The organism is Streptomyces sp. KM273126 (assembly GCF_004337435.2).
Taxonomy (GTDB): domain Bacteria; phylum Actinomycetota; class Actinomycetes; order Streptomycetales; family Streptomycetaceae; genus Streptomyces; species Streptomyces acidicola.
Genome location: NZ_SJXB02000001.1, coordinates 2240792 through 2298462, shown reverse-complemented (window position 1 = coordinate 2298462; position 57671 = coordinate 2240792). Strand labels below are relative to the sequence as shown.

The window sequence follows — 57671 nt, the reverse complement described above, 5'->3', positions numbered from 1 at the left end:
TTGCCCGACCGCCTGGTGATCGACGTGGCCCACAGCTGGACGAGCAGCCGCTGACGGCGAGGGAGCGGCGCGGCACGGCGACGGAGCGGCGCGGCACGGCACGGCGAGGGAGCGGCGCGGCACGGTTTCGTCGTCAGGCCTGCCGCGCCGCCGCGTACCGGATGTGACGGCGCGTCCGTTCGTCCGGTGCAGCCGTTATGTGACGGCGCGTCCGTCTACTCCGTGCAGCCGTCCGGCTCGAACTTCGGCGTTATATATCGGCTGCCGGTATATAGTCGCGGCATGACCGACCAACCGCTGCGGGAGCCGACGCTCCTGCTTCTGACCGCGCTCGCGGACGCCCCACGCCATGGCTACGCCCTGATCAAGGAGGTCGAGACGATCTCCCAGGGCCGGGTGCGCCTGCGGGCGGGCACGCTGTACGGCGCACTGGACCGTCTGCTCAAGCAGGGGCTCGTACGGGTCGAGCGCGAGGAGATCGTCGACAGCCGGATGCGTCGCACCTACGCGCTCACCGACGCGGGTTCCGCCCTCCTCGCCGCCGAGGCCGAGCGGCTGCGCGCCACCGCCGACGAGGCGGCACGGCGCCTGGGAGTGGGCCTGACCCGACCGGACGGAGCCACCGCATGAGCATGCCCGCGCCGCACTGGACGACCCGTGCCTACCCGACGGCCTACCGGCGCGAGTACGCCGCGGAGGTCAGCGATCTCCTCTCCCAGGTCACGGCCGACCGGGGCCGGCTGGCCGGTGTCCTCGAACAGGCCGCCGTCCTCGGTCACGCCCTGCGCCTGCGCACCGGCATGGACTCGGCCCGCCCCGGCGGCCGCTTCCTGGCGGGGCTGCTGCCCCTCGCCGTGCCCGTCGCCGCCTCCCTCTGCCTGACGCTGCTGGTCGTCCAGCAACTCCCCTCGCTGCCCTGGGACGGAGAGCGCGCCTACACGCCGCTCGCCTACGTCCCCTGGCTCGCGGTTCTCGGCTGCGCGCTCGCGGGCCGCTGGGCCGCCGCCCGCATCGCCGCCGGGGCCGCGCTCCTCGGTGCGGCGGCCTCCCTGCCGCTGGTCCGCTGGACGGACGGCGCGGAAGGGCTCGCCCAGAACCAGGCGACGCTCGCCGGGCTCGCCCTGGCCGCCCTCCTCGTACTCGCCGCCCCGCCCGACTTGCCGCCCACGTCCGGCGGCGCCCGCCGCACCATGGTGCTGATCGCCTTGGCCCTGGGAGTGCCGCTGCTGGCGGGGTCGGTGACCGTCTTCCAGGTCGCCACCGGGCCGTACGCCACGGCCGACGCGCGGCCCGATCCGCTGCGTCTGCTCTTCTTCTTCACCCCGCTGGTCCTCGCCGTGCCGGCCGCGCTGGCGATCGCCCGCGCCCGCTTCGGGCCCGCCCTCGCGGCCCTGTTGATCGCCGGGTCGGTGCTCGCGTTCGTCCCGGTCGGCCAGCTGGGCGAGGTGCCCTACGGCACCGGGAACCTGTGGGCACGGATGACGGGCGCGACAGGCGTGCTCGCGCTCCTCGTGTACGCCGCCCTCAGGACCCGCGAGCGACGCCACGCCATGGCCACCCGCTGAGCGGCGCCACAGAGCCACTGCCCACGCCGCCGGAGGGGCGGCGTGGGCAGTGGGCGGTCAGTGGGCCAGCAGGTCGTCCAGTTCGGCCGCGTAGAGCAATCCGGGGTCGAATCCCATCCCGTTGAAGTGGCCGGCGAGTTCCAGCGACAGGATGCCGTGCAGCCGGGTCCAGAAGGCCAGGGCCCGGTGGAGGTGCGCGGCCGGGGCGGGGTGGCCATCCGCCCACTGCCGGCCGAGGCCTTCGAGGTCCGTGTCGAGCGCCGTCGTCGCACTCGTCGCCGTACTCGTCTCCGTACTCGTCGCGGGACTCTCCGGGGCCGGCGCGGCGGCGGCGTCGAGCAGCATCGCCATGTTCTCGCCCGCGATCGCGGTGATGTCGTCGGGCGCGTGGTAGCCGGGGACGGGTGTGCCATAGATGAGGAAGTACCGCTGGGGGTCTTCCAGGGCCCAGCCGCGCAGGGCGCGCGCCAGCTCGGCCAGTCCGGCACCGGGGGCGGAGGCGGACACCGCGCGGAAGGTGTCGGCGAGGCTTCGGTACGCGTCCCTGATGAGCTCGGTGATCAACTCGTCCCGGCCGGCGAAGTACCGGTAGAGCGCGGGCCCGCTCATGCCCATCTGCTTGGCGATCGCGTTGAGGGAGAGCGCGGACGCCCCCGCCGTGGCGATCTGCTCCCACGCACGTTCCTTGATCTCCGCACGCACCTGGGCGCGATAGCGCTCCCGCGGGGTCTTCGCGCCCGCGCCCGTGTCCCTGTCCGTGCCCGCCATGACCTTCCGCCTTTCCACGCCTCACGCGACAACTACACCTCAAAGGATTAGTTAGAGGCTATCACGAAGCGTATTGACACTCACTGCGCCGCTGCGTTACAACTTCTAACGAACGCGAAAGCAAGTAACCCAGCGCGGAGCGCAGTGGAGGTTGGTCGTCATGAACGCCGAAGGACCCGTCAACGCCGAAGGACTCGTCGAGGTCGTCCTGCCGGGCAAGGTGGAGCCGGAAGGACTGCAGTTCCGGCACGGAACGGTCCCCACCCCCGGCCCCGGCCAGGTGGTGATCCGGATGGAGGCGACCGGGATCTCCTTCGCCGAGCAGCAGATGCGCCGCGGCCGCTACTACGACCAGCCGCCGTTCCCCTTCGTGCCCGGCTACGACCTGGTCGGCACGGCGCTGGCGGCCGGCGAGGGCGTCGAGCCGGGTCTCCTCGGCAGCCGGGTGGCCGCGCTGGTCAAGGTCGGCGGCTGGGCCAGCCATGTGCTCGTCGACGCGGCGGACGTGGTGCCCGTGCCCGACGGGATCGGCGCGGCGGAGGCGGAGACCCTGGTGGTCAACGGCGTCACCGCCTGGCAGATGTTGCACCGCAAGGCGCGCGTCCGCGCGGGGCAGACCGTCGTGGTGCTCGGCGCCAACGGCGGTGTCGGCTCGGTCCTGGTCCAACTGGCGCGGGCCGCCGGAGCGAAGGTGATCGGCACGGCGTCCGCGCGCCACCACGACACCCTGCGGGAACAGGGCGTCATCCCCGTCGACTACCGCACCGAGAACGTCGCCGCGCGCATCCGCGAACTCGCCCCCCATGGAGTGGACGCCGTCTTCGACCACGTCGGCGGCACGGGCATCACCGACTCCTGGTCCCTCCTCGCTCCCGGCGGCACGCTCGTCTCCTACGGCAGCGCCTCCACCCGCGACGACCAGGGCTCCAAGCAGTGGCCCGTGTTCAAGCTGCTCGGCCGGGTGTGGCTGTGGAACACGCTGCCCAACGGCCGCCGGGCCTACTTCTTCAACCTCTGGGCCGGGCGCGCCCTGGCCAAGGACCGGTTCCGGGCCCGGCTGCGCGCCGACCTCACCGAGGTCTTCGCCGCCTTCCAGCGCGGTGACGTCACCGCGCAGATCGCCGCCCAGCTGCCGCTCACCCGCGTCGCGGACGCCCTGCGGCTGGCCGAGTCCGGCACGGTCGCCGGAAAGGTCGTGCTGAATCCCTAGGCCCTGTCGGACCTGGCGCGGCCCGCCATCCGACCGCCATCCGTACCGGCCACATCACCCGCAATCACACGAAACGACCCGAGGGGAACACCCATGTCCAGCATGCGCACCGCCGCGCTCACGGTCTCGCTCGCCGTCACCGGCGTCCTCGCCGCCACTGTCCCGGCCGCCCAGGCGACCCCCGCCCCCGCCGCCGCCCACGCTCAGGCCGGGACCACCCAGCACAGCGGTCCGTCCACATGCCGAGGGGAAGGTGTCGATCCCGACGCCCGCATCCGCTACCAGTCCGACATCGTGATCAAAGCTCCGTTGAGCACCGTCTGGAAGCTGCAGACCGACGTGGAGAACTGGCCGTCCTGGCAGCCGCCCGTGCTCACCATGGAGCGGCTCGACCACGGCCCGTTCCGGAAGAGTTCGCGGTTCCGGTGGACGACCCCGGCGCCCGCCACGCCCACGACCCCCGCCACCACCCTGGAGATCACCTCCACCGTGCGGCAGCTCCAGCGAGGTCACTGCATCCTGTGGAGCGGACCCGCGCTCGGCGAAGGGCTGCGCATCGACGAGGGGGTTCATCTGTGGACCTTCGAGAAGGTCAAGGGCGGCGTCCGCGTCCACACCGAGGAAACCTGGACGGGCGCCCAGGTCGAAGCGGACGTCCCCACCGCGACGGCGGCACTCGGAGCGGGCCTCGAAGCCTGGCTGCGTGACCTGAAGGTCACCGCCGAGGCCCGCACCTGAGGCGGCCCGTAGGACACCCCCCGCGCACCAGCGGTGGCGTAAACGGGCTGGTGAGCGGGGGTGCGGGGCGCTGTGCCGCGCGGATGTGCCGGAAGGCTGGGATGCTGAGAGGGAGAGCGCGCCCATGGTCCGACCTTGAGTGGACGGTGGTGATGAGCGCTGTGGCCGAGTCCGACGAGAGGGCTCCGGGACCGACCGTTCCGGCTGATCCGGCTGTACCCGCTGTTTCGGCTGTACCGGCTGCTTCGGCTGTACCGGTTGTTCCGCCTGCACCCGCTGTTCCGGCTGTTCCGACCGCCCCGTACGCCGATCCGTACCCCGACCCGTACGCCGATCCGCTGGGTGATCCGTTTCTGCGTACCCGGTTCGTGCTGCCGACGCGGCCCGGCACGTTCCTGCGGCGGCAGCGGCTCGTCCGGCATCTCGACCAGGCTCTCCGGACGCCCCTGACGCTGGTCAACGGAGCGGCAGGCGCGGGAAAGACCCTGCTGGTCGCCGACTGGGCCGCCGGCCGGGAGGAGCCGGTCGCCTGGCTCACCGTCGAGGCGGGGGACCGCCGTCCCGGGGTGTTCTGGGCGTACGTACTCCAGGCCCTGCGCTCCCGAGGTGTGCCGGCGTCCGGCGCGGTCGGGTTCCCGGCGGACCCGAGCCGGGTGGACGGCAGGCTGCTGGCGGCGCTCGCGGCCGAGCTGAGCGGTCGTGACGAGCCCGTGGTCGTGGTGCTCGACGAGTACGACCGCGTGACCGCCCCCGAGATCGCGGAGCAACTGGAGTTCGTCCTGCACCACGCCGGGCAGGGCATGCGTCTGGTCCTCGTCACCCGTACCGAACCCCTGCTGCCGCTGCACCGCTACCGGGCGGCCGGCCGGCTGACGGAGATCCGCGCCGCGGAGCTGGCCTTCACCCCCGAGGAGGCCGTCGCCCTGCTGGAGCTGCACGGTCTGAGCCTTCCGGTCCCCGCCGCCCGCGCCCTGGTGGACCGCACCCGGGGCTGGGCCGCCGGCCTGCGGCTGTGCGCCCTGGCCGCGCGGGAGAGCGCCGACCCGGAGGTCTATCTGAAGGAGTTCGAGGCGGACCGGAGCGCGGTCGCGGACTTCCTGCTGGCCGAGGTGCTCATGCGGCAGCCGGAGGAGACGCAGGACCTCCTGCTGCGCGTCAGCGTCCTGGAGCGCTTCTGCCCCGATCTGGCGAACGCGCTGACCCGGCGGACCGACGCCGAGCGCCTGCTCGTCGGACTGCACCGCGCGAACGCGTTCGTCGAGGATCTCGGGCACTCGTGGTACCGGCTCCATCCGCTGTTCGGGGAGATACTCCGGGCCCATCTGCGCGTACGCCTGCCGGGGCTGGAGCCGGAGCTCCACCGTCGGGCCGCGCGGTGGCTGCGTTCCTCGGGGTTCCTGCCGGAGACCCTCGCCCACGGTGCCGCCGCGGGCGACTGGGGCTTCACCGCCGGCGCCCTCGTCGACGACCTGGCGATCGGACAGCTCTTCACCGGTCTGCGCTCCGAGGACCTGGACCAGTTGTTCTCCCGGATGGGGCCCGAGGCCACGAGCCCCGCGGCGCACCTCGTACGGGCCGCCCGCGACCTGTCCAGATGCGACCTCGACCACGGCCTCGCCCATCTGCACCACGCCGAGGAGGGCCTGAACGCCGACGTGCCCGACGCGTCCGAGGTGGCGGCCGCCCTGCTGAGCTGTGCGCTGCTGGAGGCGCTGGCCGCACGGCTGACCGGTTCTCCCGTACGGGCCGAGAGGGCCGCCAGGGCCGCGGGCGAACTGCGGGAGGAGGTGCCCGCGCACCTCCTCGACAAGCATCCCGAACTCACCGCGCTCCTGCTGACCCATCTGGGCTCCACCCGCCTGTGGGCCGGGCGCTTCGAGGACGCCCGCGCCGCCCTGTCCGCGGTGGCCGGCGCTCCCGGTGACGCCTCCACCGTGCTCCCCCGGGAGGAGGCGATGGGGCACCTGGCGCTGATCGACTACCTGAACGGCTGGCTCGGCAGGGCGGAGCGCAAGGCCCTGGCGGCGGTGTCCGAGGCGGAACGGTTCAGCCTGCCCCCGCCGTGCGGCTCCGGCCTCGTACGGCTGGTCCTGGCGGCCGTTGCCGTCGACCGCGACGAACTCGGCCGGGCCCAGGCCCTCCTCGACGAGACGGACCGGCTCCACCGCGCCACGCAGGACCCGGTGACCGCGGCGGGACGGGCCATCGTCACGGCCCGGCTCCTGCTGGTCCGGGGCCACGCGGGCGCCGCGGTCGAGGCGGCGGACCCGGCCGTCTCCGCCGCGGTGGCCTCACCCTGGGCGGCGAGCCACGAGGCGCTGGTCGCCTCCGCCGCCCACCTGGCCGAAGGACGGCCCGAGGAGGCGGCCGAGGCGCTCCGCGGTGTGTCCGTCGACCAGCCGGCGTGTGCCGTGGAGGCCGCGCGGATACAACTCGCCGCGGGCCGTCCCGGAGCGGCGATCGACCTGCTGGACGGCGTCCGCACCGGGGGCCGGACCGGTCCGGCGGTGACCGTCCGGGCGGCGCTGGTGCGAGCTCGGGCCGCCGAGGAGGCGGGGGACACCGCCACCGCCCGAAGGCTCGTCGAGCACGCGCTCCTCGACGCGCGGCGCGAGCGGCTGCGGCGCCCGTTCCTCGACGCCCTGCCGTGGATCAGGCCGCTCCTGGCCACGGCACCGCTCCACGAGCTGGCCGCGGGCTGGCTCACCTCCGGTCCCGCCCGCCACGACGATCCGCCCCGGCCCGAGGCGGGGCCCTCACCGCTCGTCGCGGCGGAGCTGAGCGGCCGGGAACGCGACGTGCTGGAGCGGCTGGCCCGCATGATGTCGACGGAGGAGATCGCCGCCGACCTCTACGTGTCGGTGAACACGGTGAAGACCCACCTCAAGAGCGTCTACCGGAAACTGGCGGTGAACCGCCGGGGCGACGCGGTACGCCGGGCGCGGGACCTCGGGTTGCTGTGAGCGGAGGACAGTGAACGCGACGGCGAACGCGACGGCGAACGCCCGTCGGGGCACGCACGTCGGGCAGCGCACGTCCGCACGCAGCACGCGGCGGGCGCACCCCGGTGGCCCGGCCGCCCCGTGGCCGTTCCCTCCCCCGCGGCGGGTGAGGCGCGGGACGGAGGCCTCGGCTGCGATGGGTGGTGGCGGCCGGGCCGACTCGGCGAGGTGGACACCGTGAAGCACTGGCGGGCTCTGATCGTCCTGGGTACGGCCCAGTTCCTGATGGTCCTGGACACCTCCGTCATGAACGTCTCCATCACGCGGCTGGTCCACGACTTCGACACGGAGGTCACCGCCATCCAGGCCGTCATCACGCTGTACGCGCTGGTCATGGCCGCGTTCATGCTCATCGGCGGCAGGTTCGGGGACATCCTGGGACGCCGCCGCGTGTTCCTCCTCGGGCTGGTCGTCTACGGCGCCGGATCGGCCCTGACCGCGGCGGCACCCACCGTCTGGGTCCTCGCGCTGGGCTGGTCCGTCATCGAGGGGCTCGGCGCCGCCCTGGTGCTGCCGGCCATGGCCGCGCTCGTCGCGGAGTCGTACCGCGGGCGGGACCGGGCCGTCGCCTACGGCGTCATCGGCGGGCTCGCCGGAGCGGGGATCGCGGTCGGCCCGCTGCTGGGCGGCTGGGTGACGACGTACCTCACCTGGCGGCTGGTGTTCGCGGGCGAGGTCGTGGTCGTCGTGGCCGTCCTGCTCTGCCGCCGGGTGATCCCGAAGACTCCCCCGACCGGCCGGCGCCCCCGGCTGGACGGCGTCGGTGCCGCGCTCTCGGCGGCCGGACTGGGGCTCGGTGTACTCGGTGTGCTGCAGAGCAGCACCTGGGGATGGCTGCAGCCGCGCACCCCTCCCTTCACCGTCTTCGGCTTCGCCCCGACGCTGTTCGCCGTCGGCGCCGGGGTGGCCGTCCTGGCCGTCTTCGGCCACTGGGAGCGGCGGCGCGAACGCCGGGGTGCCGACCCCCTCGTGGACCTGTCCCTACTGGGGCGGCCCGCGCTGCGTTCCGGTCTGCTGACGCTGCTGGGCCAGAACCTCATCCTGCTGGGGCTGTTCTTCGCCATCCCGCTGTACCTGCAGGTGGTGCAGGGCTTCGACGCCTTCGAGACGGGGCTGCGCCTGCTCCCCGTGTCCGTCACCATGCTCGTGACCTCGATGTCCGCGTCCTCACTCGGGCGCGTGGTGGGGCCGCGCCGGGTGGTCCGGCTGGCCCTGCTGATCCTCGCGGCGGCCATCGCGTGGCTGCTGACCGCCATCGACCCGGTCATCAACGACGCGCAGTTCGCCGGCGCCATGGCCGTGCTGGGCGTGGGCGTCGGCCTGCTCGCCTCGCAACTCGGCAACGTCGTCCAGTCCAGCGCCGCCGAGAAGGAACGCAGCGAGGTCGGCGGGCTCCAGTTCACGGCACAGAACCTGGGCTCGGCGCTGGGCACCGCGCTCATCGGGTCGGTCCTCATCGGTGCGCTGGCCCATGCCTTCACCGCACAGGTGGAAGGCAACCCGCGGCTGTCCGAGGAGACCCGCCACACGGTCGGGGTCGCTCTTGAGTCCGGTATCTCCTTCGTCACCACCGACCAGGTGCGCTCGGCGGCCGAGCGTGCCGGGCTGCCGCCGTCCGAGGTCGAGGCCGTCACGGACTCGTACGCCTCGGCGCAGCTCTCCGGCCTCAAGGCGGCGATCCTCGCCACCGGTGGTGTCGCCCTCGCCAGTTTCCTGGTCACACCGCACCTGCCGAGCGGCCGGGCCGGTCGGCCGCGGCGGCCGGACGCCGATGCCCCGGCCGGAGCGAACGGATCCACGGGATGAGCCCGGCGCGCTCACCTGCACGCCGGGCCGCGGGCCGCGCCGCGCGCCGTGCGCACGCCGACTACACGGGCGGTGTCTACGGTTCCCTGCTCGCGGCCTCCGTGGTGGTCGGCGCCGGCACACTGGGCGACTTCCCGCGCGTGGAGCTGGTGCTGCTTTTGCTGGTCACCGGCGTGGTGTTCTGGATCGCGCACGTCCACGCCCAGCTGTTCGGGGCACGTCTGGCGCGGCGGTCCCTGGACCGCCGGACCGTGCTGCACGTGTGCCGTGACGAGTGGCCGATCGTCAAGGCCGCCGTCCCGCCGGCCGCCGCGGTGGCCGTCAGCCCGCTCCTGGGCCTGGACGTGCGGGGTGCCCTCTGGCTGGCGGTCTCCGTCGCGGTGGCCGGGCAGGTGGGCTGGTCCGTGGCCGCGGCACGCCATGCCGGTGCGTCCTGGCGTCTCGTGGCCGCCACCGCCTCGGTCAACCTGCTGCTCGGCCTGCTGGTCGTCTCCTTCAAGATCGTTCTGAAGCATTGAGCCGGTCACCTGTACCGGGTGATGCCCGACGATGTGCCGCGGTGGAGCATCGCAGGAAAGGGCGCCGTGCGCCTGTCTCCGGGTCGCCCGCGGGAGCAGCTCATGCGCTACGAGATCCGCGTCGACGGACATCTGTCGGAAACCCTGACCGAGGCTTTCCCTGAGCTCGGTCACGTGGTGATGGCCGGGCAGACGGTCCTGTTCGGCCCGGTCGTCGACGAGGCGCAGCTGTACGGGCTGCTGGCGCGCTGCCAGTCCCTGGGGCTGCGCGTCGTGGAGATGCGGCAGCTGCCGGAGGGTGACTCTGAGTAGGGCACGGTAGGGCTCTCAGAAGGGCAGGGGCTCTCATCAGCAGCGGCTCTCATCAGGAGGGCAGGGGCTCTTCAGATGCTCTCTCAGAGGTGCTCCGCCTTGAGCCGGCCGGACCGGACCGCGGCCCCCAGCGTCTCGAAGTCCCGCTCGTTCTGGTCGGCGTAGGACTGGGCGAACTCGGTGAGTGCGCGGTCGAAGCGGTCGCTGCCGCCCAGGTAGGAGGCGATGGCGACGGGGTCGCCGGAGCGGGCGTGGGCGCGCGCCAGGGACGCCCCGCACAGCCGGCCGAAGAGGGTGAGCAGGCCCGGACTCATGGTCTCCGGCCGTGCGATGCCCTTCCAGTCCCGCAGCTGGCGCACGTAGTAGTCGTGGCCCTGCCCGTCGATGCCCGAGATGTGCGTCCAGCCCAGGAAGATGTCGCTGGTCGTCTGGATCAGCCGCTGCCCGGTCACCACCCGGCGGCCCTGGTTGTCCCAGCGGTCGGCGCCCGTGGGAGCGGACAGCACCGACTCCTGGGCCTCCTTGGCCTGGAGCAGCAGCGGATCGTCGTCGTCCCTGCCGAGCATGAGGATGATCCAGCAGCGCGTACCGACACTGCCGACGCCCACCACCTTGCGGGCCATGTCCACGAGCCGGAAGTGACGCAGCAGGTGGCGGCGTTCGGACGGCAGGGTCCGCACATAGCCCTCCAGGACGGTCTGCAACTCCTTCTCCTGCCAGTCCTCGGACGGGTCCAGCAGGTCCGCGAGCGGAACGACCAGCGGCGGGTCCGGTGCGATGCGCCGTCCCTCGGCCGTGACGCGGGTCAGCTTCGCGAAGGCCTGGAGGTGGGTGCGCGTGCGGGCCTGCGCCGAGGCCCTGGCGGCACGGCGCCTGGCCTCCGCGTTCGCCGACGAGGCCAGCAGTTCCCGCACGTGGGCGGCGTCGTCCTGGGCGTACCAGATGTCCAGGGTGCGCATGCCGGCGAAGCCTCGCATACGCTCCCGGTACGCCTGCACGCACGCCCGTACGGCGCTGTTCTGGTCCTTGACCGGGAAACCGTTCGCCCGGCCGGCGATCACAAAGCTGGCCGCCAGTCGTTTGACGTCCCATTCGAACGGTCCGGACAGGGTCTCGTCGAAGTCGTTGATGTCGAAGACCAGATGGCGCTCCGGCGAGGCGAGCAGCCGGAAGTTCAGCAGGTGGGCGTCGCCGCAGAGCTGCACCAGCAACCCGGTGTTCGGGACCGGACCCAGGTCCGTCGCCATGATCGAGGCCGCGCCACGGTAGAAGCGGAACGGCGACTCCAGCATGCGGCCGTAGCGGACCGGCACCAGCTCCGGTACGCGGGTGGCCGACTGACGTTCCAGCACCTCGACGGGGTCGGGTCGCTGCTGGTCCGGCTCGAACCAGCCGTGGGCCGAACGCGAGGCGCGCGTGCGCGCCTGCCGGCCGTACGCCGCCCGCTCCGACGGCGACAGGGTGGACGTGAAATCGCTCGGTACGGTCATGGCCCGGCCTCCTGGTCCGGTGTCGAGATGTCGGTCGTGTCGGTGGTGTCCGTCGTGTCGGTGGTGTCGGCCGTGTCGGTCGCGGCATCCGGCTCCGCCGACGGCTCACCCGCCCTGCGGCGCAGTCCCACCTGGACCGCGCCCGCCAGCACCCGAGCGGCGACACCCACGAGCAGCAGCCCGCCCGCCATCTGCAGCATCACCATCACGCGCCCCGTCTGGGAGCGCGGGGTGATGTCCCCCAGGCCGACGGTGGAGAAGACGGTCAGCGTGAAGTAGAGGGCGTCCGTCCTGGTCAGCGGTTCACTGAAGGAGCGCGGGGCGGAGCCGTCCAGCAGGTAGTAGGCGCTCGCGAAGACGACCAGGAACAGCGCCAGCGTGGCCACCAGGGCCTCGACCGCCCTCAGCCGCGGGTAGGGCGAGCGCACGATGGTCCGCACCTCCCACGAGAACAGCAGCAGAACCGCCAGCAGGCCGCACACGAACACCGCCGTCGCGCCGGCCGTGCCGCGCACGCTCAGCGGCAGCAGGTAGTAGGCGGTGACGAACACGGCGGTGACGAACACGACGCGGGCGACGCACGCGGCCCCCGCCCGCCGACGGGAGCGGAGCGACCACCGGTCCCACCATTGCGCGGCGGGCCCGGACCGGGTGGGGTCCGTCCGGGCGGTCGGGGGATCGCTCATCTCAAGTGCCATCTGCCAGCTCGAGTGCCATCGCTTCAAGTGCCATCGCTCATCCCATGTGCCTAACGACCCACCTCACCTCCACGGCGGCGCGGACGGATCACCCGCCATGGGTGACCCGGCGGGCCCACGGCGCGCGGGACGGTGGAACTGTCAGGTCCCCGCACACCGCCCCGCCGGCGGTCCGGAAGCGACCTGCGCGATCACGCGAGGAGGAGCCATGACCGCGTCGCGTGGTCCGGCACCGCCCACCGGACCGGAACACACACACGGCGGGGCGGCCGCGGGTCCCATGGGCGACCCCGCGGACGTGCTGGCCGGACTCGGCCGGTCCTGGACCTGGATCCTGGGCTCGGCCGTCGCGATGCTGGTGCCCGGCATCCTGGTGCTGGTCTGGCCGGAGGCGACCCTGCACGTCCTGGCGGTCGTCATCGGCCTGTACCTGCTGGTGATCGGGGTGTTCCGGTTCGTGGCCGCCTTCGCCCGGGAAGGTGCCGGCGAACGGCTCCCGGCGCTGCTCCTGGCCCTGCTGTTCGTCCTGGCGGGGGTGCTGTGCCTGCGGAACCCGTTGCAGACCATCGCCGCGCTGTCCGTGATCGTCGGGGTCGTCTGGCTGGTGTCCGGCGTCCTCACCCTCTACACGGCCATCGCGACCAAGGACCTGCCGCACCGCGGCATCGTCCTGGGCGTGGCGATCCTCAGCATCGTCGCGGGCATCGTGGTGCTCGCCCTGCCCCTTGAATCGGCCCGCGCCCTGACCCGGCTGCTCGGTGTGTGGCTCGTTCTGCTCGGCATCGCCGAGGCGGCCGTGGCCTTCGCGTGGCGGCACGCGCTCCACAAGGGGGAGCACGCCACGGCCCCCCACGACCCCCGACCGACGGTCTGACACCGCGGCCGGGCGGCATACACGACCGCGGCATACACGACGAGGGGAGCGCCCATGGCCCCGTCCGCGTCCCCGGCTTCGCCGGACTCCGGCGGAGCCGGCTCCGACCGCCACGCCCTGACCGCCGCGGAGCACGCGGAGTACGAGCGGCTGCGCCGTGCCGCGAAAGTGCGCCACCGGCGGACACGCCAGGTCGGCGCCACGATCCTCCTGCTGCTCGCCCTGCTGCTCTCCCCGCTCGCCGTCGTATCGTCCTGGCTCCAGGAAACGGTCACCAACACCGACAGATACGTGGAGACCGTCGCGCCGCTGGCGTCCGAACCTGATGTGCAGAACGTCGTGATCAACCGGCTCACCAACCGCGTCATGGACAACATCGACGTCAAGGCGGTGACGAACGCACTCAGCCGCAGCCTCAAGAACGCCGGGGCGCCGCCCCGCGTCGTGGCGGCGGCCGATGCCCTCTCAGGCCCACTGCACGACACGGTCAAGGGCGCCATCGACCGCGTCGTGACCCGCGTGATCACCAGCGACACGTTCAAGAAGGCGTGGGTGGGCGCCAACCGGCGGGCGCACGCCGCCGTGGTGAACGTGCTCACCGGCGAGAACAAGGGCGTCATACAGGCCCAGGGCAACACCATCCAGCTGAACGTGGGACAGGTCGTGGACAAGGTGAAGCAGCGCCTCGTCGACGCGGGCTTCGAGAAGGCCTCCGCCATCCCGGCTCCCGACCGGACGATCACGCTGTTCCACGTCAAGGAGCTGAGCAAGGCGCAGGACGCGTTCCGCGCCCTGGACGTCGTCGGCGTCTGGCTGCCCGTCGCGACCGTCGTGCTCGCCGCGCTCGCCGTGTGGACCGCGCCGGGCCACCGGGCGATGCTGGTGGTCACGGCCACGGGTGTCGCCGTGATGATGGTGGTGCTGCTCGTCGCGCTGGCCGTCGCCAGACAGTTCTACCTGGACTCGGTCCCGTCCGCGGAGCTGCCCCCCGACGCGGCCGCGACGATCTACGACACGTTTGTCCGCTTCCTGCGCGACACCACGCGCACCCTCCTGGTCGTCTCCGTGATCACGGCGCTGTCCGCGTACATGTTCGGCCCCGGACGGGCCGCCTCCGCCGTCCGCCGCACCGCGGACCGGGGCACGACCGCCACCGGCCGGGCGCTGACCCGCACCGGAGCACGGACCGGCCCGGTGGGGCGCTGGCTGGGAGACCACCGGAAGTGGACCACGGGTGTCGTCATCGCGGCGGGAGTCCTCGCGCTGCTGCTCTGGAACGAGCCCACGGTCGGCGCGCTGGCGCTCGTCATCGGCATCGTCCTGGCCGTGCTGATCCTCCTGGCGATCCTCGCGGCAGCCACGGGCCCGGCCGCCGCGGGCCCGGCCGCCGGGCAGGAGGACCAGGCGGCCACCCCATGAATCCCCGAATCCCCGGCGCGGTGCGTCATGGTTCCGGAGCCCCGGAAGGGCGCCGCACGATCACCCGCATCGGGTGAGGCCGCCCGGTCCTTGCCGCGGTCACGCTGAAGTCGGCACAAACGGCTGCCGGGTGAGCGCCCGAGCACCCGGGGACGGAGAACGAACATGAGCGCGCAGACCTATCTGGCGTATGACTTTCCACTGCTTGGCGCCTTCTGGGCCATCCTCTGGTTCTTCCTGTGGATCCTCTGGTTCGTCCTGCTCTTCCGCATCGTCCTCGACATCTTCCGTGACGACGGACTCGGCGGCTGGGCGAAGGCCGGCTGGCTGGTGTTCGTCGTCGTACTGCCCTTCCTGGGCGTCTTCGTCTACGTGATCGCCCGGGGCAGGAACATGGGCCGCCGGGAGATGGCGCAGGCGCGTGCGCAGCAGGAGGCCTTCGACAGCTACATCAGGGAGACCGCGGGCTCCAAGGGCGCGCCCAGCAGCGTCGACGAACTCACCAGGCTGTCCGAGATCCGCGCCCGCGGTGACATCACGGACGAGGAGTTCCGCAGGGCGAAGGAACTGGTCCTGGCAGGCCACGGCCCGGCGGAGCGCCCCGGTGCCGGCGGCTCCACCTCAACCTCCCCGTCAACCTCCGGTCACTGATCGCCGAGCGTGCCGGACGACACGAAACGAGGAACCGAGATGACAGCGACACACACCCGGCAAGCGCACACGACGAAGCAGACCTGGGCCAGCGGCGGGACGATCTTCGCAGCCGTGATGCTCATGATCGGCGGCGTGCTCTCCATCTTCCAGGGCATCATGGGAATCGCCCACAACACCATCTTCGTCACGACGAACAACTACGCCTTCAGGTTCGACCTGACCGGCTGGGGATGGCTCCACCTCTCCCTGGGCATAGTCGCCGTGCTCGTCAGCTTCGGACTGCTCGCGAACGCGACGTGGGCACGCATCACCGGCGTGATCATCGCCTCGTTCATCTTCATCACCGACTTCCTGGCCCTGCCGTACTACCCGGTCTGGTCGCTCGTGATGATGGCGCTCACCGGCTGGGTCATCTGGGCCCTGTGCGTGAGCGGGCGCCGCGAGGAAGCCGCACGGTACGAGGCCGAACGGCACGAGCGCGCACCGCACCACGTGTGAGGCCGTCCCGGTGGAACAGGTGGCACGACACGGCGGGGACGCGAGCGGACCAGGTGCGGGAGGGCTCGCGGCAGCACACGGGACCGGCGTCGGCCGGGCTCGCCTCGCCGTGCTCACCCTGACGGGCAGCGTGCTGGTGCCGCTCGTCGTCGCCGGGCTGCGGAGCGTGCTGTGGGCGCTGGCCGGCATCGCCGGACTGGCGCTCGCCGCCGTCGGGGTGTGGTGGACCCTGGCGCACACCGGTGTGGTCCGGGCCCTCGGACTGACCCTGTCGGTGGCGGCGCCGCTCGCCGTCCTCGCCCTGTACGCCGCGTACGGCATGCTGTGGCCGGCCTGCGTGGCCCTGGCCCTGTGGGTGCTGGCCGTCGCCGCGGCGCGTACGGCCCTGGCACCCGCGCACACCACCGCGGAACGGGCCGTGGACGAGGCGCCCCGTCACCCCTGGGTCCTGATGAACCCACGCTCCGGCGGCGGCAAGGTGGAGCGCTTCCACCTGGCGGAGAAGGCCCGGGCGGCGGGCGCCCGGGTGGTCCTGCTGGAGGGCCCACGGCACCAGGACGTCGCCGGACTGGCCCGGCAGGCCGTCGCCGAGGGAGCCGACCTCCTCGCGGTGGCGGGCGGTGACGGCACCCAGGCGCTGGTGGCCGAGGTCGCGGCACGTCACGACCTGCCCTTCGCCGTGATCCCCGTCGGCACCCGCAACCACTTCGCCCTCGATCTCGGCCTCGACCGCGACGATCCGGCGGCGGCCCTGGAGGCCCTGACCGGTGGCGTCGAACTCCGCGTCGACCTCGGGTACGCCGGGGACCGCGTCTTCGTCAACAACGCCTCGTTCGGCACGTACGCGTCCGTCGTCGCCGACCCCGCGTACCGCGACGCCAAGCGCCACACGGTCCTGGGGACCCTCCCCGGCCTCCTCACCGGCGAGGACGCGCCCACGCTGCGGATGCGGGCCGGGCCGACGCGGGCCGAGGGGCTCCAGGCGCTGCTCGTCAGCAACAACCCCTACGGGCGTGCCGTCGACGCGGCCCGTCCGGGGCGCCGGGCCCGGCTGGACTCGGGGCTGCTCGGCGTGGTGTGCGTACGGGTCGCCGACACCGCCCAGGCGGCCGGCATGGTGCGCGGCCCGCGCGCCGCGGGACTCGTCCGGGCCAGCGCCCCGGACGTCGTCGTGGAGGCGGACACGGCCACCCTCCCGGTCGGCATCGACGGCGAGCACGCCGTACTGCCCGCACCCGTACGGTGCCACAGCGCACCCGGCGCCCTCCGGGTCCGCGTCCCGCGCCACCGCCGCCGCACACCACGGGCGGGCGCAGAGCCCGCCGACTGGCCGCGCGTGGCACGACTGGCACTGGGGCGTCCGCGCTGAGCACGGTGCTGCGAAGAAAAAGAATGCGAAGAAGAAAGTGGCCCGGCGCCTCAAGCCATCTCAAGCCACCTCAAGGCATCTCAAGGCATCTCAAGGTTCCTCAAGATGCCCCAAGATGCCCCAAGGTGCTCAACGGCGGCGCTGTCTGCGCTGATCGCGGCCTTCCGGCCGGGGCGGCGGCCACGGCTCCGGCGTCCCGTACGGCAGCTCGAACTTCTCGTCCGGTGCGAGCCGGGACAGCGCTTCCGTCAGACGCTCGCAGACCTGCTCGATCTCCCGGAATGTGCGCTTCCGTTCGGTGACGATCGCCGAGAGCAGCAGGGCCGTCAGGGACACGGTGCCGTTGAAGGCCTGCAGGACGACCATCTTCGAGAGGAGGTCATGACCGGCGAACGGACCCGACCCGACGGCCCCCGCGTAGATGGCGATCCCAGAGGCGATCAGCACACAGGGCGCGGCGCCGGCCAGCTGGAAGCGGAACGCCGCCCAGATCAGGAAGGGGACGACGAGGAAGAGAAGGTTGACCGAGGTGCGGGTGGCCACCACGGTGACCGCCGCCGTGCCGACCAGCAGGGCCACGGCCTCGGCCCAGCGGAGCACGGGGACGCCGCGTGGCCATCTGGCGCGGCGTGCGACCAGCAGCAGCGGGGCGATGACCAGGACCCCCATCGCGTCGCCCGTCCACCACACCGACCAGGTCGGCCAGAACGCGCCGGGCGACAGCGCGCCGAAGGCCACGAGGACGCCGGCGCCGACCGTCGCGCTGATCACCATCCCGCCCAGGGCGCCGAGGAAGACCAGCGCCAGGGCGTCCTGCAGCCGGTCGAGTTCGGTCCGGAAGCCCACGCGCCGCAGGAGGAGGTAGGCGCAGACGGGGGCGATCGTGTTGCCGGCCGCGATGAGGAGCACGGGGACGATCCACGGCCCGAGCGCCACGTTCACCAGAAACGCCCCGAGAGCGATGGCCGGCCACATGCGCAGGCCCCACAGCATCAGGGCGACGAGAGCGATCCCGGTGGGCGGCCAGAGCGGCGTGACCTGCCCCCGCACCAGTTCCTGCTGGAGCCCGATCCGGGCGCAGACGTAGTAGGCGGCCACCACGGCAGCCATCCGCAGGCCCACGGCGCGGTACTCCCGCAGCCGCTCCCGACGCGCCCGGTCGTCGCTCACACCTCGCCCTCCCGCCGCTGCCGGAGCCCCCCGTAACGCAGGACGAGGACCGCGGCGTCGTCGCTGTGGCCGGTGAGGTCCGCCACCTTGATCACCCGTGCGGCCAGCTCGTCCGGGTCGGCGCCACAGGCGCCGAGGGCCAGATCCGCCACCTGCGCGAGCCCTTCATCGATGGGGTAGCCGGGGCCCTCCACCACTCCGTCGGTGAACAGCACGTACGCGCCCACGTCGGTCAGCAGCCGGCGGGTCGACGGGTACCGCTCGCCGGCGACGATGCCCAGGGGCAGACCGCCGTCGTTCAGGACGATGTCACAGTGGCCGTCGGCCGTGGCCCAGACGGCGGGTACGTGCCCGGCGCGGGCGTCGGCCAGTTCGAGGGTGACCGGGTCGAAGCGCAGGAACGAGCAGGTCACGAACAGCCCGGAGTTCATGGCGACGAGCAGGTCGTTGGTGCGCCCCAGCACCTCCGCCGGGTCCGTGGTGGCGGTCGCGACGGCGCGCAGACAGGTGCGCACCTGCCCCATGAGAGCCGCGGCCTCCACGTCGTGGCCCTGTACGTCCCCGATGGCGAACCCGACGGAGCCGTCCGGCATGAGGAACCCGTCGTACCAGTCACCGCCGATGTCCAGCCCTGCCCGCGCGGGCGCGTACCGCCCCGCCACCTGCAGGCCGGCCAGCACCGGCAGCTCGGCGGCGAGGACCTGGCGCTGCAACGCGGCGGCGAGCTCGACGCGGGCCTGCTGGAACTTGATCCGCTCCAGTATCCGTCCGGTGAGATCCCCGAGCGTGTGCAGCAGCTCTCCGGTGCCACTGGACGACGTGGTGCGGCGGTGAGCGGGCATGGCATCACACTCCGGATACTGTCGGAGTTGCACCATATGGGCTATATTTCACCATTTCACGTTACCAACAGAGACCCGACGCCTGCCGGGATCGGCCCGGAGATCGGGCCGAAGGCCGGGCCCTCGGTCCAGGGCGGTCCAAGGCGGTCCAAGGCGACCCAGGGCCGCCCAGGGCGGTCGGAGCACCCGGGTGCCGCGCGAGCACACGAAACCGTGACGAGTCCGTCGGGCCCTCGCAACACCGTTGGCACCAGGCGAACTTGTAGGTTCGAACAGTGATCAGCACAAGCGAGGGTTCGAACGGCGCGACGGCACTTCTGGAGGTGCTGCTCGACGCGGCGCGGGAAGCCCCGGGTCAGACCGTCGTCCACGTCCGGGGGGACGGCAGCGAGCGCACCGTCACCTTCGCCGGGCTCCGGGACGAGGCACTGCGCGTCGCGGGCGGGCTGGTCGCCGCGGGCGTGGAGCCGGGAACCCCGCTGCCCCTGGTCGCCGACCGGGGAGAGGACTTCCAGCCCATGTTCTGGGGCGCGCTGGCGGCGGGCGCCGTCCCCGTGCCGCTCGCCCCCGAGGCGCACCGGGTGGCACCGGTGTGGGAACTCCTCGGCAGGCCGCCCCTGGTCGTGGACGGGGCCACCGCACCCCTGGCCGGAGAAATCCGGGGCACGGTACGGGCGTTGCACCTGGACGAACTCCGCGAGGGCCGTCGGCCCCTGCGACTGCCGCGGCCAGCACCCCGGGACATCGCGTTCCTGCAGTTCTCCTCGGGAAGCACCGGCTCACCCAAGGGCGTGGAGCTGACCCACGCGGGCGTCCTCGCCAACCTCCGCCAGATACGGACCGCGACCGCGCTGACCGGCGACGACGTGACCGCGACCTGGATGCCGTACTTCCACGACATGGGCCTGATCGGCACGCATCTGGTGCCCATGGCGGCCCGCCTGAAGCAGGTGCGGCTGGAGCCGCTGTCCTTCGCCAAGCGTCCCGCCCTGTGGTTCGAGGCCGTGGCACGGCACCGCGCGACCGTCCTTTCCGCGGCCAACTTCGCCCTCGCCCTCGCCGTACGACGTGTGCCGCCCAGCGCCCTGGCCGGCCTCGACCTGAGCTGCGTTCGGCTCATGCTCGTCGGCGCCGAGCCCATCGCGCCGCGCGTCTGGCGGGAGTTCACGGCCCGTACGTCCCCGGCCGGGCTGGACGCCCGCGCCCCGCTGCCGGTGTACGGACTGGCCGAGGCCACGCTCGCCGTGACCGTCCCGCCCCTGGGGGAGATCGCCGAACCGCTCGTACTGGACCGTGCCGCACTCAGCAGGGGCCGCGCCGTGGAGACCGGACCGGGGCCGCACGCCGTGGAGTTGATGGACGTCGGCCGTCCCGTGAAGGGCTGCGAGGTACGGATCACCGACGGTTCCGGCGGTTCCGGAGGACCGCTGGACGACCTGCGTGTGGGGCACGTGGAGGTACGTGGACCCCAGGTGGGACGCGGCTACCACCGGGCGCCCGAGGCGAGCGCCGCCACGTTCACCGAGGACGGCTGGCTGCGCACCGGGGATCTCGGGTTCCTGCGGGCCGGGCGGCTGTGCGTGACCGGGCGCCACAAGGACGTGGTCTTCGTCAACGGCCGTACGTTCCATGCGCCGGACCTGGAGCAGGCCGTCGCCGCGACGCCGGGGCTGCCGCCGGGGGCGGTGGCCGTGGTGGGGTCCACCGTCCCGGACAGCGGGAGCGAACGGGTCGTCGCGTTCGTGCAGTGGGCGCGTCCGCCGCTGGGCACGGCCGGGCCGGTGCTGCGGGCCGCCGCGGCCCGGCTGCGGGAGGCGCTCGGGCACGACGACGTGCGGGTGCTGCCGCTGCCGCCGGGGGCGTTTCCCCGTACCACCAGCGGGAAGCTGCGCCGGGGCGTCATGCGTACGCGCTTCGAGTCCGGTGCGTACGCCACCGTCGAGGGCCGCTGGGCGGACGTTCCGGCTCCGGGTCCGGCTTCGGGTCCGGCTTCGGCTTCTGTCGCGGCTCCGGCAGTGGCGGGCTCGCCTCGGTCGCTGCGTGACGTCCAGGAGTCGGTGCGGAAGGTCTGGGCGCAGGTCCTGGAGCGGCCCGAGGCGGAGATCGGGCTGCACGAACGGTTCTTCGACCTGGGTGGCTCCTCGCTCAGGGCGATGGCCGTGCTCGCCGGGCTGGAGGACACCTTCTCCGTCACCGTGGAGCCTCGTGTCCTACGGGACCACGACACCGTGGCGGCGCTGGCCGGGCATGTGATCGGTCTGCTCACGGATACGAGTGAAGGCACAGAGGGCACAGAGGGCACAGAGGGCACGCAAGGCACCGAACGCGGTGAACGCGGTGAACGCGGTGAAGCAACCGGCGATGCGCCCCACCCCGCTGGTGCCCTCGCCGTACTCGCGACCGCCTGCCGTTTCCCCAGTGCCGCGACCCCCCAGGCGTTCTGGGAGCTCCTCGTCTCCGGAGGCGACACCGTCGGTGACGTACCCGAGGGCCGCTGGACAGGCGCACCCGCGCCGGACGCCCGCTTCGGCTCCTTCCTCACCGACCCGGACCCGGCCGCCTTCGACGCCGTCTTCTTCGGCATGGACGACACGGAGGCACGCGCGACCGACCCACAGGCGCGGATCTTCCTGGAACTGGCCCACGAGGCGCTGGAACGCGCCGGGTACGCGGGCCCCCGGCGGACCGGCCGCAGGATCGGCGTGTTCGTGGCCGCCGGTGAGAGCGGCTACCGCGAGGTCCTGGCCGAAGCCGCGGACGGCGACCTCGCCCGCCACCCCGCCGCCCTCACCGGCAACCTGCCCAACCTGCTCGCCGCCCGTCTCTCGCAAGCACTGGACCTGAACGGCCCGGCTCTCGCGGTCGACACGGCGTGCTCCTCGGCACTGGTCGCCCTGCACCTGGCCCGGCAGAGCCTGCTGTCCGGCGAGTGCGACCTCGCCGTGGTCGGTGGCGTCAACCTGGGCCTGACGCCGACCGGCCACCGGCTGCTCGAAGCAACGGGTGCGCTGTCCCCGACCGGCCGGTGCCGTGCGTTCGGCGCCGACGCCGACGGGTTCGTCCCCGGAGAAGGCGGCGCGACCCTCGTCCTCGCCCGCCTGGACGACGCCCTGGACGCCGGTGATCCAGTACTCGCGCTCGTACGCGGTACGGCGGTGAACAACGACGGGCGCTCGCTGAGCCTGCTCGCCCCCAACCCGCACGGCCAGCGCGAGGTCCTGACCCGCGCCTACCGCGAGTGCGGCGTCGATCCGGCCGCCGTGTCCTACGTCGAGGCGCACGGCACGGGCACCCCCGTCGGCGACCCCGTCGAGGCGCAGTCGCTCGGGCACGCGTTCCCGCCCCGTGCCGACGGGGCGGTGCGGCGGCTCGGCTCGGTCAAGGCGAACCTGGGGCACCTGCTCAACGCCGCCGGTATGCCCGCCCTGGTCAAGGTCGTCCTCGCGCTGGCCCACCGGCAGCTCCCGCCCTCCCCGCACAGCACCCCGCCCGCGCCGTTCCTCGAACGCGTCGCACCCGGGTTCGCGCTCGTCACCGAGCACCAGGAGTGGCACGACGAGGGCCGCCCGCTGGTGGCGGGGGTGAACGCCTTCGGCTTCGGCGGCACCAACGCGCACGCCGTCCTGGAGGAGGCACCGAGCCGCCGCCCCGAGCAACACGAGCCGCCCTCCGTCACCGCTCACGGCCCGCACCTGCTGACGCTGTCGGCCCGCACCGGAGAAGCGCTGCGCGCCGCCGCCGGCGACCTGGCCGCCCATCTGCGGGCCCACCCCGAACTGGACGAGGGCGACGTCTGCGCCACCGTCAACACCGCCCGCGACGAGGGCCGGTACCGCCTCGCCCTGGTCGCCGACGGCGACCTCGCGGACCGCCTCGAAGCCGCTCGCGACGAGGGTGCCGTCGCGCGCCCCCGGCCGCGTACCGTCTTTCTGCTGCCGGGCCAGGGCGCGCTCCGCCCCGGTCAGGGCCGGGCCCTGTACGGGTCGGCTCCGGTGTTCCGCGAGGTCCTGGACGAGGCGTCCTCGCTCACCGGGCCGGTCCTCGGCCGCTCCCTGGCCGCCTGGTGCCTGGACGAGGACGCCGACTCCGCCGCGCTGGCGAGGACGGAGGTGACCCAGCCGCTGCTGGTCGCGTTCGGCGTAGGGCTGGCCGGGCAACTGGCCGCCTGGGGTGTGCGGGCCGACGCGGTCGTGGGCCACAGCGTCGGCGAGATCACCGCCGCGTGCGTCTCCGGCACGCTGACCCTGGCCGAGGCGGTGGGGTTCGCCGCCGAACGAGGGCGCCTGGTGGGCGAGCTCGCCGCACCGGGGGCCATGGCGGCCGTGCGGGGTGACGAGGACACCGTCGCCGCCGTGATCGCCGCGTCCGACGGGGCACTGTGCCTGGCCGCCGTCAACTCACCCGCGCAGGTCGTGCTGGCGGGCGAGGAGGACGCCGTCGACCGGGCGGTGGCGGAACTGACGGCCCGCGGTGTGGCCGCGCGCCGCCTCCGCGTCTCGCACGCCTTCCACTCACCGATGCTGGAACCGGTCCTCGAACCCCTGCGCAACGCGGCCAAGACGCTGACGCTCCACCCGGCGGGGACGGCGGGCACACCGATGCTGAGCACCGTCACCGGTCAGTGGAGCCCCGCGCTGACACCCCAGTACTGGCACGAGCACGCGATCCGGCCGGTGCGGTTCGGCGCCGCCGTCGCCCGACTGCTCGACGAGGGGTACGACACTTACGTCGAACTCGGCTCCGGTGACTCCCTCTGCGGCCCTGTCCGCACGGTCGCAGCCGCCTCACGGCACACCACGGCCGCCTCGGAGGTGGCGGTCCTGCCCGCGCTGGGCGACCAGAGGTCCGGGGCGGGGGCGTTGCTGGAGACGGTGGGGCGGCTGTGGACGCGGGGGACGGCCCTGTCCCCGACGGCTCTGCCCATCGAGGGCGCGGGGCGGCGGCGGGTGCCCGTGCCCACGTACCCGTTCCAGCGCGGCCACCACTGGCCGGGGCGGCAGCCCGGCCCGGTCCCGGCTCCCAGCGGCACACCAACACCGGCACCGGCACCGGCACCGGCATCGGCATCGGCATCGGCATCGGCTCCCGGCGGTACACCGGTACCAGTTCCCAGCGGCACGCCGGTACCGCAACGCCTCGTCTGGAGCGACGCCCCGCTCACCGCAGCCCCCGGCCCCCGTGCCGTACGGCTGGCCGGTGCCGACAGCGCGCTCGGGCGGGCTCTCGCCGACCGGCTCACCCGGCGCGGAGTGACCGTGCTGGGCCAGCACGACGCCTCGGGGCCGACCGCCCCGGACACCGTGGTGTGGCTCGCCGATGCCGCCACGGACCCCGCGACGCGCTCGGCCATCGCCGAGCTGCGCGAGGTGATGCCCCTGCTCGGCACAGGTCCCGCCCGGCTGCTGCTGGTCACCGAGGACGTACACACCACCGGCGTCCAGCCGGAACGGTCGCGCCCCGAGCACGCACTGCTGCACGGCTTCGCCCTCGCCCTGCCCGAGGAGCACCCGGGCCTGTCCTCACGCAGCATCGACCTGTCCTCGCGGGACGCGCTCGACTCCCGGCTCGACGTGCTCGAACGCGAGTTGTACGCCCAGGACGTACCCGGCGCCGGGGGTACGGTCGCCTGGCGGGCGGGCCGCCGGCTGACCCGTACGCCCGTCGCCGTGAGCGCCGACGCGGGCGGCACGACCGCGAAGGTCTTGCCCCCGGACGGCACGTACCTGATCACGGGGGGCGCGGGCGGGCTCGGGTCCGCGCTGGCCCGCGATCTCGCGGAGAGGGGCTCGCCGGACATCGTCCTCACCGGGCGCACCGCCACACCGCCCCGGGACCTGCTCGCCGAGCTGCGGGCGCGGGGCGCACGGGCCCGCTACCACGCGGTCGACGTCTGCGACGAGGCAGCCGTCGACGCGCTCGTCGCCGGTCTGCCGCCCCTGGACGGGGTGTTCCACGCCGCGGGTACGGCCCGCCCCGGCAGCCTGCGCGGCAAGCCTGACGCGGAGATCGAGGACGTTCTCGCCGCGAAGGTGCGAGGCACCGCGCTGCTCGCCGGGGCGCTGCGCCGCCACGGCCACGACGACGCCGTGTGCGTCGCCTTCTCCTCCGTCTCGTCCGTACTGCCCGGCCTGGCCGGCGCACTCGGCGACTACGCGGCCGCGGGCGCCTTCCTCGACGCCTTCGCCGCCGCCGAGCGGGCGGCGGGCCGACCGTGGCAGGCGATCGGTTTCGGCCCTGTCGCCGACACGGGGCTGGCGAGCGGTATGGCAAGTGGTACGGCAAGTGGTACGGCGGGTGCCATGGCGAACGGTGTGCGGGCCCGGGGGCTCGCGCCCATGACCGCACGCGCCGCGCTGGCGGGCCTGTACGCGGCGATCGGCGTGGACGCGGCCCATGTACTGGTGACGGGCACAGCGGACCCGACGGCCGGACCCGCACCCACCGGCACCCCAGCGACCGGTACCCGCGACACCACGGACCGGACATCCGCTCGCCCCGCCCCCCGGCCCGAGGGAGACCCGTCCCACGTCGCCGACCTCGTACGCCACCTCCTGGCCGATGCCCTGCACCGCGCCCCGGAGGACATCGGCGACGACGAGCAGTTCCTCACGCTCGGGCTGGACTCCCTCACCGCCGTGGACCTCGCGCGCCGTCTGGAGAGGGAGCTCGGCCGGACGCTGCCGGCCACCCTGCTCTTCGAGTACCGCACGCTCGGCGAACTGGCCGCCCACCTGGCCACCGGGCCCCAGCCGACCCCGACCGTCTCCGGTTTCTCCGGTTACTCCGGTTACGAGTCCCCGGCAGACGACGGCCTCCCCGACCTCCTCACCCCGCTGCAACTCGCCTTCCACACCACCGAGGCGCTCCACGAGGGCGTCACCGCCTACGGCTACGTCCGCCAGAGCATCAGCGGCCCCCTCGACAGCGAGCTCCTCGGCCGGGCCCTGGCCCGCCTCTCCGCCCGCCACCCCATGCTGCGCCTGCGGATCACCCGGGACGGCGACACCCGGCCACGCCAGTACGCGGTACCCGCCGCGCCCGTCGATGCCGCACCCAGCTGGTACGAGGTGAGGGAACCGGCCACGCATCAGCCTTACGAGCCGGCCGAGCTCGAACAGACCCTGTGCAACCGCCCGTTCGACCTGACCTCCCAGGACCCCGTACGAGCCGTCCTCGTACGCGAGCACCCGCACCTCTCCCATCTGCTCCTGGTCGTCCACCACGCCGCCGCGGACGGCTTCAGCCTCAAGGTGCTCGGCGAGGAGCTGTGGGCGCTCTACACAGCACTCGCCCGGGGCGACGACAGCGCACCCGAACTCCCGTCCCCGCAAGCGCAGTTCGCCGACTACGCGGCGGCCGTCACCGCCGAGCGGCAGTCCCCCGCACACGCACGGGACCAGGAGTACTGGCGAGACCGCCTCGCCGAGCACGCCGCAGTCGTCGCCGTCGGCGCGGCGGCACCGGCCCTGCCGTACGACGGCGATCCCGAGGCGCCGCCCGCCCCGCCGCTCGCCCACCACCGCACCGTCGTCGACGAAACCCTGACGGCCGCGCTCCGCGAGGTCGCCGCCCGGCACGGGGTCTCCCTGTTCCACCTGCTGCTGGCGGTGTACGGCCGTTGCCTGGCGCGGTGGAGCGGACAGCGGGCGGTTGCCGTCAATGTGGCGCGGTCCCGCCGCGAACTGCCGCTCCCCGGCATCGACCGTCTGGTGGGTCCGCTGGCCGACACCCTGCCGGTGTTCGTGACCGTCGACCCCGACGAACCCGTAACCGTACTGGCCGAACGACTGCGGCGGATCTGGCGGGAGGCCGAGGCCCACGCGACCCTGAGCAGCCCCGACATCGCACGGCTGCTGTCCACCGCCGGCCGGGGCCCCGGCCCCGCGCCGCGCACGGCCGCCGAGGCGGGGTTCAGCTTCGCCCGCTTCCCCGTGGTCCACGGCGCCGACTGGCCGGTCACCGTGACGCCGACGGCCGCGGCCACCGCCACCGCCGCCACCCGGCTCGGACTGCTGTGCTGGGAGGCCGACGCGAGCCTGCGCCTGTCGTGGAACCACCCCGCCCACCTGTTCCGCCCCGAGACCGTTCGCCGCCTCGCCGACGCGTACGTCGACGAACTGCGCGCCACCGTCGAGGAACCCCAGACAGCAGCACGGGATTCGGTGGATGTGACGGCGGACGAGGACGCCGGCGGCGGGATCGTGGACCGGCTGTGCGCGCGGCTGCGTGCCACGCCCGAGGCCGTCGCGGTCGACACCGGACGCACCACCCTCACCTACGCGGCCCTCGACGAGTCCTCCGCCGCCCTCGCGGCCCGTCTGCGCGCCCACGGCGTACGGCCAGGCGACCTGGTCGGACTGCTCACCGAACCGGGCGCGGACACCGTCACCGGCGTCATCGGCATCCTGCGGTCGGGCGCCGGTTGGGTCCCCCTGGACGCCACCCATCCCGCCGCCCGGCACCGGGACCAGGTGAGCCGTACGGGAGTCCGTGTGCTGGTGTGCGACGCGACGACCCGCGCCGCCGCTGCCGCCGTACCGGGCGACGTCACGCTGGTCGCCACCGACGCCCCGTCACCGGCCCCGCCCGCGCCCGACACCGTGCCGGACCCCGCACCGGGCGGGCAGCCCACCGCCAGTCCCGACTCCACCGCGTACGTGATCTTCACGTCCGGCTCGACGGGCCGCCCCAAGGCCGTCCCGGTGACCCACCGGTCCATGACCGCCTACCTCGACTGGGCGCTGTCCACCTTCGGCTACGCCCCGGGCGACCGGCTCGTACAGACCGCGTCGATCTGCTTCGACGCCTCCGTACGCCAGTTGCTGGCGCCGCTCCTCGCCGGAGCCACGGTGCACACCCTCACCCGGGACCTGCTGCGTGACCCCGAGGCGCTCTTGGACCGCGTCGTGGAGGACCGGATCACGGTGTGGAGTTCGGTGCCGACGCTGTGGGAGGGGCTGCTGACCGCGGCCGAGAACCGCGTCCGGGAAGGCGGCCCGGTCCCGGACCTGTCCGCGCTGCGCTGGGTCCACGTCGGAGGCGAGGCACTGCCCGCCGCGCACGTACGGCGCTGGTTCGACCTGCTCGACGCCGCAGGCGACCGTGGCTCCGGCAACCGCGGCTCCGGTCACCGGATCTCCAACCTCTACGGCCCCACCGAAGCCACCATCAACGCCACCTGTCACATCATCACCACCCGCCCCGCCGACGACGTACGGCACCTGCCCATCGGCCGGCCGATCGCCGGAACCGAACTGGCCGTCGTGGACGAGGACGGCCGCCCCTGCGGCCCGGGGGAGGCCGGTGAACTCCTCATCACCGGAACCGGCCTGACCCCCGGCTACCTGGGCGACCCCGAACTCACCGCGGCGGCCTTCACCGAGCGGGACGGCCGCCGTTGGTACCGCAGCGGCGACCGTGTCCGCCGCGGCACCGACGGCGTGCTGGAGTTCCTGGGACGACTGGACGACCAGGTCAAGGTCCGCGGCCACCGGGTGGAGCTCGGCGAGGTCGAGGCCGCCCTGCTCACCCACCCGGGCGTGGCTCGCGCGGCCGTACTGCTGCGGGACGGGCGTCTCGTGGCGTACGTCGAGCCCCGGGCCGGCGCGGACGAGCCCGACGCCCGCGAGGTGCGTACCTTCCTGTCCGGCGTGCTGCCCCCGTACATGGTGCCCGCCCGCGTCCACTCCGTCCCGGCGCTCCCGCTGACCGGCACGGGCAAGATCGACCGCAACCGGCTGGCGCGGCCGGACGACACGACTACGACTACGACGGCCGACGCGGATCCCACACCCCGGCGCGGGACCCCGCCCGCGACCCCCACCGAACGCCTGGTCGCGGGCGTGTGGTGCGAGGTGCTGGAGGTGCCGGGGGTCTTCCAGGAGGACGACTTCTTCACGCTCGGCGGCGACTCCATGACGGTGCTGGAGCTGTTCGCCCGCCTGCGCACCGCGCGCCCCGCCCTGCCACGCCCGACCGCCATCTACACGCACCGCACGCTGAGCGCCTTGGCAGCGGCCGTCGACGCCGCCACCGAGACTGGCGAGACCACGGACCCGGCACCCATGTCCCCAGCCACCGACACCGTCCCGCCCCCTACCCCTCACCCCCTCCCAACGGGGCTTCCTCCTCGCCGACGCCCTCACCGACTCCCTCACCAACTCCCTGGCGCCCGGCGGGGGCTCCGCCTGGCTGGCCCGTTTCCGCCTCACCGGCCCCTTGAACCACGACCTCTTCCAGCGCTCGGTCGACGTTCTGGTAGCCCGGCACCCCATGCTCCGCACCGTCTTCCCGGCCGGTACGCGCCCACCCGTGCAGCAGGAACTGCCCGCCTCGCTGCGCCTGCCCGTCGAGACGGAGACCCTGGCCCACCCGGACGTGCTGGAGGAACGGGTCGCCGAGGAGGCACGACGCCGCTTCGAACCGTGGGCATGGCCGCTGCTGCGTCTGCGCCTGTTCACTGTTTCGGCCGACGAGCACGTCCTCCTGGTCCACGCCCACCACCTCATCGGTGACGGCTACAGCGCCGCCCTGCTCGCCCGCGAACTCCTCACCGTGTACGACCGGTTCGAGCGAGGCCTGCCCGACGGCCTGGACCCACTGCGCTCCACCTTCCGTGACCACGTCGCACTCCTCACGGAACGTACGCAGGCATCGAACCCACGCCCATCCGGCGATCCACAGGCTGTGGACTACGACGCCCGCCACCGCGCCCCCTACGCCCCACCCGTGCTCCGCGCGGCCCGCCCCGACAGCCCCACCGCCCCCGTCTTCCACACCACGGGCTTCACCCTCGACAGCACCCGGACACAGGCACTGCGCCACCTCGCACGGGACGCCGACACCACGCCGTACGCACCCTTCCTCACCGCGTACTACCGCGCCCTCTCCGCGCTCACCGGCCGCCGCGACCTGGTGCTCGGCCTGGCAGTCACCGGGCGCGACGAGACCACGCGGGACGCACACCGCGTCTTCGGCCCGTTCGCCGAGGCGGTGGCACTGCGCCCGGCCGGACCCGGCGAGCCACTCACACCACCCGCTCCGCCCACACCGCCCACACTGCCCACTCCGCCCACACCGCCCGCGTTCGGCGAGGACCTGCGGAGGATCGCCGCCGAGGCGGTCGCGGCCCGTACCGCCGGGCCCCTGGACCTGCGTACGGACCGGGGGTTGCCGCGTACCGCCCAGTTCTTCTTCACCTTCCTCGACTTCACCTCCCTCGGTACGCCACCGGACACCACCCTCACCCTGCACACCGACGACACCGACACCGGCACCGCGCTCGCTCCGCCCCCGGTGGGCACGGACGTGTTCCTGGCGGTGCGGCCAACAGCGGACGGCAAGGGCATGCGTGTCACGGTCCGCGCGTCGGCGACGGCCCTCACCGACGACGAACTCACGGCTTTCGCAGGGGAGATACGCCACCAACTGGAGAACGCACCAAGCCCCAAGCCGACCCCCACCGTCCTCCCCTCTCCCTCCCCCTCCTCATCCCCCGCCCCCACCTCGACGCAGCCCTGGTCGGCTACCTGCCCACCCCCCACCAACTGGCCGCCTTCGCCGGACTGCCCCCGCAGGCGGCACCCGGGCGGGAACAGTTGCGCGCCCTGCTCTTCCCGGACGGCCGGGCCAGGCTGCTGGAGGCGGTCACCACGCCTCTCGGCAGATCGGGTTTCGTCTCACTCCCGGTGTTCGCCGACGAACTGGCCCCCGGCGGCGGCCTGGCCGCCCGGACCGCCCGCGGCGTCGAGCTCGCCGCGTCGCTCGGAGCACGGTGCGTGTCGCTCGCCGGCATGATCCCGTCCCTGACCAGCTACGGCTACGACGTCCTGCGGGAGACCCCCGCGACGACGACGGCGCTCACCACCGGGCACGCGACGACGACCGTCTCCGTGGTCAAGACCGTGCACGCCGCGCTCGACGCGACCGGCCGCGAGCTGTCGGAACTCACCCTCGCCGTCGTCGGCTGCGGATCGATCGGTACCTCGTCGCTACGGCTGCTGCTGGCCCGCGGCCCGCGTCCGCCGGCCCGGCTGGTCCTGTGCGACCTGCCCGGCAGCGGCCCACGGCTCGGCCGCCTCGCCATGGACCTGTCCGCCGAGCACCCCACGATGCGCATACGGGTCGTCGAGTCCGGCCGGGAGCTGCCCGCCGAGGTGTACGAGGCGGACGTCGTCGTCACCGCGGTCAGCGGCCCGACGAGGCTGCTGGACCCCGACCGGCTGCGGCCCGGCACGATCGTCGTCGACGACTCCTTCCCGCACTGCTTCGACACCGGACGAGCCCTCGACCGTATGAAGAACGAGCAGGACGTCCTCGTCGTCGGAGGCGGCCTGCTCGCGCTCGACGCCACCGAGACGCACGTGCCGGAGGATCTCCGCTCCCTGGCACGCACAGCCGGCGCGGGCCTGGAGGCCACCGGCCGCCACCACCTCCCCGGCACCCTCGCGTCATGCCGCCTGGAGTCCCTGCTCCACGCCCACATGACCGACCCGGCCCGCCCGTCGCCACCCCACGGAAACCGCCCCGCGCCACCACTGATCCACGGCCTGGTCGACCTGCCCCGCGCCCTCGCCTACTGGAACGCCGCCGACCTCACCGGAGTCCGCCCCGCCCTCCTGCACCTCCTCGACCACGTCATCACCCGGAGCGCCCTCGACGCCCTGCCTCCCTCGCAATGAACAGCGGGCGGTGCGGCAGGCAACAGAGCCCGGCACGGTCTCAGTCGGGTCGCTTCCACAACGGGTCACGGCCCGCGAGTCCCAGTGCGCGGTCGAACAGCGGCGCGGTGGGCGGCACCTCGACCTCGGGGCCGAACACCTTGTGCTGCCTGGCCGTCTCGGCCTTCCCGGCGACGTCCCCGTAGAGCGCCGCCGCGAGTTCGTCGTCCACGCGCAGTCGCTGCCCGGTGGCCACCGCCAGGTCCCAGCCGTGCAGCAGCCACTCCCCCAGGACGATCCCGCCGACGAAGGGAGCGGGCAGCTTTCCGCCGCCGGTCAGGGACGTCTCGCCCGCCCATGCCCCGGGATCGCTCCAGGCGGCGGCAGTCGCCGCCGACCGGACGGCATACGTCTCGGCCCAGCCCGGCTCCGCGGTGAGATCACGCCCTTCCGCCGCCTGACCCGGCAGGTCCCGCAGCGGCTCCTTTCGTGCGGCAGCGTGCCCCAGCACACCGGTCCAGTGGAACAGGTGGTTCACGAGTGCCCCGACTGTCATCTCCGGGCACGGGGTGCGCCGGTCGAGGTCGTCCGGCCCGATGCCGCGCACGACGCCCACGGCCGCCTCCGAGCCCCTGGCCATTACGGTTCTCAGCTCCATGTCGTCCCTTGTCGTCCCTTCCCCACCTGCCCTGAGGGCACAGTAGGAAGGACGGCGACGACGAGTCTTGAAGAAACGCGACAGCGGGCCGTCCTCCGAAGAGTGACGGACGGCACCACCGAGGTCGGGGAAGAGGACCGGTACCGGTCTACGGCCAGCCGTGTTCGGTGAGCGGGCCACTGCCGTCGAGATAGCCGCGCAGGCCGGCCTCCGGGTACTCGATGATGTCGTCGGGCAAGTCGTGAATGGTGAACCATTCAAGTTGCGAGGCACTTCTCCGGTTCCTTGTTGACGGGCCTGCCCTCCCACTTCGTGGCCTCGAAGAAGCCGATCCGCTCGGCGTCCTCGCCCTGCCGGTGGTGCACCACCTGGACCAGGCGAAGGTGAGCGGGGTCGACGACGACGCCCGTTTCTTCGCGCAGCTCACGCGCCGCACCGACGGTCAGGGGCTCACCCTCGTCGAGTTTGCCGGACGGCATGTGCCATCGGCCGCGACCGTAGGGTCCGCCCCTCCGCGAGAAGAGGATCTTGTCGCCGTCGCGAACGATGACGTGTGTGTCGATGACGGACTGTGCCGGTTGTCCGCTCATGTTTCCTGGGGGATGTGGCTGGTCGGGTCGGAGAACGGCATCAGGGGTGTGTTCCTGTCAGGCTGAGGTCACTTGCTGGGCCAACAGCAGCGCCAGCGGGCCGCCCTGCAGCAGGAACTGCCCCTTGGTGGCGGCCGTGATCGCGTCAGCCATGGGCCACCACTTGAGCTTGAAGTCCGCTTCAGTGGGCGTGAGTTGCTGCGGTCCGAGGGTGAGGCCTTCGGCCAGGAAGAGGTGGATGCGGGCAGGGGAGTCGAGGGTGATGGCGAATGAGCCCAGGTGGCGCCAGGCGGCGGCAGTGACACCGGCTTCCTCGCGCAGCTCGCGCCGAGCGCAGTCCCCCGCTGTCTCGCCTGCCTCACGGCGCCCTCCGGGCAGGAACGCGTACTCGCCGCCGTGCTGGGGGAATTCGGCGGTCAGGACGGCGACCATGCCGTCCGCGTCACGGGCCACGATGACGGAGGCGTCGCACCGCGCCCCCTGGTCGGTTGCTGCGGTCATGGCCCGGAGCGTAGCCGCCTACTCTGACAACCAGGCCGCGAACGGCACGTTCAGCACGGTCGGGTGAGCGATGCCACGGCCGCGGTAGCCGTCCTCGCCGAAGGCGTCGCCGTGGTCGGCGCACACGATGATCAACCATCTCCCGTTGCTGGTGAGGCCGTCGATCAGACGGCCGAGGTGTTCGTCCGCGTACGCGAGCGCGGCGGCCTGGGACTGCCACGTGTCGTTACTGTCCCCCGCATAGTGACCGTGGGGGACGTGGGTGGCGGAGACGTTGACGAACAGGAACAGCGGCCCGTTGGCGTACTTCTCGGCGGCGGTCAGGGCATGGTCGGCCTGGTGGCGTGTGGAGTCGGGGTCGGGTGAGCAGAACTCGGGCCGCCAGTGGTCGTCGTGAAACATGTCGGGCAGGACCGACCCGAGCGGCGTCTCACGGGAAAAGTACGTCACGCCGCCGACGCACACGGTGCGGTAGCCGTGCTGTGCGAGGCCGGTGAGGAGGTTCGGCGCGTCGAAGACGAAGGTGCCGGGGTCGACGGTCTTGAAAGCCGGCGGGCGGCACTCCCACAGCCGCGGTGGCTGTACGGGCTGCGGGAGCTTGGGCAGGAAGCCGGAGAAGAACGCGATGTGCGCGGGGAGGGTGAAGGTGCCAGGGGTGCGGCGCTCCTCCCACCCCCCGCCCGGCAGAAGTCTGGCCAGGTGGGGGGTTTGCCCGGCGTGCAGGGCCGCGCGGGCGACGTCGTAGCGCAGGGAGTCGAGGGTGACGAACAGAATGCTGGTGCCGGAGCTGATGACTTCGGCTGCGTTGATCACAGCGTCTCCACCAGGTCACGGCGCTCGGTGATGCTGCCCTTGGCCTGGTCGTTGACCGGGATGGGAACCCGGTCGGAGGCGATCATCTCTCGCAGCTTGGACAGACCGGTGTCCTCGGTGACCGGCTGGCCGTCCACGTCGTAGAGGCGGATCGTGACGGTTTGCCCCTCGTCGCCGTCGGTCGTGGTCAGCAGAGCTCCGGGGACGCCCCCGAGTTCCTTCATGGCGTGCAGGAGCTGGGCTTGGTCGGCCGTACCGAGGCTGGCCACCTGGCAGCCCCAGTGCTGGGCGTTAATGGCCCCAAGGCAGAACCGTCGGTGGAACTCGGCCGTGGCCGGGTGGCCGTCGTGGGCCACGGCCATCTGCACGGCCTGGCCGATTACGACGAAGCAGGCGGCGACCCACCAGGCCACGCCCTCGTGGATCTCGCCGGGGAACGTGCCGGCGACGCGGCCGTCACGGATGACCGTGTCGGTGTCGATCGGGTTGAGCACGCCTGTCCTCCAGGTACTTGACGATGATGTCGGCCAGGTCTTCCGGGCTGCGGCGGTCGGTGGGGAGCAGGACCGCGCTGGGGTCGTCGTCGGCGACGTCCAGGAAGTTCTCCCTGAGTCGGGCGAGGCGGCCGGGGACGTCGAACAGATCGGTGTCGTCCTGCTTCACGTCCGTCTTGGTGCCCATCCGTACTTTCAACGAGCTGTCGGAGCCGAGCAGGTAGAAGGTGGTGTCCGGCGCGACGAGGTAGGGCCGGAACGGGGTGATCAGCTCCTTCACCTGGTCCAGACCCACGCCGTTGACGGCGGCGTGGCAGGCCATGGCCGAGGAGGCGTACCGGTCCGCCACCACCGGCCCCTCGGTCAGGGCCTGCCGGATGGTGTCGGAGGCGTGCAGGAGACCGGAGAGGTAGAAGGCGAACTGGGGAAGCGGCCGAAGCTCGGTGTTGACCGTCTCGGACCAGCCGGTGTGCGGGTCGGTGAGGGTGTGGATCGCCGTGGCGTCGAGCCGCTTGGCCAGCAGGCGTGCGAGCGTCGACTTCCCAACCCCTGAGACACCCTCCAGGACCACGAGCGACCTCTGGTGTCCCTCAGCCCCAGGCGTGTACGGGGCGCGCAGAAGGCTCACAAAGTGCCCTCCGTAAAAGCGGCCACGTGCTGAGCAACGGCCGCGGGGACCTGCTCCGGATCGGCCAGGAGGGGCCGGATGTCCATGCGGAGGTCGTCCCGCAGAAGGCAGGGCTGGATTCCGCCGGCGTGGTCGACGCGCAGGGACCAGAAGCCTTCCACGCACTTGGGCTTGAGGGGGCAGGTGCCGCACTGGCCGACGTGGTGACGGCCGAGTTCGCGGTGGATGACGTCGATCTCGATGCCGTCGATGCGGAAGATCCGCCGTCCCTGTCCGACGCCGGAGATTTCTACTTCTTCGTCGCTGGTCAGGGTGCGAAGGTGGTCGATGATGCCCTGGGCGCCGATCGCGGAGCTCTTCCGGTCGGCGTTGAAGTCGGTGTCCACCAACTCGATGAACTGCACGGGCATACGCCGATCGAGAGCGAAGGCCAGGATGTCGTGCAGCTCGTGTTCGTTCTCCCGCTGAACCAGCGTGTTCAGCTCCACTCGCTCGAACATTTCACGGGCCGCCTCGATCCCGTCGAGGATGGTCGCGATGCTGATGCGGGTGTTCGCGATGGCCTTGAGCGACTCGTCGGAGAAGTAGTGAAGGGAGACCTTCACCTTGTCCAGGGCGGTCGTGGCGAGCCATTTCTGATGCGCGCGGACCAGGGTTCCGTTTGTGATCAGGGTGTAGGTCGTGTCGGGGCCGTGCTCGGGAAGCCGGGTGAGGACCGGCCGGGCCAGGGGCGACATGAGGGGTTCCCCACCGGTGAAGTACACCCGATTGAGGCCCGCGCCCATCAGCGCGTCCACGACGTTCAGGAAGCCCTCGGCGGTCATCTCGCGCTCGCGGGGACGCACATCGCGGTGCAGGTGTGTGAAGGGCGGCGGGATATCGCCCTCGTTGTGGCAGAACCAGCACTTCTCATTGCACTTCGGAGTCAGGGAGACCCTGAGCTGTCCGCGCAGTGCGGCAAAGTTCCGCAGCGCGGTCCAGTCCACGCCGGTCATCGGGAGCGGAACAGTCAAGACGTGCTCCTTTCGTGGGGCGTTCGTCGCGGTGGTGGTGCGCTGGTTCACTCCAGGCGGGGGCCAGCGCGGAAAAGGGAAGTACGTCCGCCCTGGGACATGCACCTCCCAGCGGTCCGGGCCAGAAGCAGCGGGGCCACCAGGCGGGGACTTTGGTGCCAGCCGTTCCACGTCAGGCAGTTGCCGGCTGTCGCTGCATGAAGGAGGCGAGTGCACGAGCCTTGAGGCGGTCGAGGCAGGGCTCACACGCGAAGAAAGGGGCCTGCTCACCGTCCCACTGCACCGGGCCGAGCCAGATCACCGGCACTCCGGTGCGCTCGCACCCGAGCCAGCAGTCATCGGTGACCCATTTCCGCTGCACGGACGGCTCCTCCTTCGGTTCGTGGGGTGGGTCTCCGGCGTGAGCGGCGCTGAGTTCGCAAGAGCGCCGGGGTCCGTCGTCCATTCCAGGCCGCCGCCCTCCGGCCTCAGCCACGCAACCAGGCGCGGCCGGTCGACGTCGGGAGCGATCGCCCTCAGGACGCCGCGGCGGCCGGTCGCCGTGTCCTCGACGCTGCGGCCGAGCCAGGGATGCGGCCGGTGCCCGAGCCCGAGTGCGGCTGTCACTTGATCTCGCCCCCGACCGACGTCAGCGGAGCCCACGAATAGCGCACCTGTACGCCATGGTCCGAGAGCCACCGGATCTCGCGATACCGCCACTCGTGCGCGGTGTCAGGGGCGATCGCCGCGGGCCACCGGACCAGCACCACGCCGACCGAACCGGCCGCCGCGAGCTCCCGCACGCGCATCCATCCCTCGCGCTTCTGCGGGTCGGGCTCCCCGTAGCGGTCGGAGATCGTCTTCGTGATGCGCACGCCGCGCGCCGCCGCATAGGACCGGCCTTCTTCCTCCGCGCGCTCCGCAGCCAGGCTCGGGGTCAGCGTCCCTCGCTCGGCGCACACGTACAGCACAGCGGCGGTCGGGTCGGGGCGGGCGGTGGGTGCGGTTCGTTCCTGCGTGATGCCCGCTTGGGTCATCGTCGAGGCCTCCTCGTCGTCTGGTCGCCCGCCGGTCCCCCTCAGCGGTTCGCTGGGACCGGCGGGCCGTCAACCGTCCGCTCGCAACCGGGGTGCGCACGGCCGGTAATCAGCCAACCGCCTTACGCAACCGGGCGGAACGGGGGACAGTGGGGGGAGGGTTGAACTGGTTGAACGCACTCGGGAGTTCTCCATGGCGCGACGTGATCGAACACCGAACACGACTCTTGCGGCCCTTATGAAGGCGGGAGGAATCCAAAATGCGCAGCTGGCCAGGAGGGTGAACGCCGTGGGGCGTGAACTCGGCGTGACCTTGCACTACGACAAGACGAGCGTGTCTCACTGGCTGAGTGGCAGCGTGCCGAAGCCGGAGGCGAGGCCCGCTGTCGCCGAAGCCCTCTCGCGGCTCCTGGCCCGGCCCGTGACGTGCTGCGAGATCGGCTGGGAGACTCCCCCAGCCAACGAGCACGACCCCGTAGCAGGAGTGATCGACTTGAGCCGAGCAGACATGGACCCCTCTCGGCGAGGGGTGCTGAAGAGCGGCATGTACGTTGCCGCGCTGGCCGTGCCGAAGTTCGAGGACAGTGCCGACCGCACCGTACGCACGGAGGCCGACGCAGCCGGGCGCACGGTCCACATCGGCGCCAGCGATGTGGAAACCGTCCGCACGACGACAGACAAGATCGCCGACATTCTTGATCAGGTGGGCGCCGGTCACGCCCGGCCCATGGCCGCCGCCTTCCTGGTCAACAGTGTGGGGACCTACCTGCGTGCATCCGGCACCGAGCGCGTCCAGCTGGACATGAAGGCCGCCGCCGCGGATCTGGTGTACCTCACGGGCTGGATGGCCATGTACGAGGACCAGCAGGGTCTGGGCCAGAAGTACTACCTGCGAGCGCTTGACCTCGCCGGCGAAGCCGGAGACCACGTCACCTACTGCCGCACCCTGCGCGGCATGAGCCTTCAAGCGAGCCACTTGGGCCACGGGAAGAAGTCGCTCGACCTCGCGGACTCAGCCGCCGAGGCGGCACCGGCCGCGGGGCCGCGCCTGGTGGCCTTCCTTCGCGGGCAGCAAGCCGCCGCAGCAGCGATGACCGGCGACCGGCACACCGCCCTCACCCGGCTCCGCGAGACCGAAACCGCGCTCTCCCAGGCCGACAACCGGCGCGACGCCGTAGGCGGCTACGACCAGGCCGCCTACTTCTTCCATGAAGCACATGTGCGTTGGTACCTCAAGGACGCCGAGGGATCCATCAAGGCCCTGCGCCGGTCCAACGCGGCCCGCTCCCTGCTGGAGAGGCAAGGACGGCTGCACTGCCTCGGCGTGATCGCTGAGCGCCAGTTCCGTATGCGGCACATAGAGGCCGCCTGCCAGAGCTGGAACGCTTTCCTCGACGAACACGTGACGATCTCCTCCGCCAGGGGAGACGAGCACCTGAAGACCATGCTCAAGGCGCTCCCGGCGTACCGCAGCGTCGCCGGGGCACGGCAACTCGAAGAGCGCGCCCGGAACGTAGCCACGCTCAAGGCAGCTTGACTCACACCATCGCGTCGGCCCGCTCCCACTGGATGCCGTTGGCGAGTCCCGCAGCGCTGCAGACCGTCCTCTGGGACCGCAGGCCGCCGGGTACGTGGTGTGCGGAGTGCGACAGTTTCCGGAAAACCGTCGCACTCCCCGCCGCGGCGGGCAGCCGACGACCTCAAGGAACGGCCTGAGGGCGACGGAATCCGATCGCCTCGGCGAGGTAGTCGGTGTGCACGGCGCACAGGGTGGGTGGCAGGCCCAGAAAGGTGAAAGCAGTAAGGACGCTCCAGTAGTGCCAGCACATGAGATCGGAGGCGCCTGCTCGCGCTCGAAGCCACCGAGACGCACGTGCCGGAGGACCTCCGGTCCCTCGCACTCACAGCGGAACGACGCCGACCTCACCTGAGTCCGCCCACCGCCCCCTGCACCTCCTCGACCACGTCGTCCCCCGAAACACCCTCGACGCCTTGCCTCGGCCGCGATGAGCGGCAGGCACAGGAGCAACAGGCGGGGGTTGCGGACTGCTGGCGATTGTCACGCCACTGCGCGAACAGGACCTGACTGCCGTCGGCTTCGACCGGACCGACTGAACTCAGTTGCGCACGGTGCCATCGAGCGCAGGCTCTGCGGCAGGCCTTTCGGAGGTGCGGGGTGTCTGGGTGCGGTAGGAATGGCCGAGCTCCGGGCCGAGGCCGAAGTAGTGGCGGAAGTTGTAGATGAGAGGGCTCCAGGCGGCGGGGTCGATGTGGTCGGTGCCGGGAACGACAATGCGCGAGTCGGCGTGGACTTTGCGCACCACGGCCTCAACGATGGTGAATCCGCCGGAGACGTCCTGCCGCACCCGCTCGGCGCGGGCCTCCAGCTGGATCGGGCATTCGGCGACGCGAGGCGGCCGGACCAAGTGGGACGGTTCGCCGGTCAGGCCGGCTGCGGCGAACTTGTCCGGCTCGAAGCGGCAGCCCTTGGGCTTGGTCGAGGGCACGGGGTTTCGGCCGGTCAGTGGAGCCAGCCGCTCCACCGCCGACCACTGGGCGGGGGCCGGCAAACTGATCACCAGATCAGGTCGGCTGCCAAGGTTGTAGGCGGTCTGTCCCTCGCGGCCCAGTCCGATGACAACCGTCTGTCCGAGGGCCCACGCGGAAGATATCGGGGCAAGATTGAACGAGCCGTCCTGATTCTCTGTCGAGAGGAGCACCACTGGCGTCCCGAAGTACAGGATGCTGGGCTCGATCTCCAAGTGGGTGACTGTTGTTTCCGCAGGCAGGGTGCCAGGTGATGCAGTGTTCATGGTGGGCAGCCTAAGAACCGATCGTTTCGGCACGGGCCGAAGCGTCACCCGCGCTGACGCTCGCGCTCAGCGCGCCGAGCGCGGCCATGGGCGGCCGGCGAGGTGTTCGATGTCGGTGTTGAACTGCTCCAAGTCGGAGACGAAGCGGCGCAGGCGTTCGGTGGGCCAGTCCGTCAGGACCTCGGCCAGTCTGGTGACGGTTTCCTCGCGTTGGGCGGAGAGACGCTTCGTGCCCTCCTCGGTGATGCGGAACTTGCGGGCCACCCCGCCGTCCGGGTCGAGCATCCGTTCCACGAGGCCGTCGCGCAGGAGGGGTGCGGTCTGGCGGGTGAAGGTGGACGGGGCGAGCCCGAACGCCTCGACGAAGTCGGGGATGGACATGGGCCCCTGGACTTCGAGTCTGCTGAGCAGGACGTAGGCGCTGCGGTCCAGGGCGCCGCCGTCGCGGGCTCCTCGGGGCACCGACAGTTCCCGGTGCCGCATCAGGATCATCAGCTCCCGCTCGATGTGCTCCCCCGCCTCCCTGGCCTCCACGCCCTTCTCCTTCATCCCCTTCGTATCCCGCTCCGCACGGCCTCACCTTACGTGGAGTTGCAGGATGCGGGAGGAGTGCAGAATGCACCAGTGTTGCATCATGCACAGCGCGTGTAATGTGCAATTCATGAGCGCTCCCCGACGGGCACGCCCGCTGCGGCACCGGCGTCGCCACAGACGTCCAGGTGTCGGCGTCGCCGTCGCCTGACCGCGAGGTCTCCTCCATCGCCCGCCCTCGGAACAGCGATCCCCCACAAGGAGATGTCCCAATGAGCCCGAGCCCCAACGACCCGGCCATGCGTCTGCCGCTGCCCACCGACGGACCACTGGAGGCGCCGGCCGAATGGCAGGAGTTACGCCGCAAGTGCCCGGTGGCCACCGTCGAACTCCCCAGCGGGGACAAGGCCGCCTACCTCACCCGCTACGACGACATCAAGGCCCTCCTGTCCGACCCCCGCTTCGTCCGCCCGACCGCCGCGGACGGAGCCGCCAGGATCGCCCCCGAAGGCGCGGGCGGCCCGGTCGCCAACGGTGACTCCTCGCTGGCCATTGCCGACCGGGGCGAGGCCCATCTGCGCTGGCGGCGGCACGTCGGCAAGTACCTCACCGCCAAGCGCGTGACCGCGCTGCGCCCCGGCATGACGGCCATCGCGGAGTCCCTCGTCGACAACCTGGTCGAGCGAGGACAGCCCGGCGACCTCAAGGCGACGGTCGGCTTTCCGCTGCCGGTCTACGTGATCTGCGACCTCCTGGGCGCGCCCGCCGAGGACCGGGACCGCTTCTCCCACTGGTCCGACGCGTTCCTGAACATCAGCCGCTACACGACCGAGGAGGCGCGGGAGTCGTACACCGAGTTCGCGGAGTACATGTCCGAGCTCATCGCGGCCAAGCGCGCCGAACCCGGCGACGACCTGCTCAGCAACCTGATCAAGGACAGTACGGAGGACGGCGAGGGCCTGTCCGACGACCTGCTGCTGAACACCGGCATGGGGCTGCTGGTCGCCGGGCACGAGACCACCGCGAACATGATCGGCAAGATGGTCTCCATGCTGCTGGCCGACCGCACCCGCTGGGAGCGGCTGCTGGCCGACCCCTCCCTGGTGCGTACCGCGGTCGACGAGGTCCTGCGTTTTGACGCCAACTTCGGCTTCGGAGTGCGTCGTTACCTCGGGGAGGACGTGGAGGTGGGCGGCGAGCTGCTGCCGGGCGGCACCACCGTCGTCTGCAGTCTGTCCGCCGCCAACCGCGACGAGCAGGTCTTCGCCGACCCGGGGGAGATGGACCTCACCCGCGCCCCGAACCCGCACATGACCTTCGGCGCCGGACCGCACGCCTGTCTCGGCCAGTCCCTGGCCCGCACCGAACTCCAGGTCGTTCTCGAAACCCTGCTGCGCAGGCTGCCCACCCTCCGACTGGCCGTGCCCGTCGAGGAGTTGCAGCGTGTCGAAGGACTCCTCGTGGGCGGTCTGCGTACGGTGCCCGTGCGGTGGTGACGAGGGTGGTGACGAAAGGGAGAACCATGAAGGTAAGCGTGGACGAGGCCAAGTGCTGCGGTGCCGGGCAGTGCGTACTGCTCGCACCGGAGGTGTTCGACCAGCGGGACGACGACGGCATCGTCGTCCTCCTCGCCCCCGAGCCCGCCCCGGACCAGCACTCGAACGTCCGGGAGGCGGCCGCGGTGTGCCCGGCGTCCGCCATCACGCTCCACGAAGCCCCCTAGTACTCCAGAGGAGTGTGGCGGGCTGACGGTTGATCAGGGGCGGTCGCGTGGAGGCCGCCCCTCGATCGTGCGCCGCCGACGCCGGCGGGCTCGCCGGTTGATCTAGGGTTCTGACAGTCATGCGTTCAGTCATGCGTTCAGTCGTGCGTTCAGTCGTGCGTTGCAGAGTCCGCTGGGGGTCCTGTCGTGGGTGAGCCACGGTACGTGGTCATTGCGAACGACCTGATGGCCAAGCTGTCGGCGGGCCACTGGGCGGTGGGGACCATGCTCCCGACCGAACCGGAACTGGCGGCCACGTACAAGGTCTCACGGGAAACGCTTCGCCGTGCTCTGCAGCGGCTCGAATCGAGCGGCCTCATCTCCCGGCATCCGGGCATGGGCACCCGGGTGGAGCGGGCACGGCCCGTGCCGGCTTTCACGACGCGGCTCGGCAGCCTTCAGGAGCTCACGCAGTACGGGGAGTCCGCGGTCCGGAGCATCCTGTCCGTCGAGTCGATCGTCGTGGACAAGGAGCTGGCCGAGGTCACGGGGCTCGCGGAAGGAAGTCCCACGGTGTGCGTCACGTCCGTGCGCAGGGACCCGGAGCGTTCCGGCCAGGTGGTGTCCTGGGCCAGGGTCTATCTGGAGCCCGGGGACGCGAAGGCCATCGCCGCGTCCCTGGATGACAGTCCGCGCTTGATCTCCGACCTCGTCGAGTCGCACGTGGGCCGGTCCGTGGACCGTGTGGTGCAGCGAGTGCAGGCGGTGGGTGTGCCGCCGGAGGCAGCGGCCCATCTGGGGGTCGCACCGGGAAGTCCCGGCATCGAATTCGTACGCCGCTACTTCGACGCCGACGGGCGGCTTTTCGAGGTCAGCGTAAGCACCCACGCCCAGGGCACCTTCGTCTACGAGACGACGCTCCAGCGCGGCTGACCGATCGAGTATCGAGCAACGAGCGAGGCGCCGCCTCGCGTAAGGCGTCGGCACCGTTCAGCGCCGTACAGCGCCGCCGTATAGCTCCGGATACCCGGATACCCGGGCAAAACCGCCGCCGGTGATCCCGCCGCCCCCGCCGCGGACGCCGGGATGCGCGGCCCCGAGCCCCGTGAACACCTCTTGACAACCGCGTTTCCGCGAGCATCCTTGTCTAGACACAGCTCATGTCTAGACAAGGATGTACTCGCATGAGGTCACCGGAGCAGCTGATCACCACCGATCCCGCACCCACGCCGGCCCGTCGCTGGTACCGCGGGATCGGGGCCCAGATCGCCGTCGCCATGGCGCTGGGCGTCGCCGTCGGGTTCCTGTTCCCCGGCTTCGCCGTCGGTCTGAAGATCGTCGGGGATCTCTTCCTCGCCCTGGTCAAAGCGGGCGTCGCCCCGCTCGTGTTCTTCACCGTCGTCATGGGCATCGCATCGGCGGGCGACCTGAGGAAGGCGAGCCGCATCGGCTTCCTGGCGCTGGTGTACTTCGAGATCGTCTCGACCCTCGCGCTCGTCATCGGCCTGGTCGCGGCGAACGTCCTGGACGTCGGCAAGGGCGTGGGCTCCACCGCCGCGGTCACCGGCGACGCGCCCCCGGTCCAGGAGGGCGAGCACGGCTTCACCGCCTTCCTCAAGGGCATCGTCCCCGACAATTTCGTCGGCGCGTTCTCCTCCGGCCAACTGCTCCAGGTCGTGGTCCTGGCCGTCCTGTTCGGCATCGGCCTGCTGAGCCTGAAGCGCCCTCTGCAAGTCCAGGTCAACAAGGGCCTGGAAGTCATCTCCGAGGCGTTCTTCGCCTTCGTCAACATCGTCATGAAGCTCGCCCCCGTCGGCGCCTTCGGGGCCATCGCCTACTCCGTCGGCGCGAACGGCAGCAGCATGCTCCTGGCCCTGGCCGAACTCGTCCTTCAGTACTGGGCAGTCGTGGCCCTGTTCATCGGCGCCGTCCTCGGCCTGGTCTGCCTGCTGGCCGGCTTCAACATCTGGCGCATCCTGCAGTACGTGCGCGTCGAGATGGTCCTGGTCCTCGGCACGGCGTCCTCCGAGTCCGCACTGCCCGGCCTCCTCAAGAAGCTCACCAGGATCGGCTGTTCGCAGCAGACCGTCGGTCTCGTCGTGCCGACCGGCTATGCCTTCAACCTCGACGGCACCTCGCTCTACATGGCCATCTGCACCATGTTCGTCGCCAACGCCTACGGCATCGACATGAGCATCCCCCAGCAGCTGGGACTGCTGCTCATCATGCTGCTCACCTCGAAGGGAGCGGCCACCGTCTCCGGCGGCACCTTCGTCGTCTTCGCCTCCACCGTAGCCGCCACCGGCTACCTCCCCGTCGAAGGCGTGGCCATCCTCTTCGGCGTCTACCGCCTGATGTCCATGGCCACGGCCTTCTGCAACACCTTCGGCAACGTCGTCGCCACCTTCGCCATCGCCAAGTGGTCCAAGGAGATGGACATCGACAAGGTCAACCGGGCTCTCGCCGACCCCAAGGCCTTCCTCGCCCAGCCGGAACAGGACGGCATCCCGGACGGCATCCCGGCCGAGGACCGGACCACCACTCCCGTATCCGAGGACCAGACCACCACCCCCATAACCGAAGACCGGACCACCACCCCCGTAACCGCCGCCACCCCCACGCAGAAGTGAGACCCACCATGAGCACGACCGTCTTCGACTCCCTGCTCTTCCGCGACATGTTCGGCACCCCGGCCATGCGCGAGGTGTTCAGCGACTCCGCCTACATCCAGCGCATCATCGACACCGAGACCGCACTGGCCCGCGCCCAGTCCAAGGTCGGCGTCATCCCCGCCGCGGCAGCCGGGGACATCACCCTCAAGGCCCGTTTCGAGGGGCTGGACCTGGACCGGCTCCGCGCGGAGACCGAGATCGTCGGCTACCCGGTGCTGCCCATCGTCAAGCAGGTTGCCGACCAGTGCGGCGAAGCCGGCCGCTACCTCCACTGGGGCGCCACCACCCAGGACATCATGGACACCGCCGTGATGCTCCAGTGCAAGCAGGGCATCGCTCTGCTCCAGACGCAGCTGGACCAGGTCCGCCACACGCTCCGGGCCCTGGCCGCGGAGCACGTGGACACCGTCACCGCCGGCCGCACCCACCTCCAGCACGCCCTGCCCGTCACCTTCGGCTACCGCTGCGCCGTCTGGCTCTCGGCCCTCGACCGCCATGCCGAACGCCTCGAACAGGCCCGCCGACGCGCGCTGATGGTCCAGTTCGGGGGCGCCGCCGGCACGCTCGCCTCCCTGGGTGAAGGGCCGGAGGGACTGGCCACCCGGGCCGCGCTCGCCGAGGAGCTCGGCCTGCGCGACCCCGCCATCACCTGGCACGTGGCCCGCGACGGACTCGTCGAACTGGTCGGCCTGTTCGCCTCCGTCGGCGGCTCCCTCGGCAAGATCGCCTGGGACGTGATGATGATGTGCTCCTCCGAGTTCGGAGAACTCGCCGAGCCCTTCGTACCCGGCCGTGGCGCCAGCTCCACGATGCCGCAGAAGCGCAACCCCATCTCCAGCGAGCTCATGTTCGCGGCCGCCAAGCTGCTCCGGGACAAGTCCTCGACCATGCTGGACGCGACGATGCAGGACTTCGAACGCGCCACCGGCCCCTGGCACCTGGAGTGGGCCACCGTGCCGGAAGCCTTCCTGCTCATCTCCAGTTCACTGCACCAGGCCGAGTTCATGCTCTCCGGCCTGGAGGTCAAGGCCGACAGGATGCGGCAGAACACCCACCTCACCGGCGGCCTCATCGTCGCCGAGGCCGTGATGATGGACGTCGCCCCCGTCCTGGGACGGAACCAGGCCCACGAGATCGTCTACGACGCCTGCCGCGCGGCCATCGAAACGGGCACCACGCTGGAGGCCGAGTTGCTCGCACACTCCGACCTCGTACACCATCTCGGCGCCGACCGGATCAAGGAACTCTGCGACCCCGCCCGCTACCTCGGCAGTGCGAAGGCCATGACACTCAACGTCATCCGGCCCGCGACGCACTAGCACAGGGTGTGCCCTGTGGCCCTGTGGCCCTGTGGCCCTGTGGCCGTGTGGCCTTGCGGCCCTCGACTCGCGCCGCAGGGTCACAGGATCACAGGGCACATCCACGCCGGTTCATCCCCGGGCCGCGACGTCCGCGGACTCGGAGGCGCCCGCGGACTCGTCCCGTGCCGTCCGGTCCAGGCGGTCCTGCTGCACCGTCGTGAGGGTGCGGACGACGAGCGCGCAGGCCACGGCCGCGCCGATGACGGCCGCGTCGGCCGCCAGCAGCAGGCCTACGTCGGTGTAGGCGCGCACGATGACGTCGTCCGTGTCGTCGGCGTAGATCAGGCCCGCCCCGCCGAGCATCCCGGCCAGCCACAGCCCCCACCACCAGTTCACGACGCCCGGCAGCCGCTCGCCCGGGGCGCTCGCCCGGTGGATGTCCACGACGATGCCGCGCGGCACCCACAGGTTCATGATGGGCACGATCCAGCCCAGGTACATCCAGGGCCAGATGTAGCGCGGGCGTTCTCCGGAGAAGGCGCGGGCGTTGTCCCGGACGCGCCACAGCCAGTTCAGGAACATGGCCGCGCAGAGCACCGTGACGGCGTCCCCCACGGAACTGACGATGTGGTAGCCGTCCTCCAGCGCGGTCGGCGGGCGGTGCTGTCCGCCGCCCTGGTCCATCGGCCCGGCCGCCGGCATGCCCGCCACGGAGAGCCGTATGTGCCATACGGCTCGGGCCGCCCAGGCGACGGCCGCCAGGGCCAGCGCCACGACGGCGACGCGGGCGGTTCCGCGGACCGGGCGCAGGGGCGGGTGTGTCGTGTTGCCGTTCACCGGGTCATCCTTGTCCATGTCATGTCCTCGTAGACGTTGAATCTGTTCCTCCGGATGCAACGTCAGCCACATTCATGCATCCGCACGTCCGCCGCACATCCGCCGCACATGCGACGCACATGCGGCGAGGGCAGTCGGCCACGGTGGCCGGCTGCCCTCGTCGGTGCGTCGAGCGGATCGCCTCCTCAGGCCGTCCGCCCCGGCAGCGCACCGTCGCCCGACGCCGACTCGGCCCCGAGCCGCCCCCGGGTGGCGACGAGCACGATGAGGGCCCCCACCAGGGAGCCGAGCAGGAAGGCGCTGCTCGCGTCCTGGCGGGTCAGCCCCGGGAACATGTCCATCGCGGCGATGGAGAAGTAGTTGTTGACTCCGCAGTGCAGCAGCATGACCAGCGGCATGCTCCCGCTGGAGCGGTTGAACACCCAGGTCATCACGACGCTGAAGGCGATCGCGGTGATGACGAACTTCAGCACGTCGACCCAGGTCACGTCCGGGTAGCCGCCCCACTCGGTCAGGAACAGCGGCAGGTGCCAGACGCCCCACAGCGGGCCGACGATGGCGGTGGCGGCCAGCGGGCCGTAGCGCTCCTGCAGCCGGGGCATGGCGAACTCGCGCCAGCCGGGCTCCTCGGCGAGACCGGTGGTGACCATCTGCCCGAGCAGGCCGGGCAGGAACGCGGCCAGCACCAGGGCGGTCGGCATCGCGGGGCCACTGTCGGTCACCACGGCCGAGGTGATGGTCAGCGCCGCGGGCACCGAGAGGAGAACCACGGCGTACCAGCGCCAGTTGACCCGGAACTTGGTCATCCGGCCGCGCCAGGCCCGCAGTCCGGCGCGGCCCTCGGTGAGCCCGGTCAGCAGGAGGGCCGACACGATCGGGCCGAGGTAGCCGCCGGGCAGGATGCCGAGGAGCTGGGGGGCGGCACCGGTTCCGGGGAAGGCGAAGTCCCAGACCCCCAGGCCGTTCTGCGACAGCACATACGGTGTCCAGGCCGCCCAGCTCAACACATAGGCCAGCACGAAGAACCAGGTCACGGGGCGGCGGTGCATGCTGCCCCGCAGGCCGGTGGCGCGCTCCTCACGGGCCTTGGCGGCATAGGCGGCCTCGGCAGCCTTGGCGGCCTCGGCGACCGGTGCGGTCTCGGTGCTGACGGGTGTTCGGGGGCTCACCGTGATGTCCCTTCGGAGGGGGCTGGCTTGACGTGTCAAGCACATCAGCCCCAGGTCCGGGGGTCATTGCCGTGCGCCCCCCCAAGCGGAGGTACAGCAGGCTGTACCTCCGGGGTCGTCACGCCCGGCGCCGGGCGTCCTCCAGGTACTGCAGGACGGCGGCCACACGCCGGTCCACCTGGTCGGCGGGCGACAGGTCGAGCTTGGCGAAGATGCTGCGGATGTGCTTGTGCACCGCGCCGTCCGTCACGACGAGCCGTTCCGCGATCGCGCCGTTGCCCAGCCCCTCGGCCATCAGCCCGAGGACGTCCCGCTCGCGGGGACTGAGCCGCTCCAGGCGGGTGTCCTGGTGGGAGCGGGTGAAGAGCTGGGCGACGACCTCGGGGTCGATGGCGGTGCCGCCGGACGCCACCCGGCCCAGTGCGTCGAGGAACTCCTCCACCCGCCCGACCCGTTCCTTGAGCAGATAACCCAGGCCGTTCACACCGCCGGTGAGCAGTTCGGTGGCGAAGGACTGCTCGACGTACGCGGACAGCACGAGAACGGCCAGATCGGGGCGGCGGCGCCGGGCCTCGACGGCCGCGCGGACGCCTTCGTCGGTGTGCGTGGGCGGCATCCGTACGTCGAGGATGGCGACGTCCGGCTTGTGCGCGTCGATGGCCTCCAGGATCCCGTCGCCGTCGCCCGCCGTGGCCACCACGTCGAGCCCCTCCGCACGCAACAGCAGGGCGAGCCCCTCGCGCAGCAACGGGTCGTCCTCGGCTATCACGATGCGCAGGTCACGATCCACCAGGTCACGATCCACAGGGAAGATCCACTTCAAGGGTTGTCGGGCCGCCGGGCGGGCTGGTCACGCGGAGCGTACCGTCGTGTGCCGCCACCCGGCGGCGGATTCCGGTGAGTCCGGAACCGCCCTCCTCTCCCCCAGTGCCAACAGCCTGGGAGGTGCCCCCAGCGCCGCCCCGGCCGTCGTCCTCGATACGGAGGTTCAGCCGGCCGCCGCGGGCACGGACCGTCACCGCGGCCTGTGCGGCACCGCTGTGCTTGGCGATGTTCGTCAGGGCCTCGGCGACGACGAAGTAGGCGGTGGCCTCGACGGAGGCGGCGCACCGCTCGGGGGCCTCGACATCGGTACGGCAGGGCACCGCGCATTCGGCGGCCAGCCCGGACAGCGCGCCGGCCAGTCCCCGGTCGGCGAGGACCGGGGGCAGGATGCTCCGCGAGACGGTGCGCAGTTCGGCCAGTGCCTGTTCGGCGGCGGACTGGGCGCGTTCGAGGAGCTCGTCCGCTCCGGCCGGGTCGCGGGCCACCTGGCGGCGGGCGGCCCCGAGCAGGACGGTGACCGTGACGAGCCGGTTCTGGGTGCCGTCGTGCAGCGAGCGCTCGATACGGCGCAGCTCGGTGGCGTGGGCGTCCAGGGCGGCGGCGCGAGTGGCGGTCAACTCCGCGATACGCAGCGAGAGATCGGTGTCGGGGCCGACCGCGAGGAGCAGCCGTCCCGGCTGCGCCTGGAGCCGCGCCATACCGGGCGAGAGGCCGAGGATGATGGCGATCCAGCCCACGCCGAGGAGGGTCACCGCGAAGGCTTCCGGCCAGGATTCCGCGGTGCCGAAGCCGATGGACGTGGCGGTCGCGCCCTCGGGCGCGAGCTTCCACACCAGCGGGAAGGCCGTGTCGCGCACGGCGACGAGCGGCAGCAGCGCACCGAGCACGCCGAGCAGCAGCCCCAGGGTGGCGTGCCGGACCAGCCAGCGCAGCTCCCGCCGGGTGGTGGGGTCGACGAGGGCGAGCCGCAGCTGGGTGGGCGGAGGCTCCGGGGCGATGACCTCGGGGCCGTAACGGGCGAGCCGGGCGCGTTCCCGGCCGGCCAGGGCGTGCAGCGCGCCCAGCACGCCGGGCACCATCAGCAGCCCCACCCCGACGACGCTCAGCAGGGCGGTGACGGCCAGCCAGACCAGTACGAGCAGCGCGGTCGCAGCCGTACCGATCCCGGAGGCGAGTTGTCCGATCGCGCCGCCCGCGTCACTCATGGCCCGCAGGGCAACGTCCTTGACGCCCGCACCCCCTTCCGGGCCCTGCCCGGCGTCCCGTTCCCCACCCTGCTCGGGTTCCCGCCGCGCACCCCGCTCGCCGGCCGCGGTGTCCTGTATGGCCATGCGCCCTCACCCTCCCTTGGTCGCGAACGACCCTATGCAGCGGACGAGTTGGCCGTCAGTACGGGAGCCGGAAGGTACAGCCTGCTGTACCTCGAACCGGGCGGGCTGCGGGATCGGCCGGGAGGGCCCCGGTCCGTAGCGTCGGTGACGACAGCCGACGAGAAACGAACCGAGCAGAGGACCCCCCATGGCCAGCACCCACACGGACGCGGACCCCTACCGCCTCACCGCCGCCGACAGCACTCCCGGCACGGCGTCGCCGGCCGTCTCCCGTGGGGACGTCGCCCGGACGCTGCTGTGGATACTCCTGGTGATCAGCGTGGTCGCCAACACGGTCGCCTCGATCGGCGGTGCCGACCTCTGGGTGCACCTGGCCTGCGGTGTCGTCACCGCCCTCTGCGCGAGCACCCTCGCCGTGCGCGGTCTGCGGGGACGTCGATGAACAACGCCACCACCCGGCCCGGCCACTTCGGCCCCGCCGCGGGCCACGCCCCCACGCCCACCCCCGCGCCCACCCCCGCGCCCGCCATCGCGCTGGCGAACCTGAGCAAGACGTACCCGGGGGACGTCCGCGCCCTCGACGACGTGTCGCTGACCGTGGAGCACGGTACGTTCCTCGCCGTGATGGGGCCCTCGGGCTCCGGCAAGAGCACGCTGATGCACTGCGCCGCCGGGCTCGACTCCCCCACATCGGGCAGCATCCGCATCGACGGCCACGAGATCGCCGGCCTGAACGAGACCCGCCGTACCGAGCTGCGCCGCGAACGCATCGGGTTCGTGTTCCAGGCGTACAACCTGATCCCCTCGCTCTCCATCGAGGACAACATCACGCTGCCGCTGCGCCTGGCGGGCGGGCGCCCGGACCGGGACTGGGTGCACACGCTGGTCGAGCGGGTCGGGCTGACGGGCCGGCTCGCCCACCGCCCCGCCGAACTCTCCGGCGGTCAGCAGCAACGGGCCGCGGTGGTACGGGCGTTGGCGGCGAAGCCGGCCGTCGTGTTCGCGGACGAGCCGACCGGGGCGCTGGATCTGCACAGCGCCCACCAGGTCCTCGACCTGCTGCGCGACCTCGTGGACGAGCTGCGCCAGACCGTGGTCATGGTCACCCACGACCCGGCCGCCGCCGCGCGGGCACACCGGGCGCTGGTGATGGCCGACGGCCGCGTCGTCGAGGCCCTGGATGCCCCGACCGCTCCCCAACTGGCCGACCGTCTCGTCGCGTTGGGGGAGCGCTAGACCATGCTGCATCTCGCCCTGCGCATGGCCGCGCACCGGATCACGGCACTGCTCGCCGTGGCCTGCGCGGTCCTCGGCGGCGCACTGATGATCACCGCCACCGGGGTGCTCGCCGAGTCCGGGCTGCGCTCCCAGCTGCCGCCCGGCCGGCTCGCCGGCGCGGACGTCGTCGTCGCGGCCGACCAGGAGTACCACCCGGACGCGGACCTGCCGATCGCGCTCCCCGAGCGCGCCCCGGTCCCCGCCGGGCTCGTGGACCGGCTGGCCGGGCTGCCGGGCGTCACCGACGCGGTCGGCGACGTCGGCTTCCCCGTCGCACTCGTCGACGCGCGGGGCCGGGTCGTCCCGGTGGCGAACGATGATCCGCGGACGGCCGGGCACGGCTGGTCCTCGACGAAGCTGCTGGACGGCCCCCGGGTCGACGGCCGCGAGCCGTCCGGTTCCCGAGAGGTCGCCGTGGACGCCGCGACGGCCGCCGCGGCCGGGATCGGCACGGGCGACCGCGTCGAGGTCGTCGCGAAGGGCCGTCCCGCCGCCTACCGCGTCTCCGCGGTGGTCGACGCACCGGACGCGGGCGTGTACTTCGCGGACGCTACCGCCGTACGGCTCTCGGGCCCCGAAGCCCCCGAAGGCCGTGACCGCGCCGACGGTGGGGCATCGCGCGCCGGAACCGTCGACCTGATCGGCCTGCGCACCGAGCCCGGCACCGAGGACCGGGTCGCCTCGGCGGTCCGTGAGCAGGTCGCGGGCACCGGCCTGAAGGTCCTCACGGGTGCGGAGCGCGGCGAGGCCGTGGCACCCGGCGTCGGCTCGTCCCGCTCGCTGCTCGTCCTCCTCGCCGGTTCACTCGGCGGGATCGTCCTGCTGATCACCGGGTTCGTCACGGCGGGCGCGCTGGGCGTGGCGGTCGCCGGGCAGCGCCGGGACCTGGCGCTGATGCGTGCCGTCGGGGCGACCCCGAAGCAGATCCGCCGGCTCGCCGCCGCCCAGTCGACGGTCGTCTCGGCCGTGGCCGTGGTGCCGGGTGTGGCTCTGGGCTATCTACTGGCCGGGCAGTTCCGGAGCCGGCTCGCGGACCGCGGCATCCTCCCCGCCGAACTTCCCCTGACCCTCAGCCCGTTGCCCGCGCTCGCCACGCTCCTCCTCATGGCGGCGGCCGTACAGGTCTCGGCCCGGTCCGCGGCCTGGCGCACCTCCCGTATGCCGGCCACCGAGGCGGTCGCCGAGTCACGCAGCGAGCCCCGCAAGCCGTCGAGGGTCCGGACGCGCACCGGTCTGCTGCTGATCGTCGCCGCGACCGCCCTGTCGGCCGCACCTCTGCTGAGCCGCACCCTCCTCGGCGCCTCCACCACCTCCATCGCGGGCATCGTCGCCGCGATCGGCCTCGCCCTGGCCGGCCCGGCCCTGGTCAAGGGCGCGGGCGAAGCAGCCGTACGACGCCTGCGGCCCGGCACCCCGGCCCCCACCTGGCTGGCGCTGGCCAACGTCCGCGCCTACGCCCTGCGGATCGCCGGCGTCGTCAGCCCGCTGGCCATGGCGGTCGTGTTCGTGCAGACGTACACGTTCGCGCAGACCACCGTGATGGCCGCCACCGCGGACGACACCCGCACCGGCACCCTCGCCCAGCACCGGGTGAGCGCCCCGGGCCTGGGCGGGCTGCCGCCGGGCACGCTGTCCGCCGTACGGGACGTGCCGGGCGTGCGGGCCGCGGCGCCCGTCGGCACGACCACCGTGGTGTGGCCGTACGAGCTGCTCGGCGAGCCGGAGACCGAGGAGAGCTCCGCGCTGATCCTGACCCCGACCGCGGCGGACGTCCTCGACCTCGGCGTGCGGGACGGCGACCTGTCGGCGCTCAGCGGCGCCACGGTCGCCGTGAGCAGCGAGGTCGCCCGCTCCCGCGGGGCGGAGACGGGACAGCGGGTGCGGCTGGTCCTCGGTGACGGCGCGCGGGTCGACGCCCGGGTCGTCGCCGTGTACGACCGCGGCCTCGGCTTCGGCCCCGTGGTCCTCTCCCACGACCTGGCCAAGGGGCACACCACGACGGACCTCGACCAGAGCGTCCTCGTCCGCACCGACGGCACGGCCGCCGCCGGGCGCGCCCTCACCGAGCTGGCCGCCGCCGGGCCCGGCCTGTTCCTGGAGGACACCGACACCGACTCCGACTCGGGTACGGGTACGGGCGGTGCCGAAACCCCGCCCGAGGTGTGGATCAACCTGGCCGTCATCGTCGTCCTGCTCGGCTACCTGCTGCTCAGCATCGCCAACAAGCTCGTCGCCGCCACCGCCCAGCGCCGGGCCGAGATCGCCGCCCTCCGTCTGGTCGGCACGACACCGCGTCAGATCCGGGTCATGATGCGGCGGGAGGCCGCGGTGATCGCCGCCGCCGCGCTCACCACGGGCCTGCTGCTCTCCGCCGTCCCGCTCGCGCTGCTCGGCCAGGGCTTCCTCGGCCGCCCCTGGCCCGAGGGCCCCGCCTGGCTCCTGCCGGCCATCGCGGTCACGGTCGTCGTCACGGCCTTCCTCACCATGGACCTCCCCACCCGGCAGGCACTGCGCACACCACCGGCGGACGCCCTCCGCGCGCCGTGACCGCGCCCGCTCCCGCGCCCGTTCAAGGCGAAACCCCCAGGTCGCCGACCTGGGGGTTCCTGCTGCGTTCCTACTGTACGAAGGTGGACTACGGGGCGTCGATCAGGCCGTGCGGCGGGACCTGCACGGTGCGGGCGCCCGGCTCACCGCCCAGGACGACCTTGCGGAGCGCGACGTTGTTGTCCAGGTTGGTCTCCTGGAGCCGCTTCTCCGGGTTAGCGATCACCTGGATGTAGTAGGTGCCGTTCGGCAGGTCGGTGATGTCGAAGGACTGGCCGGGACGGTACTGGGTGTACGTGTCGCCGGAGCCGACGTCGAGGACCTCGCGCACGGAGATCGAGTTCTGCTGACCGCAGGCGGTCGACAGATCGGTGTTGAACGGGTGCCAGTTGGCGTTCTCCACCGTGTAGTCGATGGCGTCGGTGTTGGCCAGGCAGAACGCCTCCTTGCCGCTGCGCACCTCCTTCGTCTGGTCCTCGCTCAGCAGCCGGTAGCTGGCGAAGTCCGTGAAGTGCCAGTGCTCGTGGCCCTTGCGCGCGTCCCACTCCATGGTGCCGCTGGGCGTGTACCCGACCTGCTTGCCGTCGGCGTCGTAGAAGTACTGGTACGAGTCCATCAGGTCCTTGCCGGGGCTGCGGAAGCCGTCCACGACGAGGGGCGCGGGGCCCGCGTTCCAGACGTTGGCGCTGAAGGCGAGGTAGTCCTTGCCCGGTACGTCGCCGTCCTCGCCGTCGGTGATGGCGATGTCCCAGGCCGGCAGGGAACGCAGGTCCGGCTTGGGCACGTCCGCCGGGACGCCGGCCCGGCCGGTGGGCCGCTTGGCGTTGGGCTGGAGCGCGGGCGCGATGCGCGAGCCGTCGGTGTGGCCGCGCCCGTCGCCCAGGTGGGTCGCCGTACCGCGGTCCTCCAACGCGTGCGACAGGGCACCCGGGGTGGGGGCGTCGGCGCCGCGGGGACCGTAGTGGTGGGCGGCGCTGCCGGCGGACTTGGCGGAGGGCGCGCCCTGGCCGGCTCCATGGCCGCCCGCCTGGCCGGCTCCGCCGCCGTGGCCGGCTCCGTGTCGGGCGGAGGACCGCGAGGCGGAGGCCAGGCCCGCGCCGCCGCCCTCCTCGTCGTACTCCCGCACCGTCACCTTGATGGTCGGCCGGTCGTCGGGGATGCCGAACAGCTCGCGGTACTTCTCGGCCACGGACACCTTGGCCGTGTACTCGCCCGCCGGCAGGTCCACCGGCTTGTCGTAGTCGACCGTGCTGGTGTTCGACGCCCAGCCCTGCTCGACGCCCCACACCGAGCCCAGCGTCCACGGGTTGGTGGAGCAGCTCTCCGGGTAGTGCGCGGTCGCCGGGGCGTCGGGACGGATCCGGCCGGCGGCGTTGTTCGGGCAGTAGGTGCCGTCGGTCTTCGCCACCACCTCACCGGCCGCGTTCTCGATCGACACGTCGAGGAAGCCGGACAGACCGGAGAAGTCCGTCACCATCCCCGCGGGCAGCTCTCGCGTCTTCGTGTTCGTGCCGTCGCGGAGGATCTGCCGAGCGACGACGGGGTCCTTGTACGACTCCCGGGTCACCTTGAACTCGAACGGAGCGTCGTCGACCGAGAGATACGTGCCGAGGTCGAGGTAGACCCCGTCGTTCCACTCGTAGCGGTCGAGAGTCACGGAGTTCGACGCGGCTATCAGCTTGAGCTTCGGTGTCCCGGGCGCGCCCGCCGGGTCCGCCCCGGCTCCGGGAGCGGCCCCTGCGCCGGCGACGACGACGGTGAGCGCGGCTCCGGTGGCGAACGCCGTACGCCGTACGCGACTGCGGTGTTCCCGACTGCGTGGTTCCTGACTGGTCATCGGTTCCTCGTCTGCGAGTGCCATGGTCAGTGGCATCGGACTGAACAGCCCACGGCCGGCCTCAGACAGGACACACGCACCTCGCACGCCCCGCGCCGAACCTGTGAGCGATCTGTGAGAGGGGTGAAAAGAGGGACGAGGTTGCCTGGTGGGGCGAAAAAGCGGGGGTACGCGGGACCGCACACACCGGCGGAACGCCCCGAAAATCCCCTTCATCCGTCATTCGACGAGCGGCACATGGCCGAAAGCCACGCGTCGGGCCGGAGAATCCGTGCAGGAGTGTCACACAGCCTGCACACACACTTTCGAATGCCTCGTTAGTGTGGTTTGCCGCTCGATACCACGTGCGACCGTGACCAGGCCACAACCCGGCTGGGTCGTCGGCCTGTCAACCCGGGAAGACCACTGATGGACTACTGCTCCTCGTGTCGTCGACACCTCAATAGCGCCCTGGTGTGCCCCGGGTGCGGTGCCTACGCCCCGGACATCGCTCCGGTCACCGGCGGCGGTCGTACCGTGTCCGCCCTGCCCGCCGCGGCGTCGGCGGACGACGCGGCGACCACGGTGCCGTCGTGGGAGCGCGCGGAATCGGACACGTGGCACGACAGCCGTCCGCACGATGGCCGTCCGCACGACAGCCGTCTGCACGGCGGAGCAGCGCTCGGGGCGGGCCTGGACGGGGCCCCGGCGACCGACCCGTCCGGCGGCTTTGAGGGCGACTTCGAAAGCGTCGGCGAAGGCGCGCCTCTCGCACCGCAGGGGCGGGCGGCGCGGCGGCGCGAGCGGGCCGCCTGGAAGAAGAACAAGCGCCGCGCCGTGGTCGCGACCACCGTCGCCCTCATCGGAGGCGGCCTGACCCTCTCGACGATGGAGCGGAACTCGGGCGACCGGGCGCAGGCGGCCACCGCGCCGGAACTCCCGCGCACGGACTTCGGCTCGGAGGAGCCGACGGCGGAGCGCACCGACCCGAAGTCGCAGGGCAGCGAAAAGCGCCGTTCCTCGCCCACCCCCTCGCAGACGCCGGCGACCAACGCCCCGCACGAGCAGTCCGCCGCCGCCCCGCCCTACGTCGCCCCGCAGAAGGTCCAGTCGAACACCGTCACCGCGCCTCGCACGACGCTCCCGCTGGTCCCGAAGCCGAAGCCCAGCTCTCCGTCCTCCGGCGGATCCGGCTCCGGCCAGAGCAGCCAGAGCCAGAGCGGTACGGGTACGGAGGCGCAGACGCCCACGCCCACTCCCTCCGACAACGCGGACTCCGGCTCGAACTCGGGCTCGGGGTCGAACTCCGGCTCTGGCGCGAACTCGGGCACCACACCGGCGAGCCCCGCGCCGGAGGCGACGTCACCGCCGAAGCTCTGCCTGCTCGTGATCTGCCTGGGCGGCTGACGGGCTGCTGACCGGGCTACTGACTGACAAGACACTGACGAGGGACAAGGGCCTGCCGACTGACCAGGCCCTTGTCCCTTGTCCTTTGTCCCTCGTCCTTTGTCCCTCGTCCTTTGGCCCTCGTCCTTTGCCCCTTG

General features: G+C 72.2%; 47 protein-coding genes and 1 pseudogene (1 of these 48 cut by a window edge). 27 read left to right on the top strand and 21 right to left on the bottom strand.

What is annotated here, in order from left to right; all coding sequences use genetic code 11:
• The 3 genes from E0500_RS09915 to E0500_RS09905 form a co-directional block, all read left to right on the top strand.
• Nucleotides 1-54 carry the end of a hypothetical protein gene (locus tag E0500_RS09915; protein WP_131564115.1) on the top strand. Its footprint begins 522 nt before the window's first position, so the window shows 54 of its 576 coding nt (coding positions 523-576); the start codon falls outside the window, past its left edge; its stop codon occupies nt 52-54.
• A gap of 228 nt (nt 55-282) precedes the next feature.
• Nucleotides 283-630 (top strand): PadR family transcriptional regulator, encoded by a 348-nt coding sequence (locus E0500_RS09910; RefSeq protein ID WP_131564116.1) that lies wholly within the window; start codon nt 283-285, stop codon nt 628-630.
• Nucleotides 627-1565 (top strand): hypothetical protein, encoded by a 939-nt coding sequence (locus E0500_RS09905; protein WP_131564117.1) that lies wholly within the window; start codon nt 627-629, stop codon nt 1563-1565. Before E0500_RS09910 ends, E0500_RS09905 begins: the two co-directional genes overlap by 4 nt.
• 57 nt (nt 1566-1622) lie before the next feature.
• On the opposite strand, the gene E0500_RS09900 is transcribed toward E0500_RS09905, so the two are convergent.
• The gene (locus tag E0500_RS09900; RefSeq protein ID WP_131564118.1) at nt 1623-2333 is read right to left on the bottom strand and encodes a TetR/AcrR family transcriptional regulator; all 711 of its coding nucleotides are present in this window, start codon (nt 2331-2333) and stop codon (nt 1623-1625) included.
• 160 nt (nt 2334-2493) lie between these two features.
• Here E0500_RS09900 and E0500_RS09895 point away from each other — a divergent pair, with 160 nt between their 5' ends.
• The 6 genes from E0500_RS09895 (at nt 2494) to E0500_RS09870 (ending at nt 9919) form a co-directional block, all read left to right on the top strand.
• Entirely contained in the window at nt 2494-3543 is a 1050-nt protein-coding gene (locus E0500_RS09895; RefSeq protein ID WP_131564119.1) for a medium chain dehydrogenase/reductase family protein, read from the top strand.
• 93 nt (nt 3544-3636) lie between these two features.
• A complete protein-coding gene (locus tag E0500_RS09890) occupies nt 3637-4281 on the top strand; it encodes an SRPBCC family protein (RefSeq protein ID WP_131564120.1) in 645 nt (214 codons plus the stop codon).
• A 152-nt stretch (nt 4282-4433) separates the two neighbouring features.
• Nucleotides 4434-7244 (top strand): LuxR C-terminal-related transcriptional regulator, encoded by a 2811-nt coding sequence (locus E0500_RS09885; RefSeq protein WP_131564121.1) that lies wholly within the window; start codon nt 4434-4436, stop codon nt 7242-7244.
• Between the two features lie 216 nt (nt 7245-7460).
• Entirely contained in the window at nt 7461-9089 is a 1629-nt protein-coding gene (locus tag E0500_RS09880) for an MFS transporter (protein WP_131564122.1), read from the top strand.
• A complete protein-coding gene (locus E0500_RS09875) occupies nt 9086-9607 on the top strand; it encodes a hypothetical protein (RefSeq protein ID WP_131564123.1) in 522 nt (173 codons plus the stop codon). Before E0500_RS09880 ends, E0500_RS09875 begins: the two co-directional genes overlap by 4 nt.
• A 102-nt stretch (nt 9608-9709) precedes the next feature.
• The gene (locus E0500_RS09870) at nt 9710-9919 is read left to right on the top strand and encodes a hypothetical protein (protein ID WP_131564124.1); all 210 of its coding nucleotides are present in this window, start codon (nt 9710-9712) and stop codon (nt 9917-9919) included.
• An 83-nt stretch (nt 9920-10002) separates the two neighbouring features.
• On the opposite strand, the gene E0500_RS09865 is transcribed toward E0500_RS09870, so the two are convergent.
• The gene (locus E0500_RS09865) at nt 10003-11409 is read right to left on the bottom strand and encodes a DUF2252 domain-containing protein (RefSeq protein ID WP_131564125.1); all 1407 of its coding nucleotides are present in this window, start codon (nt 11407-11409) and stop codon (nt 10003-10005) included.
• Entirely contained in the window at nt 11406-12095 is a 690-nt protein-coding gene (locus tag E0500_RS09860; protein WP_131564126.1) for a potassium channel family protein, read from the bottom strand. Before E0500_RS09860 ends, E0500_RS09865 begins: the two co-directional genes overlap by 4 nt.
• 220 nt (nt 12096-12315) lie before the next feature.
• Here E0500_RS09860 and E0500_RS09855 point away from each other — a divergent pair, with 220 nt between their 5' ends.
• The 5 genes from E0500_RS09855 (at nt 12316) to E0500_RS09835 (ending at nt 16921) form a co-directional block, all read left to right on the top strand.
• Nucleotides 12316-12981 (top strand): HdeD family acid-resistance protein, encoded by a 666-nt coding sequence (locus E0500_RS09855; RefSeq protein WP_131564127.1) that lies wholly within the window; start codon nt 12316-12318, stop codon nt 12979-12981.
• 54 nt (nt 12982-13035) lie between these two features.
• Nucleotides 13036-14400 (top strand): hypothetical protein, encoded by a 1365-nt coding sequence (locus E0500_RS09850; RefSeq protein ID WP_131564128.1) that lies wholly within the window; start codon nt 13036-13038, stop codon nt 14398-14400.
• A 165-nt stretch (nt 14401-14565) separates the two neighbouring features.
• Nucleotides 14566-15051: an SHOCT domain-containing protein gene (locus tag E0500_RS09845; RefSeq protein WP_131564129.1), complete on the top strand. Its 486-nt coding sequence runs from the start codon at nt 14566-14568 to the stop codon at nt 15049-15051.
• 39 nt (nt 15052-15090) lie between these two features.
• On the top strand, nt 15091-15552 hold the full coding sequence (locus E0500_RS09840; protein ID WP_131564130.1) for a hypothetical protein: 462 nt from the start codon (nt 15091-15093) through the stop codon (nt 15550-15552).
• Nucleotides 15553-15661: 109 nt separating this feature from the next.
• Entirely contained in the window at nt 15662-16921 is a 1260-nt protein-coding gene (locus E0500_RS09835; RefSeq protein ID WP_309505216.1) for a diacylglycerol kinase family protein, read from the top strand.
• 129 nt (nt 16922-17050) lie between these two features.
• Here E0500_RS09835 and E0500_RS09830 read toward each other — a convergent pair whose 3' ends face one another.
• Nucleotides 17051-18031 (bottom strand): MASE1 domain-containing protein, encoded by a 981-nt coding sequence (locus E0500_RS09830; RefSeq protein ID WP_131564134.1) that lies wholly within the window; start codon nt 18029-18031, stop codon nt 17051-17053.
• Between the two features lie 56 nt (nt 18032-18087).
• Entirely contained in the window at nt 18088-18933 is an 846-nt protein-coding gene (locus tag E0500_RS09825; protein WP_131564131.1) for a PP2C family protein-serine/threonine phosphatase, read from the bottom strand.
• A 275-nt stretch (nt 18934-19208) separates the two neighbouring features.
• On the opposite strand from E0500_RS09825, the pseudogene E0500_RS09820 reads away from it, so the two are divergent.
• From E0500_RS09820 to E0500_RS43655, 3 genes and pseudogenes are all read left to right on the top strand, one after another.
• Nucleotides 19209-28943 (top strand): annotated as a pseudogene (locus tag E0500_RS09820) (amino acid adenylation domain-containing protein); the annotation flags it as partial.
• A gap of 28 nt (nt 28944-28971) precedes the next feature.
• The gene (locus E0500_RS43660; protein WP_399120179.1) at nt 28972-30729 is read left to right on the top strand and encodes a condensation domain-containing protein; all 1758 of its coding nucleotides are present in this window, start codon (nt 28972-28974) and stop codon (nt 30727-30729) included.
• On the top strand, nt 30726-31613 hold the full coding sequence (locus E0500_RS43655) for a hypothetical protein (RefSeq protein ID WP_258572707.1): 888 nt from the start codon (nt 30726-30728) through the stop codon (nt 31611-31613). Before E0500_RS43660 ends, E0500_RS43655 begins: the two co-directional genes overlap by 4 nt.
• Before the next feature lie 40 nt (nt 31614-31653).
• Here the strand turns inward: E0500_RS43655 and E0500_RS09815 are convergent, their stop codons facing one another.
• From E0500_RS09815 to E0500_RS09775, 9 genes are all read right to left on the bottom strand, one after another.
• On the bottom strand, nt 31654-32250 hold the full coding sequence (locus E0500_RS09815) for a TIGR03086 family metal-binding protein (protein WP_131567835.1): 597 nt from the start codon (nt 32248-32250) through the stop codon (nt 31654-31656).
• A 257-nt stretch (nt 32251-32507) separates the two neighbouring features.
• On the bottom strand, nt 32508-32840 hold the full coding sequence (locus E0500_RS09810; RefSeq protein ID WP_258572705.1) for an NUDIX domain-containing protein: 333 nt from the start codon (nt 32838-32840) through the stop codon (nt 32508-32510).
• A gap of 57 nt (nt 32841-32897) precedes the next feature.
• The gene (locus E0500_RS09805) at nt 32898-33341 is read right to left on the bottom strand and encodes an NUDIX hydrolase (protein ID WP_131567837.1); all 444 of its coding nucleotides are present in this window, start codon (nt 33339-33341) and stop codon (nt 32898-32900) included.
• 18 nt (nt 33342-33359) lie between these two features.
• Nucleotides 33360-34154 carry an STM4013/SEN3800 family hydrolase gene (locus E0500_RS09800; RefSeq protein WP_131567839.1) on the bottom strand — a complete coding sequence of 265 codons (795 nt, stop codon included), beginning with the start codon at nt 34152-34154 and terminating at the stop codon, nt 33360-33362.
• On the bottom strand, nt 34151-34648 hold the full coding sequence (locus E0500_RS09795) for a hypothetical protein (RefSeq protein ID WP_131567842.1): 498 nt from the start codon (nt 34646-34648) through the stop codon (nt 34151-34153). Before E0500_RS09795 ends, E0500_RS09800 begins: the two co-directional genes overlap by 4 nt.
• Nucleotides 34611-35276, bottom strand: coding sequence for a thymidylate kinase (locus E0500_RS09790; protein WP_309505009.1), 666 nt, complete (start codon nt 35274-35276; stop codon nt 34611-34613). The genes E0500_RS09795 and E0500_RS09790 overlap by 38 nt, the downstream gene beginning before the upstream one ends.
• Nucleotides 35273-36289: a radical SAM protein gene (locus tag E0500_RS09785; RefSeq protein ID WP_131567844.1), complete on the bottom strand. Its 1017-nt coding sequence runs from the start codon at nt 36287-36289 to the stop codon at nt 35273-35275. Before E0500_RS09785 ends, E0500_RS09790 begins: the two co-directional genes overlap by 4 nt.
• Nucleotides 36290-36461: 172 nt before the next feature.
• The gene (locus tag E0500_RS09780; RefSeq protein WP_131567846.1) at nt 36462-36650 is read right to left on the bottom strand and encodes a hypothetical protein; all 189 of its coding nucleotides are present in this window, start codon (nt 36648-36650) and stop codon (nt 36462-36464) included.
• Nucleotides 36651-36891: 241 nt separating this feature from the next.
• Nucleotides 36892-37305: a recombinase family protein gene (locus E0500_RS09775; protein WP_131567848.1), complete on the bottom strand. Its 414-nt coding sequence runs from the start codon at nt 37303-37305 to the stop codon at nt 36892-36894.
• 193 nt (nt 37306-37498) lie between these two features.
• Between E0500_RS09775 and E0500_RS09770 the strand changes: the two genes are divergently transcribed.
• Nucleotides 37499-38842: a hypothetical protein gene (locus E0500_RS09770; RefSeq protein WP_131567850.1), complete on the top strand. Its 1344-nt coding sequence runs from the start codon at nt 37499-37501 to the stop codon at nt 38840-38842.
• 580 nt (nt 38843-39422) lie between these two features.
• Here the strand turns inward: E0500_RS09770 and E0500_RS09765 are convergent.
• Together E0500_RS09765 and E0500_RS09760 are read right to left on the bottom strand one after the other, a co-directional pair.
• Entirely contained in the window at nt 39423-40118 is a 696-nt protein-coding gene (locus E0500_RS09765; protein ID WP_131567852.1) for a flavin reductase family protein, read from the bottom strand.
• Nucleotides 40119-40184: 66 nt separating this feature from the next.
• Complete coding sequence (locus E0500_RS09760) at nt 40185-40652, bottom strand: MarR family winged helix-turn-helix transcriptional regulator (RefSeq protein ID WP_131567854.1); 468 nt, start codon at nt 40650-40652, stop codon at nt 40185-40187.
• A 269-nt stretch (nt 40653-40921) separates the two neighbouring features.
• Between E0500_RS09760 and E0500_RS09755 the strand changes: the two genes are divergently transcribed.
• The 5 genes from E0500_RS09755 (at nt 40922) to E0500_RS09735 (ending at nt 46342) form a co-directional block, all read left to right on the top strand.
• Nucleotides 40922-42145 (top strand): cytochrome P450, encoded by a 1224-nt coding sequence (locus E0500_RS09755; RefSeq protein ID WP_131567857.1) that lies wholly within the window; start codon nt 40922-40924, stop codon nt 42143-42145.
• 26 nt (nt 42146-42171) lie between these two features.
• On the top strand, nt 42172-42372 hold the full coding sequence (locus E0500_RS09750; protein WP_131567859.1) for a ferredoxin: 201 nt from the start codon (nt 42172-42174) through the stop codon (nt 42370-42372).
• 204 nt (nt 42373-42576) lie between these two features.
• On the top strand, nt 42577-43284 hold the full coding sequence (locus tag E0500_RS09745) for a GntR family transcriptional regulator (RefSeq protein WP_309505008.1): 708 nt from the start codon (nt 42577-42579) through the stop codon (nt 43282-43284).
• 251 nt (nt 43285-43535) lie between these two features.
• The gene (locus tag E0500_RS09740; RefSeq protein ID WP_131567863.1) at nt 43536-44981 is read left to right on the top strand and encodes a cation:dicarboxylate symporter family transporter; all 1446 of its coding nucleotides are present in this window, start codon (nt 43536-43538) and stop codon (nt 44979-44981) included.
• Between the two features lie 8 nt (nt 44982-44989).
• Nucleotides 44990-46342, top strand: a complete 1353-nt coding sequence (locus E0500_RS09735; RefSeq protein ID WP_131567865.1) for an adenylosuccinate lyase family protein — start codon at nt 44990-44992, stop codon at nt 46340-46342.
• A gap of 111 nt (nt 46343-46453) precedes the next feature.
• On the opposite strand, the gene E0500_RS09730 is transcribed toward E0500_RS09735, so the two are convergent.
• The 4 genes from E0500_RS09730 to E0500_RS09715 all read right to left on the bottom strand — a co-directional run bounded on the left by E0500_RS09730 (nt 46454) and on the right by E0500_RS09715 (nt 50360).
• Nucleotides 46454-47179: a DUF4328 domain-containing protein gene (locus tag E0500_RS09730; protein WP_131567867.1), complete on the bottom strand. Its 726-nt coding sequence runs from the start codon at nt 47177-47179 to the stop codon at nt 46454-46456.
• A gap of 167 nt (nt 47180-47346) precedes the next feature.
• Nucleotides 47347-48330, bottom strand: a complete 984-nt coding sequence (locus tag E0500_RS09725) for a CPBP family intramembrane glutamic endopeptidase (protein WP_309505007.1) — start codon at nt 48328-48330, stop codon at nt 47347-47349.
• A gap of 118 nt (nt 48331-48448) precedes the next feature.
• Nucleotides 48449-49108, bottom strand: coding sequence for a response regulator transcription factor (locus E0500_RS09720; protein ID WP_165935121.1), 660 nt, complete (start codon nt 49106-49108; stop codon nt 48449-48451).
• A 16-nt stretch (nt 49109-49124) separates the two neighbouring features.
• The gene (locus tag E0500_RS09715) at nt 49125-50360 is read right to left on the bottom strand and encodes a sensor histidine kinase (RefSeq protein ID WP_258573230.1); all 1236 of its coding nucleotides are present in this window, start codon (nt 50358-50360) and stop codon (nt 49125-49127) included.
• A gap of 313 nt (nt 50361-50673) precedes the next feature.
• Between E0500_RS09715 and E0500_RS09710 the strand changes: the two genes are divergently transcribed.
• Genes E0500_RS09710 through E0500_RS09700 form a run of 3 tightly spaced genes read left to right on the top strand, consistent with a single transcriptional unit; the run spans nt 50674 to nt 54311 of the window.
• Nucleotides 50674-50928 (top strand): hypothetical protein, encoded by a 255-nt coding sequence (locus tag E0500_RS09710; protein WP_131567875.1) that lies wholly within the window; start codon nt 50674-50676, stop codon nt 50926-50928.
• Nucleotides 50925-51722: an ABC transporter ATP-binding protein gene (locus E0500_RS09705; protein WP_181586930.1), complete on the top strand. Its 798-nt coding sequence runs from the start codon at nt 50925-50927 to the stop codon at nt 51720-51722. Before E0500_RS09710 ends, E0500_RS09705 begins: the two co-directional genes overlap by 4 nt.
• Before the next feature lie 3 nt (nt 51723-51725).
• Nucleotides 51726-54311, top strand: a complete 2586-nt coding sequence (locus tag E0500_RS09700; RefSeq protein WP_131569107.1) for an FtsX-like permease family protein — start codon at nt 51726-51728, stop codon at nt 54309-54311.
• Nucleotides 54312-54399: 88 nt separating this feature from the next.
• Here the strand turns inward: E0500_RS09700 and E0500_RS09695 are convergent, their stop codons facing one another.
• Nucleotides 54400-56172 (bottom strand): lysyl oxidase family protein, encoded by a 1773-nt coding sequence (locus tag E0500_RS09695; protein WP_131569109.1) that lies wholly within the window; start codon nt 56170-56172, stop codon nt 54400-54402.
• Nucleotides 56173-56601: 429 nt separating this feature from the next.
• Here E0500_RS09695 and E0500_RS09690 point away from each other — a divergent pair, with 429 nt between their 5' ends.
• Complete coding sequence (locus E0500_RS09690; protein WP_181586929.1) at nt 56602-57534, top strand: hypothetical protein; 933 nt, start codon at nt 56602-56604, stop codon at nt 57532-57534.
• Nucleotides 57535-57671 lie beyond the last annotated feature (137 nt).

Bases quoted from the DNA above. Each gene is read 5' to 3' on its own strand.
- E0500_RS09825 (WP_131564131.1), bottom strand. From the start codon at position 18,933: ATGCCCGCTCACCGCCGCACCACGTCGTCCAGTGGCACCGGAGAGCTG.
- E0500_RS09910 (WP_131564116.1), top strand. From the start codon at position 283: ATGACCGACCAACCGCTGCGGGAGCCGACGCTCCTGCTTCTGACCGCG.
- E0500_RS43655 (WP_258572707.1), top strand. From the start codon at position 30,726: ATGATCCCGTCCCTGACCAGCTACGGCTACGACGTCCTGCGGGAGACC.
- E0500_RS09870 (WP_131564124.1), top strand. From the start codon at position 9,710: ATGCGCTACGAGATCCGCGTCGACGGACATCTGTCGGAAACCCTGACC.
- E0500_RS09895 (WP_131564119.1), top strand. From the start codon at position 2,494: ATGAACGCCGAAGGACCCGTCAACGCCGAAGGACTCGTCGAGGTCGTC.
- E0500_RS09860 (WP_131564126.1), bottom strand. From the start codon at position 12,095: ATGAGCGATCCCCCGACCGCCCGGACGGACCCCACCCGGTCCGGGCCC.
- E0500_RS09715 (WP_258573230.1), bottom strand. From the start codon at position 50,360: ATGAGTGACGCGGGCGGCGCGATCGGACAACTCGCCTCCGGGATCGGT.
- E0500_RS09700 (WP_131569107.1), top strand. From the start codon at position 51,726: ATGCTGCATCTCGCCCTGCGCATGGCCGCGCACCGGATCACGGCACTG.
- E0500_RS09810 (WP_258572705.1), bottom strand. From the start codon at position 32,840: ATGAGCGGACAACCGGCACAGTCCGTCATCGACACACACGTCATCGTT.
- E0500_RS09840 (WP_131564130.1), top strand. From the start codon at position 15,091: ATGACAGCGACACACACCCGGCAAGCGCACACGACGAAGCAGACCTGG.
- E0500_RS09730 (WP_131567867.1), bottom strand. From the start codon at position 47,179: ATGGACAAGGATGACCCGGTGAACGGCAACACGACACACCCGCCCCTG.
- E0500_RS09735 (WP_131567865.1), top strand. From the start codon at position 44,990: ATGAGCACGACCGTCTTCGACTCCCTGCTCTTCCGCGACATGTTCGGC.
- E0500_RS09885 (WP_131564121.1), top strand. From the start codon at position 4,434: ATGAGCGCTGTGGCCGAGTCCGACGAGAGGGCTCCGGGACCGACCGTT.
- E0500_RS09865 (WP_131564125.1), bottom strand. From the start codon at position 11,409: ATGACCGTACCGAGCGATTTCACGTCCACCCTGTCGCCGTCGGAGCGG.
- E0500_RS09710 (WP_131567875.1), top strand. From the start codon at position 50,674: ATGGCCAGCACCCACACGGACGCGGACCCCTACCGCCTCACCGCCGCC.
- E0500_RS09900 (WP_131564118.1), bottom strand. From the start codon at position 2,333: ATGGCGGGCACGGACAGGGACACGGGCGCGGGCGCGAAGACCCCGCGG.
- E0500_RS09770 (WP_131567850.1), top strand. From the start codon at position 37,499: ATGGCGCGACGTGATCGAACACCGAACACGACTCTTGCGGCCCTTATG.
- E0500_RS09750 (WP_131567859.1), top strand. From the start codon at position 42,172: ATGAAGGTAAGCGTGGACGAGGCCAAGTGCTGCGGTGCCGGGCAGTGC.
- E0500_RS09755 (WP_131567857.1), top strand. From the start codon at position 40,922: ATGAGCCCGAGCCCCAACGACCCGGCCATGCGTCTGCCGCTGCCCACC.
- E0500_RS09775 (WP_131567848.1), bottom strand. From the start codon at position 37,305: ATGACCCAAGCGGGCATCACGCAGGAACGAACCGCACCCACCGCCCGC.
- E0500_RS09890 (WP_131564120.1), top strand. From the start codon at position 3,637: ATGTCCAGCATGCGCACCGCCGCGCTCACGGTCTCGCTCGCCGTCACC.
- E0500_RS09815 (WP_131567835.1), bottom strand. From the start codon at position 32,250: ATGGAGCTGAGAACCGTAATGGCCAGGGGCTCGGAGGCGGCCGTGGGC.
- E0500_RS09765 (WP_131567852.1), bottom strand. From the start codon at position 40,118: ATGAACACTGCATCACCTGGCACCCTGCCTGCGGAAACAACAGTCACC.
- E0500_RS09705 (WP_181586930.1), top strand. From the start codon at position 50,925: ATGAACAACGCCACCACCCGGCCCGGCCACTTCGGCCCCGCCGCGGGC.
- E0500_RS09740 (WP_131567863.1), top strand. From the start codon at position 43,536: ATGAGGTCACCGGAGCAGCTGATCACCACCGATCCCGCACCCACGCCG.
- E0500_RS09875 (WP_131564123.1), top strand. From the start codon at position 9,086: ATGAGCCCGGCGCGCTCACCTGCACGCCGGGCCGCGGGCCGCGCCGCG.
- E0500_RS09905 (WP_131564117.1), top strand. From the start codon at position 627: ATGAGCATGCCCGCGCCGCACTGGACGACCCGTGCCTACCCGACGGCC.
- E0500_RS09845 (WP_131564129.1), top strand. From the start codon at position 14,566: ATGAGCGCGCAGACCTATCTGGCGTATGACTTTCCACTGCTTGGCGCC.
- E0500_RS09855 (WP_131564127.1), top strand. From the start codon at position 12,316: ATGACCGCGTCGCGTGGTCCGGCACCGCCCACCGGACCGGAACACACA.
- E0500_RS09850 (WP_131564128.1), top strand. From the start codon at position 13,036: ATGGCCCCGTCCGCGTCCCCGGCTTCGCCGGACTCCGGCGGAGCCGGC.
- E0500_RS09830 (WP_131564134.1), bottom strand. From the start codon at position 18,031: ATGGCTGCCGTGGTGGCCGCCTACTACGTCTGCGCCCGGATCGGGCTC.
- E0500_RS09695 (WP_131569109.1), bottom strand. From the start codon at position 56,172: ATGGCACTCGCAGACGAGGAACCGATGACCAGTCAGGAACCACGCAGT.
- E0500_RS09805 (WP_131567837.1), bottom strand. From the start codon at position 33,341: ATGACCGCAGCAACCGACCAGGGGGCGCGGTGCGACGCCTCCGTCATC.